The organism is Delftia sp. S65, assembly GCF_016516495.1.
GTDB classification, from domain to species: Bacteria; Pseudomonadota; Gammaproteobacteria; order Burkholderiales; family Burkholderiaceae_C; genus Comamonas; species Comamonas acidovorans.
In genome coordinates this window covers 1-55,533 of record NZ_JACVUR010000005.1, presented here as the reverse complement: position 1 = coordinate 55,533, position 55,533 = coordinate 1, and the positions used below count along the sequence as shown (strand labels likewise).

Annotated in this window: 52 protein-coding genes and 1 rRNA gene (1 of these 53 only partly in view); 24 read left to right on the top strand and 29 right to left on the bottom strand. The window is 68.5% G+C overall.

The features are described 5' to 3' along the window. Nucleotides 1-20, top strand: partial view of a YbdK family carboxylate-amine ligase gene (locus IAE24_RS06565; RefSeq protein WP_013804717.1) — the final stretch only. 1,105 nt of this gene lie to the left of the window's left edge; the window shows 20 of its 1,125 coding nt (coding positions 1,106-1,125); the start codon falls outside the window, past its left edge; it ends in the stop codon at nt 18-20. A gap of 20 nt (nt 21-40) precedes the next feature. On the opposite strand, the gene IAE24_RS06560 is transcribed toward IAE24_RS06565, so the two are convergent. The 4 genes from IAE24_RS06560 to IAE24_RS06545 all read right to left on the bottom strand — a co-directional run bounded on the left by IAE24_RS06560 (nt 41) and on the right by IAE24_RS06545 (nt 5,133). Further along, a complete protein-coding gene (locus tag IAE24_RS06560) occupies nt 41-2,161 on the bottom strand; it encodes an alpha/beta hydrolase domain-containing protein (protein ID WP_199960467.1) in 2,121 nt (706 codons plus the stop codon). A 123-nt stretch (nt 2,162-2,284) separates the two neighbouring features. Further along, complete coding sequence (locus IAE24_RS06555; RefSeq protein WP_199960468.1) at nt 2,285-3,268, bottom strand: Bug family tripartite tricarboxylate transporter substrate binding protein; 984 nt, start codon at nt 3,266-3,268, stop codon at nt 2,285-2,287. Between the two features lie 48 nt (nt 3,269-3,316). Then, entirely contained in the window at nt 3,317-3,688 is a 372-nt protein-coding gene (locus tag IAE24_RS06550) for an AtuA-related protein (protein WP_013804720.1), read from the bottom strand. After that, entirely contained in the window at nt 3,685-5,133 is a 1,449-nt protein-coding gene (locus tag IAE24_RS06545) for an acyclic terpene utilization AtuA family protein (protein WP_199960469.1), read from the bottom strand. Before IAE24_RS06545 ends, IAE24_RS06550 begins: the two co-directional genes overlap by 4 nt. Nucleotides 5,134-5,203: 70 nt before the next feature. Between IAE24_RS06545 and IAE24_RS06540 the strand changes: the two genes are divergently transcribed. The 5 genes from IAE24_RS06540 to IAE24_RS06520 all read left to right on the top strand — a co-directional run bounded on the left by IAE24_RS06540 (nt 5,204) and on the right by IAE24_RS06520 (nt 9,958). Further along, nucleotides 5,204-6,103, top strand: a complete 900-nt coding sequence (locus IAE24_RS06540; RefSeq protein WP_192368944.1) for a LysR family transcriptional regulator — start codon at nt 5,204-5,206, stop codon at nt 6,101-6,103. A 65-nt stretch (nt 6,104-6,168) separates the two neighbouring features. Next, entirely contained in the window at nt 6,169-7,134 is a 966-nt protein-coding gene (gene thiL / locus IAE24_RS06535; RefSeq protein WP_199960470.1) for a thiamine-phosphate kinase, read from the top strand. Nucleotides 7,135-7,172: 38 nt separating this feature from the next. Beyond that, nucleotides 7,173-8,825, top strand: a complete 1,653-nt coding sequence (locus tag IAE24_RS06530; protein ID WP_199960471.1) for a DUF4139 domain-containing protein — start codon at nt 7,173-7,175, stop codon at nt 8,823-8,825. 130 nt (nt 8,826-8,955) lie between these two features. Further along, on the top strand, nt 8,956-9,456 hold the full coding sequence (locus tag IAE24_RS06525; RefSeq protein WP_012202641.1) for a phosphatidylglycerophosphatase A family protein: 501 nt from the start codon (nt 8,956-8,958) through the stop codon (nt 9,454-9,456). A gap of 10 nt (nt 9,457-9,466) precedes the next feature. After that, entirely contained in the window at nt 9,467-9,958 is a 492-nt protein-coding gene (locus IAE24_RS06520) for a CinA family protein (protein ID WP_199960472.1), read from the top strand. On the opposite strand, the gene IAE24_RS06515 is transcribed toward IAE24_RS06520, so the two are convergent. From IAE24_RS06515 to IAE24_RS06500, 4 genes are all read right to left on the bottom strand, one after another. Beyond that, on the bottom strand, nt 9,939-10,253 hold the full coding sequence (locus IAE24_RS06515; protein ID WP_012202639.1) for a helix-turn-helix domain-containing protein: 315 nt from the start codon (nt 10,251-10,253) through the stop codon (nt 9,939-9,941). The two genes, IAE24_RS06520 and IAE24_RS06515, sit on opposite strands and share 20 nt — an antisense overlap. Before the next feature lie 33 nt (nt 10,254-10,286). After that, on the bottom strand, nt 10,287-11,111 hold the full coding sequence (locus IAE24_RS06510) for a YecA/YgfB family protein (protein WP_013804727.1): 825 nt from the start codon (nt 11,109-11,111) through the stop codon (nt 10,287-10,289). Nucleotides 11,112-11,382: 271 nt separating this feature from the next. Further along, nucleotides 11,383-12,525: an acyl-CoA dehydrogenase family protein gene (locus IAE24_RS06505; RefSeq protein WP_199960473.1), complete on the bottom strand. Its 1,143-nt coding sequence runs from the start codon at nt 12,523-12,525 to the stop codon at nt 11,383-11,385. A 48-nt stretch (nt 12,526-12,573) separates the two neighbouring features. Next, nucleotides 12,574-14,142: an AMP-binding protein gene (locus IAE24_RS06500; protein WP_199960474.1), complete on the bottom strand. Its 1,569-nt coding sequence runs from the start codon at nt 14,140-14,142 to the stop codon at nt 12,574-12,576. A gap of 162 nt (nt 14,143-14,304) precedes the next feature. On the opposite strand from IAE24_RS06500, the gene IAE24_RS06495 reads away from it, so the two are divergent. From IAE24_RS06495 to IAE24_RS06480, 4 genes are read left to right on the top strand one after another with little or no spacing between them, the layout of a single operon-like run. Then, nucleotides 14,305-15,492 (top strand): thiolase family protein, encoded by a 1,188-nt coding sequence (locus IAE24_RS06495; RefSeq protein ID WP_199960475.1) that lies wholly within the window; start codon nt 14,305-14,307, stop codon nt 15,490-15,492. 22 nt (nt 15,493-15,514) lie between these two features. Then, nucleotides 15,515-16,294, top strand: a complete 780-nt coding sequence (locus IAE24_RS06490; protein WP_199960476.1) for an SDR family NAD(P)-dependent oxidoreductase — start codon at nt 15,515-15,517, stop codon at nt 16,292-16,294. Between the two features lie 40 nt (nt 16,295-16,334). Continuing rightward, entirely contained in the window at nt 16,335-17,297 is a 963-nt protein-coding gene (locus IAE24_RS06485; RefSeq protein WP_013804732.1) for a Bug family tripartite tricarboxylate transporter substrate binding protein, read from the top strand. Nucleotides 17,298-17,318: 21 nt separating this feature from the next. Then, nucleotides 17,319-18,443, top strand: coding sequence for a CaiB/BaiF CoA transferase family protein (locus tag IAE24_RS06480; RefSeq protein ID WP_199960477.1), 1,125 nt, complete (start codon nt 17,319-17,321; stop codon nt 18,441-18,443). A 1-nt stretch (nt 18,444) separates the two neighbouring features. Here IAE24_RS06480 and IAE24_RS06475 read toward each other — a convergent pair whose 3' ends face one another. Continuing rightward, nucleotides 18,445-19,227 carry an IclR family transcriptional regulator gene (locus IAE24_RS06475; protein ID WP_012202623.1) on the bottom strand — a complete coding sequence of 261 codons (783 nt, stop codon included), beginning with the start codon at nt 19,225-19,227 and terminating at the stop codon, nt 18,445-18,447. Between the two features lie 194 nt (nt 19,228-19,421). Here IAE24_RS06475 and IAE24_RS06470 point away from each other — a divergent pair, with 194 nt between their 5' ends. After that, complete coding sequence (locus IAE24_RS06470) at nt 19,422-20,246, top strand: hypothetical protein (protein ID WP_013804734.1); 825 nt, start codon at nt 19,422-19,424, stop codon at nt 20,244-20,246. A gap of 41 nt (nt 20,247-20,287) precedes the next feature. On the opposite strand, the gene IAE24_RS06465 is transcribed toward IAE24_RS06470, so the two are convergent. Continuing rightward, entirely contained in the window at nt 20,288-21,109 is an 822-nt protein-coding gene (locus IAE24_RS06465) for an IclR family transcriptional regulator (protein WP_199960478.1), read from the bottom strand. A gap of 160 nt (nt 21,110-21,269) precedes the next feature. On the opposite strand from IAE24_RS06465, the gene IAE24_RS06460 reads away from it, so the two are divergent. The 6 genes from IAE24_RS06460 (at nt 21,270) to IAE24_RS06435 (ending at nt 29,760) form a co-directional block, all read left to right on the top strand. Next, on the top strand, nt 21,270-22,250 hold the full coding sequence (locus IAE24_RS06460; protein WP_034389537.1) for a Bug family tripartite tricarboxylate transporter substrate binding protein: 981 nt from the start codon (nt 21,270-21,272) through the stop codon (nt 22,248-22,250). A 27-nt stretch (nt 22,251-22,277) separates the two neighbouring features. Next, the gene (locus tag IAE24_RS06455) at nt 22,278-24,650 is read left to right on the top strand and encodes a cytochrome P450/oxidoreductase (RefSeq protein ID WP_198820662.1); all 2,373 of its coding nucleotides are present in this window, start codon (nt 22,278-22,280) and stop codon (nt 24,648-24,650) included. Between the two features lie 417 nt (nt 24,651-25,067). Beyond that, entirely contained in the window at nt 25,068-25,619 is a 552-nt protein-coding gene (locus IAE24_RS06450; protein WP_034389533.1) for a GNAT family N-acetyltransferase, read from the top strand. A gap of 87 nt (nt 25,620-25,706) precedes the next feature. Further along, nucleotides 25,707-26,228: a sigma-70 family RNA polymerase sigma factor gene (locus IAE24_RS06445; RefSeq protein ID WP_199960479.1), complete on the top strand. Its 522-nt coding sequence runs from the start codon at nt 25,707-25,709 to the stop codon at nt 26,226-26,228. Beyond that, nucleotides 26,225-27,196, top strand: coding sequence for a FecR domain-containing protein (locus IAE24_RS06440; protein ID WP_199960480.1), 972 nt, complete (start codon nt 26,225-26,227; stop codon nt 27,194-27,196). The genes IAE24_RS06445 and IAE24_RS06440 overlap by 4 nt, the downstream gene beginning before the upstream one ends. 107 nt (nt 27,197-27,303) lie before the next feature. Beyond that, a complete protein-coding gene (locus IAE24_RS06435) occupies nt 27,304-29,760 on the top strand; it encodes a TonB-dependent siderophore receptor (protein WP_199960481.1) in 2,457 nt (818 codons plus the stop codon). Between the two features lie 61 nt (nt 29,761-29,821). On the opposite strand, the gene sugE is transcribed toward IAE24_RS06435, so the two are convergent. The 3 genes from sugE to IAE24_RS06420 form a co-directional block, all read right to left on the bottom strand. Next, nucleotides 29,822-30,139, bottom strand: coding sequence for a quaternary ammonium compound efflux SMR transporter SugE (gene sugE, locus IAE24_RS06430; RefSeq protein WP_012202617.1), 318 nt, complete (start codon nt 30,137-30,139; stop codon nt 29,822-29,824). Nucleotides 30,140-30,330: 191 nt separating this feature from the next. Continuing rightward, nucleotides 30,331-30,819 carry a putative toxin-antitoxin system toxin component, PIN family gene (locus tag IAE24_RS06425; RefSeq protein WP_012202616.1) on the bottom strand — a complete coding sequence of 163 codons (489 nt, stop codon included), beginning with the start codon at nt 30,817-30,819 and terminating at the stop codon, nt 30,331-30,333. After that, nucleotides 30,816-32,096, bottom strand: a complete 1,281-nt coding sequence (locus IAE24_RS06420) for a THUMP domain-containing class I SAM-dependent RNA methyltransferase (RefSeq protein ID WP_123694669.1) — start codon at nt 32,094-32,096, stop codon at nt 30,816-30,818. The genes IAE24_RS06425 and IAE24_RS06420 overlap by 4 nt, the downstream gene beginning before the upstream one ends. Before the next feature lie 115 nt (nt 32,097-32,211). Between IAE24_RS06420 and IAE24_RS06415 the strand changes: the two genes are divergently transcribed. Further along, the gene (locus IAE24_RS06415) at nt 32,212-33,285 is read left to right on the top strand and encodes an ornithine cyclodeaminase (RefSeq protein WP_199960482.1); all 1,074 of its coding nucleotides are present in this window, start codon (nt 32,212-32,214) and stop codon (nt 33,283-33,285) included. A 17-nt stretch (nt 33,286-33,302) separates the two neighbouring features. Continuing rightward, the gene (gene rocF, locus IAE24_RS06410) at nt 33,303-34,268 is read left to right on the top strand and encodes an arginase (RefSeq protein WP_034389523.1); all 966 of its coding nucleotides are present in this window, start codon (nt 33,303-33,305) and stop codon (nt 34,266-34,268) included. Between the two features lie 6 nt (nt 34,269-34,274). Here rocF and rtcA read toward each other — a convergent pair whose 3' ends face one another. The 5 genes from rtcA to IAE24_RS06385 all read right to left on the bottom strand — a co-directional run bounded on the left by rtcA (nt 34,275) and on the right by IAE24_RS06385 (nt 39,526). After that, nucleotides 34,275-35,318: an RNA 3'-terminal phosphate cyclase gene (rtcA, locus tag IAE24_RS06405; RefSeq protein ID WP_199960483.1), complete on the bottom strand. Its 1,044-nt coding sequence runs from the start codon at nt 35,316-35,318 to the stop codon at nt 34,275-34,277. A gap of 9 nt (nt 35,319-35,327) precedes the next feature. Further along, nucleotides 35,328-36,143: a nucleotidyltransferase domain-containing protein gene (locus IAE24_RS06400; protein WP_199960484.1), complete on the bottom strand. Its 816-nt coding sequence runs from the start codon at nt 36,141-36,143 to the stop codon at nt 35,328-35,330. A gap of 53 nt (nt 36,144-36,196) precedes the next feature. Continuing rightward, nucleotides 36,197-37,435, bottom strand: a complete 1,239-nt coding sequence (locus tag IAE24_RS06395) for an RtcB family protein (protein WP_199960485.1) — start codon at nt 37,433-37,435, stop codon at nt 36,197-36,199. A 32-nt stretch (nt 37,436-37,467) separates the two neighbouring features. Further along, the gene (locus IAE24_RS06390; RefSeq protein WP_012202609.1) at nt 37,468-38,313 is read right to left on the bottom strand and encodes a hypothetical protein; all 846 of its coding nucleotides are present in this window, start codon (nt 38,311-38,313) and stop codon (nt 37,468-37,470) included. A gap of 73 nt (nt 38,314-38,386) precedes the next feature. Continuing rightward, the gene (locus tag IAE24_RS06385) at nt 38,387-39,526 is read right to left on the bottom strand and encodes a slipin family protein (protein ID WP_199960486.1); all 1,140 of its coding nucleotides are present in this window, start codon (nt 39,524-39,526) and stop codon (nt 38,387-38,389) included. Nucleotides 39,527-40,224: 698 nt separating this feature from the next. Between IAE24_RS06385 and rtcR the strand changes: the two genes are divergently transcribed. Further along, nucleotides 40,225-41,832: an RNA repair transcriptional activator RtcR gene (rtcR, locus tag IAE24_RS06380; RefSeq protein WP_097204336.1), complete on the top strand. Its 1,608-nt coding sequence runs from the start codon at nt 40,225-40,227 to the stop codon at nt 41,830-41,832. Nucleotides 41,833-41,862: 30 nt separating this feature from the next. Here rtcR and IAE24_RS06375 read toward each other — a convergent pair whose 3' ends face one another. From IAE24_RS06375 to IAE24_RS06335, 9 genes are all read right to left on the bottom strand, one after another. Then, complete coding sequence (locus IAE24_RS06375) at nt 41,863-43,479, bottom strand: RNA polymerase factor sigma-54 (protein WP_199960487.1); 1,617 nt, start codon at nt 43,477-43,479, stop codon at nt 41,863-41,865. A 54-nt stretch (nt 43,480-43,533) separates the two neighbouring features. Continuing rightward, nucleotides 43,534-44,322, bottom strand: coding sequence for an LPS export ABC transporter ATP-binding protein (gene lptB / locus IAE24_RS06370; protein WP_012202605.1), 789 nt, complete (start codon nt 44,320-44,322; stop codon nt 43,534-43,536). Further along, a complete protein-coding gene (gene lptA, locus IAE24_RS06365) occupies nt 44,319-44,981 on the bottom strand; it encodes a lipopolysaccharide transport periplasmic protein LptA (protein WP_013804753.1) in 663 nt (220 codons plus the stop codon). Before lptA ends, lptB begins: the two co-directional genes overlap by 4 nt. Before the next feature lie 171 nt (nt 44,982-45,152). After that, a complete protein-coding gene (locus IAE24_RS06360; RefSeq protein WP_180318402.1) occupies nt 45,153-45,803 on the bottom strand; it encodes a thiol:disulfide interchange protein DsbA/DsbL in 651 nt (216 codons plus the stop codon). A gap of 81 nt (nt 45,804-45,884) precedes the next feature. Further along, entirely contained in the window at nt 45,885-46,574 is a 690-nt protein-coding gene (locus IAE24_RS06355) for an SPOR domain-containing protein (protein WP_012202602.1), read from the bottom strand. A gap of 20 nt (nt 46,575-46,594) precedes the next feature. Next, complete coding sequence (argS, locus tag IAE24_RS06350; RefSeq protein WP_043825927.1) at nt 46,595-48,292, bottom strand: arginine--tRNA ligase; 1,698 nt, start codon at nt 48,290-48,292, stop codon at nt 46,595-46,597. A gap of 54 nt (nt 48,293-48,346) precedes the next feature. Continuing rightward, entirely contained in the window at nt 48,347-48,793 is a 447-nt protein-coding gene (locus IAE24_RS06345; protein ID WP_012202600.1) for a DUF2214 family protein, read from the bottom strand. A 107-nt stretch (nt 48,794-48,900) separates the two neighbouring features. Beyond that, nucleotides 48,901-49,506, bottom strand: coding sequence for a DUF3016 domain-containing protein (locus IAE24_RS06340; protein WP_013804757.1), 606 nt, complete (start codon nt 49,504-49,506; stop codon nt 48,901-48,903). Between the two features lie 28 nt (nt 49,507-49,534). Beyond that, nucleotides 49,535-50,470 (bottom strand): LysR family transcriptional regulator, encoded by a 936-nt coding sequence (locus IAE24_RS06335; RefSeq protein ID WP_013804758.1) that lies wholly within the window; start codon nt 50,468-50,470, stop codon nt 49,535-49,537. Between the two features lie 304 nt (nt 50,471-50,774). On the opposite strand from IAE24_RS06335, the gene IAE24_RS06330 reads away from it, so the two are divergent. The 3 genes from IAE24_RS06330 (at nt 50,775) to IAE24_RS06320 (ending at nt 53,508) form a co-directional block, all read left to right on the top strand. Beyond that, a complete protein-coding gene (locus tag IAE24_RS06330; RefSeq protein ID WP_012202597.1) occupies nt 50,775-52,967 on the top strand; it encodes a malate synthase G in 2,193 nt (730 codons plus the stop codon). Nucleotides 52,968-53,047: 80 nt separating this feature from the next. Then, entirely contained in the window at nt 53,048-53,302 is a 255-nt protein-coding gene (locus IAE24_RS06325) for a cysteine-rich CWC family protein (RefSeq protein ID WP_199960488.1), read from the top strand. A 17-nt stretch (nt 53,303-53,319) separates the two neighbouring features. Beyond that, entirely contained in the window at nt 53,320-53,508 is a 189-nt protein-coding gene (locus IAE24_RS06320) for a 4-oxalocrotonate tautomerase (RefSeq protein WP_012202595.1), read from the top strand. Between the two features lie 63 nt (nt 53,509-53,571). On the opposite strand, the gene IAE24_RS06315 is transcribed toward IAE24_RS06320, so the two are convergent. Beyond that, nucleotides 53,572-54,240, bottom strand: coding sequence for a hypothetical protein (locus tag IAE24_RS06315; protein ID WP_199960489.1), 669 nt, complete (start codon nt 54,238-54,240; stop codon nt 53,572-53,574). Between the two features lie 99 nt (nt 54,241-54,339). Here IAE24_RS06315 and IAE24_RS06310 point away from each other — a divergent pair, with 99 nt between their 5' ends. Beyond that, nucleotides 54,340-55,107, top strand: coding sequence for a class II glutamine amidotransferase (locus IAE24_RS06310; protein ID WP_012202593.1), 768 nt, complete (start codon nt 54,340-54,342; stop codon nt 55,105-55,107). A 153-nt stretch (nt 55,108-55,260) separates the two neighbouring features. On the opposite strand, the gene rrf is transcribed toward IAE24_RS06310, so the two are convergent. Further along, a 5S ribosomal RNA gene (gene rrf / locus IAE24_RS06305) occupies nt 55,261-55,373 on the bottom strand. Between the last annotated feature and the right edge of the window lie 160 nt (nt 55,374-55,533).

The following is a 55,533-nucleotide window of genomic DNA, read 5'->3' as shown; positions in this document are numbered from 1 at the left end:
TTCGCGGCCAGGCCGTCTGAGGCCTGCGTTCAGCGCAGGCTCAAGGCAGCACCGCCGCCGCACGCGCGGCGGTGATCTGCGCGTCGGCGTCGCGCTGCAGCAGCAGGCGCTGGCGCACCAGGTCCTGGGCCGCAGCCGTGACGGCGCTCACGTAGCCGGCCTGGTCGACATACAGCTCCTCCAGTGAAGGCCGCCCGTCACCGGCCGCCAGCCGCGCCGCGCGCGTCTTGTGGAAGGGGATGAAGCTGCCCGTGAGGTTGGACAGGTCCACGATGCCCGGCGTGGCCACGTAGTTGAACTCCATGCTGGTGCCCAGCGGTGCCCGCGCCTCCACGCTGCGGATGCCGGCACGCGTGAGGCCGGTGGCCGCATCGACCTGGGGCACGAGGATGGCGTAGTCCTTGCCCGTGGCGCGCGGCGGTTGCAGCGTGGCGATGCCGCTTTCGTCCTGCGGCACGTACTGCGGGCCGAAGTCGAGCAGCGCAAAGCCGTTGTGGCGCGCCAGGTAGCGGAACTCGGGGATGGCGGTCTGCACGCCGCCCACGCTCCAGTTCAGGCCCTTCATGGCGGGAAAGACCAGCTTGTCGGGCCGCACCAGGGTGCCGTCGGCCAGCTTGGGCACCTGGCTGGCCGGCGGCTCGGTGCCGCGCACCACCCAGTCCTCCAGCGCGATGAACAGCGCGCGGAACGTGTCGTTGAAGTGCACCACGGTGCCGGCCGGATAGACATTGCGCGTGGGCGCATAGCCGATGCTGGCCGTGCCGCCTGCGCCGCCATGCTGGGTGCTGGCGTAGTAGTAGATGCGCGCATTGGCGGGCTGGGCGATGTCGCGCAGGCCATGGGCATCGGTCAGCACGGGCGAGCCCTGCAGCTGCCAGAACTCCGTGCCCGACAGGCCCAGGAAGAACTTGGGGCAGGTATTGCTGGCTTCGCAGCGCTTCATCACGCCGCCCTGGCGGCCGCTGACCTCATCGCTGTAGTCCTTGTCCAGGCCGCGCGGCGCGGTCTGGCCGAAGGCCGTGTGGTCGGTGCGCAGGCCGCCCCCGCCGCCGGGCACGGCGAAGCGCGTGTTGATGTTGGTCTGGCGCGCGGCCACGTGGGCATACATGCCGTCGAAGACCTTGCCGCCATCGAGCGCCTGGTTGAAGCCCAGGTGCAGGAAGGTCTTCATGGCATTGCCCGACTGCGAGGTGCCCTGGCCGATGGTGTGCGTGATGCGCCCGGCCAGCGGATTGGCCTTGCCGTCGGCGTCGGCCGCCTTGGCGCGGAAGAAGCTCACCGTATCGCGCAGCGCCGCCAGGCCCACGCCCATGACCTTGGGGTCCTTGGCCACATAGACCAGCTCGTAGAGGTACTGCGGATCGAACCCGCCCTTCAGGCAGACGCTGGTGGCCGCAGGCGTGCCGGGGAAGGGATTGGCGGCGGCATCGCAGCTGGCGAACTTCCAGTCGCCCGCAGGCACGGTCTGGCGCGCATCGGTTTCGTTGATGCGGCGCGTGAGCGAGTAGCCGGCCTGCGTGTTGTCCAGGCTGGCGGGCTCGTAGGGGATCATGCTTCCGTTGAACACGCCGCCGGGCAGGGCCATGGAGGGCACGGCGGCGGCCGGGACCAGCTCGGTGCGGTAGCTGCCCGTGATGCTGCTGCCGTCCTTGTTGCGGGCCACGGGCACAGTGACCGTCAGGCGCGCGGGCGTGGACTTGGGCACATCGCCCTGCCAGGCCGAATACAGCAGCACGTAGCCGCGCTCCAGGTAGACCGCATCGCCGGGCGTGGCCGTGGGGTTGGGCATGGTCAGGATGTTGCCGCGGTTGGGCGCGTCATAGCGCAGCACGCCGCTGGCCTTGGACATGTCCTTGGGCTTGAGCATGACGAAGTCGGTGCTGTACTCGACCATGCCGCGCGCATTGACGGGCGCCAGCGCCAGGTCCTGGATCACGGCGTTCTTCGGGTCGGCCGGGTCCAGCTCGCCGCGCAGCACGCCGGTCACTTTTTCGTAGGCGCCGACACTGCCGTAGCTGCCGGCAAAGTCCTCGGTGGCGCTGATGCTCAGCTGCATGCGCGGCGCCTGCGAACCGGCGGGCGAGTCACTGCCGCCGCAGGCGGTCAGCAGGCCGGATGCGGCCAGGGCAAGGGCCAGTGGATGGGTGGATCTGATGTGCATGTTGTCTCCTTGGGGTCATGGCACAGGCAAGGCTCCGCCCTGGCCGCCGTGCATTGCGGCGGCCTAGGACGGTTCGGATAAAAAGGGAACGGGAGAGCGGGGAACGGGAGAGCGGGGAGCGGCCTACTCGGGCTGGATGCCGGCGGCCTTGATCACCTGGCCCCACTTCTGGGTCTCGCCCGCCTGGAAGGCGGCCAGCTCCTGGGGCGTTGCGGTCCAGCCCTCGGAGCCGGACATCTCGAAGAAGGACTTGGCGCCCGCGCTGTGCACGGCGTCGGACAGAAGGCGGTTGAGCCGGGCCACCACGGCCTCGGGCGTGCCAGCGGGCGCGTAGGCCGCGAACCAGTAGCCCATGTCATAGCCCTTGACGCCGGCTTCCTCCAGCGTGGGCACCTCGGGCAGCTGCGGGCTGCGTTTGGTGGTGGAGTAGCCCAGGGCGCGCAGCTTGCCCGACTTGACCTGGGGCACGCCGGTGGAGGTGTCGGTGATCATCAGATCGATCTGGCCGCCCAGCAGGTCGGTGATGGCCAGCGGATTGCTCTTGTAGGGCACGTGCATCAGGTCCACGCCGGCCAGCTGCTTGAGCATTTCACCGGCCACGCGGCTGGAGGAGCTGCCGCTGCCGAACGACAGCTTGCCCGGCTGCTTCTTCGCCGCCGCCAGCAGGTCGCCCACGTTCTTGTACGGCGCATCGGCGCGCACCACCAGCACCTGGCCGCCCTTGCCCAGCCCGGCCACGGGCGCGAAGTCCTTGACCGCGTCATAGGGCAGCTTCTTGTACAGATGCTGGTTGGCCGCATGCGTGGTGTTGGTGGTGATCAGCACCGTGTAGCCATCGGCCGCCGAGCGCGCCACCTGCTGGGCCGCGATCATGCCGCTGGCGCCGCCCTTGTTCTCGACCACCACGGCCTGCTTGGTCGCCGTGGTCACGGCCTGGCCCAGCGCCCGTGCCAGCTGGTCGGTGGCGCTGCCGGCCGCAAACGGCACGACGAAGGTGATGGGCTTGGACGGATAGTCCTGTGCCAGCGCCGGTGCGGCGGCGGCTGCCAGCGCGCAGGCAGCCAGCACGAGCGCATGGCGGCGGGGGAAGTTGTGCGAAAGGTTCATGTCTGTCTCCTTTGTTGTGATGAATGTGTGACGGGCGGGTGCTGCCGGCTACTCCGGCGCCAGGTGGGGCAGCAGCGAGGCCGGTATGTGGACCTGCATCTGCAGCAGCCAGTACGACAGCGCCTTGCCGTGGCTGTCGAGGTTGAGCGCGTCGTTGACGCCGCCGTCCAGCACCGCGTCCAGCACCCAGTTCATGGCCTGCAGGCGCTGCAGCACGAAGCGCTGCACGCGCGCAGGGCGCCGGGCGGCGAAGTGCGCGGCCACGCGCTCTTCGGTGATCTGCTCCACCAGCACGGGCCAGCAGGCGGCATTCCAGGCGATGAGGCTGATGTTGGAGCGGTTGCCCTTGTCCCCCGTGCGCCCGTGCGCCAGGCGGTACAACGGCACGGTGACGGGCATCGTGGTTGGCAGTGTGTTCATGCGGCGTGCTCCCCGGCTTCTTTCCCGGCCTCTTTCTCGACCCCTTTGTCGATCTCTTCCTCGGCCCACTTCCACCCGGTGGCGACGCTCTGCTGCGCCAGCAGGCAGGACACCGTGCCCAGCCGCGCGCGCAGCGCCGTGCGCACGCCGCCGCCGCCGGCCGGCCCGCAGGTGTACAGCGCATTGACCTCGCGCGGCAGGCGCTGCGCCTGGGCCTGCGTGGGGCGCAGCCAGGCGGCGCGCAGGCGCACGTCCTGGGGGGCGGCTGCGCTGGCCGGCTGCGCGTCGCGCCAGCGGCCGGCGTCGTCGCCCAGCACGCTGGCCACGCCGATCCAGTCCAGGCGCAGGTCGCCTGCGGCCTCGCCGCCCAGGCGCTCGCGCAGCACCTCGCCGGCCAGCCGGGCGCGCTCCAGGGCGCGCGGGCCGGCATAGGAGATCTCGCCCTCGGCCAGCCAGCCCGAGGCATGGCAGACATTGACCTTGTAGTGGCCGTTGTGCGCATGGCCGCGCACGCCGCTCAGGCGCACGGCGTCAGGCCCCACCTGGTGCACCTCGGCCTCGGACAGGTCGGCCACCACGTCGGGCGTCAGGTAGGCGGCCGGGTCGTGCACCTCGTACAGCAGCTGTTCCTTGACCGTGCGTTCGCTGACCAGGCCGCCCGTGCCTTCGGGCTTGGTGATGGTGCAGTCGCCCGAGGGCTCGATGATGGCAATGGGATAGCCCAGCCGCGCCAGGCCCTGCACGTCCTTGAAGCCCGGGTCGGCGAAGTAGCCGCCCGTGACCTGGGCGCCGCATTCCAGCAGGTGGCCGGCCATGGTGGCGCGCGCCAGGCGGTCCCAGTCGTCCCAGGCCCAGCCGAAATGCGCCATGGCCGGCCCCAGGGTCAGCGAGGGGTCGGACACACGGCCGGCCACCACGATCTCGGCGCCGGCCTGCAGGGCCTCGGCAATCGCGCGCGCGCCGATGTAGGCGTTGGCACTGACCAGCGAATCCTCGGGAAACTCCGCGCCCAGCGCGGCCCGCAGCGCCCCGCGGTACGCCGGGCCGCTGACGTCGTCGCCATGCACCACGGCGATGCGCGGCACGCGCAGGCCCAGGCGCTGCGCCAACCGCTGGATGCAGCGCGCCGCGCCTTCGGGATTCGCCGCACCGAAGTTGCTGACGATGCGTATGCCATGCGCCAGGCAGTCGGCCAGCACGGGCTCCAGCAGGTCCTCCAGCAGGGGTTCGTAGCCCGCGTCGGGCTGCTCGCGGCGCGCGAGCTGGGCCAGCGCCAGCGTGCGCTCGGCCAGGGTCTCGAAGATCAGGCAGGCGCTCTGGCCGCTGGCCGCCAGGGCGCGCACCACGGGCGCGGCGGCATCGGTGCGGTCGCCCGAGAAGCCGGCTGCGCAGCCCACCCACAGCGGGGGCTTGTCCGGGGCAAAGAAGGTTTCCAGATGGTCCATGCAGGCCAATGTAGGCAAGGGCTGCTAATCTGTGAAATCGATTATTCGGATCAACTCATCCAAAAAACAGATGAATATCTCCTCCCGCCAGCTCGATGCCTTCATCGCCCTGGCCCAGCTCAGCAGCTTCACCCTGGCCGCGCAGCGCTGCCATCTGTCGCAGCCGGCCTTCAGCGCCCTGATCAAGGGGCTGGAAGACGGCGTGGGCGTGCGCCTGTTCGACCGCAGCACGCGCCACGTGGCGCTGACGCAGGAGGGGGCGCAGTTCCTCGATGCCGCGCAGCGCATACGCGCCGACCTGGGCGATGCCGTGCACGGCCTGCGCGAGGCGGCGGCGCTGCAGCGCGGGCGCGTGTCCATCGCCCTGCTGCCTTCGCTGGCGGCGGCCTGGCTGCCGCCCGTGCTGGCGCTGTTCCATGCGCGCCATCCGGGCATACAGCTGCAGGTGTCGGACCTGCTGTCCGAGTCCTGCATCGCCCAGGTGGCCTCGGGCCAGGCCGACCTGGCGCTGGCCGCCATCCGCGCCGACACCGAGGAGCTGCAGGCCGAATGGTTCTGCGCCGACCGTCTGCACCTGGTCTGCCGCGCCGACCATGCGCTGGCGGCCCTGCCCGCGCCGACCATGGCCGACCTGCGGGACCAGCCCTTCATCCAGCTCGCCCGCCACAGCAGCGTGCGCCAGTACCTGGAATCGCAGGAGCAGGCCCCGCCCCTCAACACCTTGCTGGAAGTGGAGCACCTGGCCACCGTGATGGGCATGGTGCGCGCGGGCCTGGGCATCAGCGTGGTGCCGGCCCTGGCGCTGTTCCACTTCGTGCAGCCTGGCCTGGTGACGCGCCCGCTGGCCGATGCCGACCGCCGGCGCGACCTGTACCTGGTGCGCAGGCGCCAGCGCAGCCTGTCGCCGGCCGCCCAGGCCTTCCACGCGCTGGCGCTGGAGCATCGGCCCGGTGTGGGCGAGACCACCTGATACGGGGCAGCACGAACCTCGCAGCACAATAGCCCGATCGCCAAACGCATCCGAAAGCCGCCACCGTGGGTGAATTCGACCTGATCCGCCGCTTCTTCCAGCGCCCCGTGCGCCGCGCCGCCCTGGGCGTGGGCGATGACTGCGCCCTGCTCGCCCCGGCGCCGGGCATGCAGCTGGCCGTCTCCAGCGACATGCTGGTCGAGGGCCGGCATTTCTTCGCCGACGTGGACCCGCGCCTGCTGGGCCACAAATCCCTGGCCGTGAACCTGTCCGACCTGGCGGCCTGCGGCGCGCGCCCGCTGGCCTTCACCCTGGCCCTGTCCCTGCCGCGTGCCGATGCGGCCTGGACCGAGGCGTTTGCGGCCGGCCTGCTGGCCCTGGCCGACGCCCACGGCTGCGAGCTGGTCGGCGGCGACACCACCCAGGGGCCCTTGAACATCTGCATCACCGTCTTCGGCGAAGTGCCGCCCGGCCAGGCCCTGCTGCGCAGCGGTGCGCGCGCGGGCGACGACATCTGGGTCAGCGGCAGCCTGGGCGATGCCCGCCTGGCGCTGGAAGCCCTGCTGGGCCACACCACCCTGCCACCCGGCACGCTGGCCGCCGCGCGCCAGCGCCTGGAAGCGCCCACGCCGCGCGTGGCCCTGGGCCAGGCGCTGCGCGGCATTGCCAGCAGCGCGCTGGATGTGAGCGACGGCCTGCTGGGCGACCTGGGCCACATCCTCGAGCAATCCCGCGTGGGCGCCAGCCTGGACACGCGCCTGGTCACGCCCCTGCTCGATGCCGGCCGGCACACGCCCCTGGCCATCGACCTGCTGCACCAGTGCACCCTGTCCGGCGGCGACGACTACGAGCTGTGCTTCACGGCCCCGGCCGACCGGCGCGATGCCGTGCAGGCCGCAGGCCGCGCCAGCGCCACGCGCGTGACGCGCATAGGCTGCATCGAGGCCCCGCCCGGCCTGCGGCTGATCGGCCCGGACGGAGCGGCCATGGCGCCCCGGTGGACCTCATTCGACCACTTCGCTGCGGCCTGACGCCGCGCCAAACCACTTTCATCCGAGAAGGACTGCCCATGGTTCAACGCTCCGCCCTGCCCGCCCTCTCTGCCCTGGCCGCCGCCTGCTTCCTGCTGGCAGGCACCCCGGTCCAGGCCCAGGCACAAGCCCAGGAAGCCACCGTCGCCCGCGCCCCCATCGCGCGCGTCACCCTGTATGCGGGCGTGGCCTCGGTGGAGCGCACGGCGCGCATCACGGCCGCCACGCGCCAGCTGGTGTTCGAGTGCCTGCCCGGCTCCATCGACCCGCAGAGCCTGCAGGTCAGCGCCGATGCCGGCGTGCGCCTGGGCGACTACAAGCTGCAGTCGCAGCCGCGCGAACTGGCCTCCAAGGCCTGCGCCAGCCCGCTGGAGCAGCAGATCCGCACGCTGGAAGACCAGCTGGCCGCGCTGGAGGCCGACGAGTCCGCCGCCAAGCTCGTGGGCGACTACCTGCAGGGCCTGGCCAAGCCCGGCGATGACGCCAAAGCCCCCGCCCTGCCCGCCGCCAGCCAGCTGGGCGCCGCCACCGAGGCGCTGCGCAGCACCAGCCGTGGCAACACGCTGCGCGCCCACCAGATCCTGCGGCAAAAGCAGGCGCTGCAGGAGCAGCTCAGGCCGCTGCAGCTCGAACGCGACCGCACGGGCGCAGGCAACGCCCAGGTGATGAAGGTCACCGTGCAACTGGCCAGCCCGGCCGATGCCAATGTGCAGCTCACCTACCAGGTGCGCGGCCCGAGCTGGCAGCCCACCTACCGCGCCCAGCTGGACCCGGCCAAGGGCACGGTGGCCATCGAACGCCTGGCCCTGGTGGCCCAGAACAGCGGCGAGGACTGGAGCCAGGTGCAGCTGCTGCTGTCCACGGGCCAGCCTTCGCGCAGCACGCAGGCGCGCCTGCCCAATCCCTGGACGCTGGATGTGGAACGGCCCCGCCCCGTGGCCGCCATGGCCCCTGCGGCAGCGCCGGCCCCGGCGGCCCCTGCGATGATGCTGGAGCGCGCCCGCAAGCCCGGGGCGGCCGGCGAGGCCGCCGAACTGCCGGTGCTCGATGTCGCCAGCCTCAACACCGCCTACGCCACGCAGTTCTCCGTGCCCTACCGCATCAGCGTGCCCTCCAGCAGCGAGCGCGTGACCCTGGCCCTGGGCTCGCAGAACCTGCCGGCCACCCTGCTCACGCGCACGGCGCCCGCCGTGGAAGAGGCCGCCTACTTGGTGGCCCAGCTGGCCGTACCGGCCGGTGTCTGGCCCGCAGGCCCCGTGGCCCTGTTCCGCGATGGCGCCTTCGCCGGCCAGGGCCGGCTGGACTTCGGCAACGCCGCCGCGCTGGCCCAGGGCCTGTCCTTCGGCCGCGATGACAAGGTGGTGGTGCGCAACCTGCCCGTGGACTCGGCCACGGGCAGCGGCGGCCTGCTCAGCAGCAGCACCGAACGCCAGGTCACGCGGCGCTTCCAGGTGGACAACCGCCATGACCGCGCCATCGAACTGCAGGTGGTGGACGCGGCACCCGTCTCGCGCAATGAGCAGATCCGCGTGCAGTCCCAATACAACCCGCAGCCGGCCACCACGCGCTGGAACGACCGTAACGGCATGATCGCCTGGCAGCAGCCGCTGGCCGCTGGCGCCAGCGCCAGCTTCGAGGCCCGCCACCAGATCCGCCATCCGCAGGATCTGGCGGTCGAAGAGCGTCAGTGAAGCACCAGGGCCGCGCTTATGATCTCGCCCCATGAGTGACGCGCCGCTGCGGCCGGAGGTTTCCGGCGATCCTGCTACCCCCACCTTTGCCTCTGCGGCGCGCCCACCGGAAGGCCCGCCGCAGGGCGGCATGGCTCGCCCCACGCTGGAATTCATGATGTCCCACCCGGCCCACTTCATCGCCATGGGGCTGGGCTCGGGGCTGGGGCGCATCGCGCCCGGCACCGTGGGCACGCTGTGGGCCTGGCTGTCCTTCCTGCTGCTGCAGCACTGGTTCACGCCCCAGCAGATCGGCCTGCTGATCGCGGGCAGCATTCCCCTGGGCTGGTGGGCCTGCACGGTCACGGCGCGCCACATGCGCGTGGCCGACCCGGGCAACCTGGTCTGGGACGAGATCGTGGCCTTCTGGCTGGTGCTGTGGCTGGTCATGCCCACGGGCTTCTGGGGCCAGCTCATCGCCTTTGCGCTGTTTCGCTTCTTCGACGCCGCCAAGCCCCAGCCCGTCAAATGGGCCGACCGGTGCTTCAAGGGCTTCGGCTGGCGCGGCGGCTGGGGAATCATGTTCGATGACCTGGTGGCCGCCTTCTGCACGCTGCTGGTCATCGCCCTGTGGCGCCATTTCATTGGCTGAAGGAGCTGGCATGAGCGCATCCAACGAACTCGTCGAAACCCTGGCAGGCCTGCTGCTGCAGCGCGGCTGGATGCTGGCCACGGCCGAGAGCTGCACGGGCGGCATGATCGCTGCGGCCTGCACGGACCGCGCCGGCTCCAGCGAATGGTTCGAGCGCGGCCTTGTCAGCTACTCCAACGCGGCCAAGCACGACCTGCTGGGCGTGCCCGAGGCGCTGATCGCCGAGCACGGCGCCGTGAGCGAGCCCGTGGCGCGCGCCATGGCCGAAGGCGCCATCGCCCACTCACGCGCGCAGTGCAGCGTGGCCGTGACAGGCGTGGCCGGGCCGGGCGGCGGCAGCGCCGCCAAGCCCGTGGGCACGGTCTGGTTCGGCTGGAGCGTGTACGGCACCACGCACAGTGAATGCCTGCGCTTTGACGGCGACCGCGCCGCCGTGCGCCAGGCCACCATGGTCCATGCCCTGCAGCGCCTCAATGCGCTGATCAGCGCAAGGCTTTTATGAGCCGGTGCGCGATCTCCTGCAGCGGTGCAGGCAGGGCGCGGTAGCTTTCCAGCAGGCGCTGCTCGTCCACGGGCAGCGGCGCGTTGTCGTCTTCCAGGCCGGCCGTCAGCTCCAGCGCCGTGGTCTGCAGCGCCAGGGCCACGCGGGCCAGGGTGTCGTTCTTGAGGGTGCGGATGGCCCCCGATTCGATCTGCGACACGGCCGAGGCCGTGATGCCCGCCGCCTCGGCCAGCCGGCCCTGGGTCATGCCCAGTTCGGCGCGGCGGGCGCGTATGCGTTCACCGATATGTCTCATGGCCCGTGCATCCAAAGCCTGTGGCGCGGACGCTCAGGCGCCGTGGCACTTCTTGAACTTCTTGCCGCTGCCGCAGGGGCAGGGGTCGTTGCGGCCCGGCTGCTCGCCCTTGACGATGGTTTCCTGGCGCGGGCCCATGCTCTTCCAGATCTGGCGCAGGTCGTACAGCGCCCAGATGGCCTCGCCGAACTGCTCCACGCGCTCCTGGCTGGTGCTGGCGGGGCCGTCCTCGTCGTACATGCAGACTTCGGGCTTGCCGGTGTCGTCCTCGGTCAGGGCCACGACGGCGTTGAGCGCCTCGTTGAGCCAGCCGGCGGCTTCCTTGTCGCGCGGGGCGGCCCATTCCTCGGCCCAGTTCTCGACCACGAACATGAAGCCCAGCGCCCAGATCTGGCCGAACGAGGGAATCTCGCCGTCATCGGGACGCTCTTCCTCGGGCAGCGACAGGATGGCGCCGCGCATGTCCATGGCCTCGGGCTGGAAGGTGCGGTCGTCTTCCAGCGTCTTCACGTCGGCGTCCAGCTGGGTGCGGATCTCGTCCATGCGCAGGCCCACCAGCTCCAGAAAGCGCGCCTGCTGCGCCGCGTCCTTGAACACTTCCATCAGCGGCAGCGGCTGGCCCTCGGCCACCTCCAGCGTGCCGCCGTCGCCCAGCAGCATGGGCAGCCACTCGGCGGCCGGGACCTCGCGGCGCGTGCAGATCAGCGCCGTCAGGAAACCGTCGCAGAACTCCCACTGCGGAATCTCCTCGCCGCGCGTGCGCAGCTCGTCGAGCAGATCGTCGAGTTCCTCCAGCGCCTCGGGCGTCAGGGCAGGCTCGTCGGGCAGGGCGGTGGCTTCGTGGGCGTCGTTGGACATGGCGGAAATCTCTAGGGAAAACAGGGGGAAGGAACCGGCCACGGCCAGCCCCTCGAATGAATGGCCCGCAGTGTAGCCGCGCCGCCATGTCCGTGGCGCCCGGTCGGAACTTGCCCCCGAAAGCCCAGCCGCCCCGATCGCCCGTGGCCCCTGAGACGGGCGCGGCCCAAAGCCAGGGGCGCCGAGCAAGAGCCGCCTCGCGGCGATGGCGCCGTCCTCCTCCCTCGCGAAGCGAGTAGAGAGGGGGAAGCCGCGCAGCGGCTCAGGGGGTTCAAAGAGTCCTGGCGATGATCTCCTTCATGATCTCGTCACTCCCCCCGTAGATTCGCCCTATGCGCGCATCGGTCCAGGCGCGGCCGATCTGGTATTCGGTCATGTAGCCGTAGCCCCCGTGCAGTTGCAGGAATTCGTCGAGCAGGCGGTTTTGCAGCGCCGTGGCATTGAGCTTGACCATGGCGGCGCGGTCGGGGGCGAGCGCGCGGCGCAGGTGCAGGGCGATGCAGTCGTCCACGAAGACGCGCAGCATGGTGGCCTTCGCCTTGGCCTCGGCCAGCTTGAAGCGCGTGTTCTGGAAGTCGAACACCGGCTGGCCGAAGGCCTTGCGCTCGCGCGTGTAGGCAATGGTCTTGTGCAAAAAGGCCTCGATGGAGGCAGCGGCGCGCACGGCCACCACCAGGCGTTCCTGGGCCAGTTCGTGCATCAGATACCTGAAGCCCGCGTTCTCCTCGCCCAGCAGGTGGTCGGCCGGCACGCGCACGTTGTCGAAGAACAGCTCCGAGGTGTCCTGTGCCATGAGGCCGATCTTCTCGAGCTTGCGGCCCTTGGAGAAGCCGGGCATGCCGTCCTCGACCACGATCAGGGACACGCCCTTGGCACCCATCTCGGGCGCGGTCTTGGCGACGACGATGACCAGCTCCGAATTGATGCCGTTGGTGATGAAGGTCTTCTGGCCGTTGAGCACGTAGTGGTCGCCCTCGCGCCGCGCCGTGGTGCGCACGGACTTGAGGTCGCTGCCCGCGCCGGGCTCGGTCATGGCGATGGCGCCGATCAGCTCGCCTGCGGCCATGCGCGGCAGCCAGCGGTCCTTCTGCGCCTTGCTGCCATAGGCATGGATGTAGGGCGCGACGATGTCCGAATGCAGCGGAAAGCCCAGCCCGCTGGCGCCCGTGCGCGCGATCTCCTCCAGCAGCACGGCCGCATGGCCGAAGTCGCCGCCGCCGCCGTAGGGCTCGGGCAGCATGGGGTTGAGCAGGCCTTCGCGTCCGGCCTTGCGCCAGACCTCCTTGGGCACGATGCCCTGGCGCTCCCATTCGGCATGGTGGGGGACGATCTCGCGCTCGAAGAAGCGGCGGGCCTGCTCGCGGAACTGTTCATGGTCTTCGCGGTAGACGGAGCGCTCGGTCAGGTCTTGCATGGGTCGGTATCCGATGGTTGTCGGTGAGGAAAGACGGTGAGGGGCCGTTCAGGCGCTGCGCAGGTTGAAGCCCGCGTGCGGCTGCTCGCGCAGCCTGTCCTTGAGCACGCGGCGCAGCAGCTTGCCCGTGGGCAGGCGCGGCAGCTCGTCCACGAACTGCAGGCGCTGCGGGCGCTTGAGGCGCGACAGCGTGGCGCCGGCCTCGGCGACGATGGCGCGCGCCATCTCGGCGCTGGCCGCATGGCCCTGGCGCAGCACGACCACGGCCATGGGCTGCTCGCCGAAGTCGGGCTCGGGCACGCCGACCACGGCCACCTCCTGCACGGCCGGGTGCGTGGCCAGCGCGTTCTCTATCTCCTGCGGATAGAGGTTGACGCCGCCCGACAGGATGAGGTCGGCCCGCCGGTCGCTGAGGAAGAGGTAGCCCTCCTCGTCCACATGGCCCAGGTCGCCGTAGGTGGCCCAGCCACGCTCGTCGATGGCCTCGCGGGTCTTGGCGGGATCGTTGAGGTAGGCGAAGGGCGCCACGTCCGAGAAGAACACGCGGCCGATCTGGCCCGCAGGCAGCTCCTGCCCGTCGTCGCCCACGATGCGCAGCCGCCCGTAGCTGGCGCGGCCCACCGAGCCTGGGCGCCGGCGCCATTCGGCGGAGTTGATCAGGGTGATGCCGCAGCCTTCGGAGCCCGCGTAGTACTCCAGCAGGATGTCGCCCCACCAGTCCAGCAGCGCCTGCTTGACGGCCACCGGGCAAGGCGCGGCCGCATGGATGGCGCAGCGATGGCTGGACAAGTCATAGCCGTGCCGCACCTCCTCGGGCAACTGAAGCAGGCGGCCCAGCATGGTCGGCACCCACTGGCTGTGGGTGATGCGGTAGCGCTCGATCATGGCCAGCGCCTGCTGAGCGTCGAAGCGCGCCGTGATCACCACCGCGCCGCCGCCGTCCAGCGTGCGCAGGCAGTAGCGCAGCGGCGCTGCGTGGTACAGCGGCGCGGGCGAGAGGTAGACCGCGTCGGCATCAAAGCCCATGTTGCGCTGCCAGGCCAGGAATTCGGGGTCGGCCTGCGTCCGGTAGAGCGCCGCCGGCAGCGCCTTCTTGATCCCCTTGGGCCGGCCCGTGGTGCCGGAGGAGTACAGCAGGTCGCGCCCCAGCGGACGGCCCGACAGGTCGATGGGCGCGGGCGCCTGCGCGCGCCAAGCGGCCAGGGCATCGGCCAGCGACGGCAGGCCCGTGGATGCGCAGTCTTCTCCGTCCACCGAATGCACGGTGGCCGCCAGCGCGGCCGGCAGCTGCGCCGCCGTGGCGGCCGAGGCAAAGACATGGCGCGCCCCGCTGTCGCCCAGGATGTAGGCCACCTCGGGCGCCGTCAGGTGGGTGCTGATGACCACCGCGTACAGGCCCGCCAGGCGCGCGGCCAGCACCAGCTCCAGGATCTCCACGCGGTTTTCCATCAGCACGGCCACCGTGTCGCCGGCCGCCAGGCCCTGCCCGGCCATCCACTGCGCCACCTCGCGCGAGCGCTGCGCCAGCGCGCCCGCCGTGTGCTGCTGGCCGCTGTCGCCCATGGTCAGCGCAACGCGGTCGGGCCGGGCATCGGCCCAGCTGTGAAAGTCATGCACGCCTGTCTCCTTTGCTTTTTTGAATCCGCCGTCTCGAATTCATCGGGTTTTCAGCAAGTATTTTTGTTTACGTTCGGTTTTTCATCCGGGAAAACGCTTTGTTCAATGCAAATTTCGAGACTTATCATTCATTTCATGAACCTCCAGTCTCATTAAATCCGCATGAACACTCCTGTCATCGTCGATGCCATCCGCAGTCCCATGGCCCGGGCCAAGCTCGATGGCGCCCTGGCCCAGCTCCACCCCGTCGATCTGCTCAGCCAGGTGCTGGAGCAGCTCGTGCAGCGCAACCGCATCGACCCCGGCGCGGTGGACGATGTGATCACCGGCTGCGTGAGCCAGGCCGGCGAGCAGGCCGGCACGCCGGGCCGCCTGGCCTGGCTGGCCGCAGGCCTGCCGGCCCATGTGCCGTCCACCACCATCGACCGCAAGTGCGGCTCCAGCCAGCAGGCCGTGCACTTTGCCGTGCAGGCCATCATGTCGGGCACGCAGGACATGGTGATCGCCTGCGGCGTGGAGTCCATGAGCCGCGTGCCCATGGGCAGCTCGCGCATGGGGCAGAACACCACGGGCGCACGCTTCGATGCGCGCTTTGCGCCGGGGCTGGTGGGCCAGGGCGTGTCGGCCGACCTCGTGGCCGCGCGCTGGGGCCTGGGACGCGAGGAACTGGATGCCTATGCCGCGCGATCGCACCAGCGCGCCCATGCGGCCCAGTCGGCCGGGCACTTCGAGCGCGAGATCGTGGGCATCACCACGCCTGCCGGCCTCGTCACGGCCGACGAGACCATCCGCCCGGGCACCACGGCGCAGAAGCTGGGCGCGCTCAAGGCCGTGTTCCAGAACGACGAGCTGTCGGCGCGCTTTCCGCAGATCCGCTGGCACACCACGGCGGGCAATGCCTCGCAGATGACCGACGGCGCCAGCGCCATGCTGCTGATGAGCGAGAAGCGCGCCCAGAAACTGGGCCTGCGCCCGCGTGCGCGCTTCGTGGCGCTGGACGTGGTGGGCGACGATCCGTTGTACATGCTCACGGCCCCCATTCCCGCCACGCGGCGCGTGCTGGCCAAGGCCGGCATGCGGCTGGAGCAGATGGACCACTGCGAGATCAACGAGGCCTTTGCCTCCGTGCCGCTGGCCTGGCTGAAAGAGCTGAGGGAACTGGGCGCCGACCCCGAGCGGCTGAACCCGCGCGGCGGCGCCATCGCCCTGGGCCATCCGCTGGGCGCCTCGGGCATCCGCCTGATGACCACCATGCTGCACGCGCTGGAGGACAGCGGCGCGCGCTATGGCCTGCAATCCATGTGCGAGGCCGGCGGCATGGCCAACGCCACCATCATCGAACGCCTGTGAGCCAGGCACGGGAGACACATCCATGCAACTGCAAGAGAACATGACGGCCCTGGTGACAGGCGGCGTATCGGGCCTGGGCGAGGCATCGGCCCTGGCGCTGCTGGAGCGCGGCCTGAACGTGGTGGTGGCGGACCTGAACGAGGACCGCGGCGCGGCCATGGTGGACGCCGCCCGCCAGCGCCACGGCAGCCGCCTGCGCTTCGTGAAGGCCGACGTGGCCGACGCCGACCAGATGGCCGCCGCCATTGCGGCCGCCGAGGACTTCGGCGAGTTCCGCGCCCTGGTGCACTGCGCGGGCGTGGGCGGGCCGCTGCGGCTGGTGGAGAAGGACGGCAGCCCCGGCTCGCTGGACAAGTACACGGGCATCGTGCGCGTGAACCTGATCGGCACCTTCAACACGCTGCGCCTGGCCGCCGCCAGCATGGCGCGCAACGAGCCCGTGCAAGGCGAGCGCGGCGCCTGCGTGCTCACGGCCTCGGTGGCGGGCTATGAGGGGCAGATCGGCCAGATTCCCTATGCGTCGGCCAAGGCCGGCATTATCGGCATGACCATCGTCGCCGCGCGCGACCTGGCCACGCGCATGATCCGCGTGTGCACCATTGCGCCGGGCCTGTTCGACACGCCCATCCTGGCCAAGCTGCCCGACAACATCCGCCAGTCGCTGGCCGCCTCCGTGCCCAACCCCGCACGCCTGGGCCACCCGTCCGAGTACGCGCTGACCGCGCTGCACATTCTTGAAAATCCCATGCTCAATGGCGAGACGATTCGCCTGGACGGCGCCATCCGCATGAGTCCTCGCTGAGAAGCGCCCTGGCCCAGCACACGCGCGGAGAAGAAACACCATGTTCAAACGTCTCACGCTGGCGGCTGCCGCCTGGCTGTGCGCCACGGCCGCCATTGCAGCCGACGCCTGGCCCACCCGGCCCATCACCCTGGTCGTGCCGGGCGCGGCCGGGGGCTCCACCGACATTCCCGCGCGGCTGCTGGCGCTCAAGCTGGGCGAGCGGCTGGGCCAGCCCGTCATCGTGGACAACAGGCCCGGCGCGGGCGGCTCCATCGGTGCCAGCCAGGTGGCACGCGCGCAGCCGGACGGCTATACGGTGCTGGTGGGCAACACGGGCTCCAACGCCATCAACTACACGGCCTACAAGAAGCTGCCCTACAGGCCCGAGGACTTCGTGGCGCTGACGGACATGATCTCGTTTTCCAACGTGCTGGTCGTGCCGCAGGCATCGCCGGTGCGCTCGCTGGAGGATCTGCTCAAGGCCGCGCGGCAGGCGCCGGGCAAGCTGTCGTTCTCCTCGGCCGGCGTGGGCCAGACCACGCACCTCATGGGCGAGCTGCTGCGCGAGCGCACGGGCGTGGACGTGGTGCATGTGCCCTACCGCGGCTCGGCACCGGCCACGGCGGCCATCGTCTCGGGAGAGACGCAGTTCATGTTCGACAACCTCACGGCCTCGCTGGTGCATATCAAGGCGGGCAAGCTGCATCCCATCGCCGTGACGGGCGCGCAGCGCGAGCCCGAGCTGCCCAACGTGCCCACCACCACCGAGCTGGGCCTGCAGGACTTCGACAAGGTCGGCTGGATGGGTTTCTTCCTGCCCGCGCAGACGCCGCCCGCCGTGGTGCGCAAGCTCACCGACGGCCTTGTCGCCGTGCTCCGAGACCCCGAGGTGGCGCGCCGCTACCGCGAGCTCGGCGGCCGCCCAGGCGGCATGCCGCAGGCGCAGTTCACCCAGCTGGTGGACAACGACCGCAAGAGCTGGGGCGCGCTGATCACCAGCCGCCAGCTGCAACTCGACTGAACCGATTTCGACGGAGACGCCATGAAGGTGCTGGACAGCGTGCGCGTGCTGGAGATTGGCGGCATCGGCCCGGGGCCGTTCTGCGCCATGCATCTGGCGGACCTGGGGGCCGATGTGATCTCCATCGTGCGGCCCGAGGCGGAACCCGCCGCCACCTCAGCCACCTCCGCGCTGTCGCGCGGCAAGCGCTCGGTGTTCGCCGATCTCAAGTCGCCCGAAGGACGTGACCTGGTGCTGGCCCTGGTGCGCGATGCCGATGCGCTGATCGAAGGCATGCGGCCCGGCACCATGGAGCGCCTGGGCCTGGGACCCGAGGCCTGCCAGGCCCTCAACCCGCGCCTGGTCTATGGCCGCATGACGGGCTGGGGCCAGGACGGCCCGCTGGCCCAGGCAGCCGGCCACGACAACAACTATGCGGCCGTCTCGGGCGCGCTGTGGGGATGCTCGCCGGCCGATGCCCGGCCGGTCTCGCCCTTTGCCACACTGGGCGACATCGGCGGCGGCGCCATGTACCTGATGACGGGGCTGCTGGCCGGCATCGTGCAGGCACGCGCCACGGGTCGCGGCACGGTGGTGGACGCGGCCATCGTCGATGGTGCGGCGCACATGCTCAACCTCATGCTGCATGCGCGCCAGCGCGGGCTGGTGGCCGACGAGCGCGGCGACAGCATCCACGACAGTGCGCCGTTCTACGAAACCTATGCCTGTGCCGATGGCGGCTTCATCACCGTGGGCGCCATCGAGCCGCAGTTCCACGCCCTGCTGCTGGACAGGCTGGGCCTGGCCGGTGCCGCAGCGTTCCAGGGCCCGCAGTGGGACCGCGCCGCCTGGCCGGTGCGGCGCGCGCAGCTGCAGACGCTGTTCGCCTCCCGGCCCCGCGCGCACTGGCAGCAATTGCTGGAGGGCAGCGATGCCTGCTTCGGCGCCGTGCTCAGTCCCGTGGAAGCAGCCCGCCACCCGCACCTGCAGGCGCGCGGCGTCTACCTGCAGCCCGAAGGCGGCGCCCTGCAGGCCAGCCCCGCGCCACGCTTTGACGGCCAGGCCTATGCACCGGGTCCTGCGAATGCCGCAGGCTCCGATACCGCCAGCGTGCGGAAGAAGGTGAGCGCAGGGCGAGCGCAAGAGGTCTGGCGCAGCGCCCGCTGATTCACGAGAGGCTGGAGGCGCCCAGCATGCCTTCGACCAGGCGCACCAGCGTGATCAGGCGCGGCCCGGCATCGCTTTCCAGCGCGCGGCTCTGCGGGCTGTAGATGGGCAGGGAGACCGAGAACACCCAGTACTCGCCGTCCTTGGCCGTGGACATGGGCACGGCAATGGACTGGATCTCGCGATGCAGGTCGCCGTGGCTGCGGCAAAAGCCGTGCTCGGCCAGGTCGCGCCGCGCATCGTCGAGCCGCTCGCGCAGTTGCTGGGCGCGTGCGGGATCGTCGGCCTGCAGTTCCGCGATGAAGGCTTCGCGCTCGGCCTCGGGCAGGCTCAGCAGGTAGGCGCGGCCCGTGGCGGTGCGCGACAGCGAGATGTGCACGCCGATCTCGGGCAGGAAGACCTTGTTGGTCAGGCCGTTGGCCAGCTCCACCAGGCACAGCTGGCGGCCATGGCCCACGGCCAGCTGGATCTGGCCCTCCAGGTGATTGGCCAGCTCCTGCATGTGCGGCCGCGCGAACTGGCGCATGTGCATGCGCGCCAGCACGGGCGAGGACAGGTTCAGCAGCCCCACTCCCGGCACGTACTTGGACAGGCGCTCGGAGTAGCGCATCAGGTTCAGTTCGCACAGGGTGTCGATCAGGCGGAACAGCGTGGGCTTGGGCAGGCCCGTCATGTCCATCAGTTCACGGGCGCTGAGTTCCTGGTGCTTGTTGGAAAAGCACTGCAGCACGGAGATGCCGCGCACCAGGGCGGCCACCAGCTTGCCACTGTCTTCTGTGTTCATGAATGGTTTTCGGCACTGCTAAAGATGAAACGATTGTCTCAATTTTCCGGCTGCCGGGCGGCAAATCCACCGGCCTTGCCGCAGTGCAAACCCTGGCGCCACCACCGGCCGGCGCAAGCGGCAAGTCCTGGCACGGCACAATTGCCGCATCCGGCTGGCGTTGCGCGCCAGCCACTCACTTTCCAGAGCCTGCCGTGTCCGAACCGTCCTCCGCCGTCCCGCCTCCCGAGCCGCCAGACTACGACGCCTTTTTGCGCGCCCATGTGCTGAGCCAGCCCCTGAGCATCCAGCGCTATGACCGGGAAGACGAAACCATCTGGGTCAAGCGCGCGGGCGCCAGCAACCCGGCATGGCGCTATCGCGCGCTGGCCCTGCTCGCCTTGTGCCTGCGCCTGCCCGTGCTGCGGCCCGTGCCCAACCCCGGCGGCCACGAAGCCATCCGCACCGAGGTACGCCGCCTGCGCCAGCTCGCGCAGCGCGGCCTGCGCGTGCCTGCCGTGCTGGCCGAGTGCGAGGACGGCTTTGCCATGCGCCACCTGGGCAGCCCCGGCGTGGAGGCGCCCTCGCTGGGCAATGCCATGGAAGCCGCCCTGCCCCGGGGCGATGGCAGCACGCTGGCGCTGTGGCTGCAGGGCCTGCAGACCCTGCAGCAAGTGCATGGCAGCGGCGACTGCCTGAGCCAGGCCTTTGCGCGCAACATGGTCTGCTGTGCCGACGGCGTGATCGGCTTCATCGACTTCGAGGACGACCCTGCCGCCCACCTGCCCCTGGCGCTGTGCCGCGTGCGCGATGCCCTGTGCTACGCCCACTCCACGGCCTGGATACTGGAGCAGGCCGGCGCCATGCCGGCCGCGCGCACGGCCTGGCAGGATTTCGTGCAGTCCATGGAACCCGAGACCCGTGCCCTGATGGCGCGCACCGTGAAACAGCTGGCCTGGGTGCGCCGCCTGCCCGAAAGCCGCCGCCTGGGCCGCGACATGCAGCGCGTGCGCATGGCCTACACGCTGGTGACGCCGTAGCGGCAGCGGGCTGCAGGCCTCAATCGGGCCTCAGCCGGGCCTCACCGGAGATGGCCCAGCGAGGCGCTGACGCGCGCCGCTTCGACGCGCAGGGCCCGGGCCACCGCGCCCTGCGGGTCCGGGTCGAAGCCGCCGCTGGCGCCCAGCGCGCACAGCACGCCCACCACATGGCCCGTGTAGTCGTGCAGCGGCGCCGCCACGGCGCTGATGCCCGGCAGGTTGACGTCGCGCACCGAGGCGCAGCCCGCAGCGCGGATCTCGCGGCGCAGCGTGCCCAGCGGGTCCGCGCCATCGAGCAGCGCGCGCCGCGCGGCCGGCGCCTCGGCCAGCTCCCGGGCCAGCAGCGCATCCACGCGGGCATCGTCGTCCATGAAGGCGAAGAAGGCGCGCCCCGTGGCCGACCACAGCAGCGACATCACCGAGCCCACGCGCACATTGACGGTGACCGGCAGGCCCGGCTCCTCGAAGCGCACGATGGTCGGCCCCAGGTTGCCCATCACAGCCACGAAGCTGGTGACCTGCAAGGCCTCGCGCAGGTGCAATAGGGCCGGCTCGGCCAGGCGGATGGGGTCGGACTGCCGCATGGCGGCCAGGCCCACGCGCATGGCCTCGGCCGCCAGCGCGTACTGCGTGCCGCCACGGTCCTGCTCCACCAGCCCCTCGGCCATCAGGCTGGCCAGGTAGCGGTGGACCTTGGCCGGGCTTTCCTCCACCGCGCCCGCGATGGCTGTGAGGCTGGCGCGTCCGCCCAGCGTGGCCAGGGCCTTGAGCACGGCCAGGCAGGTCTCGGCGGCCTGCACGCGCTGGCGCCTTTCGCGCGGCGGCGCGGGCTCGTCGATCTCGGAGGCAACAGTGGAAGTCATGGCGGCAGGGCGGGTCTGGAAAGGCCTGTTTTAAGGGCTGGCGGGGCATTGTGCCGCAGCTTGCGGGTAATCCCGGGCGGTGTTTTTACGCAATGCGTAGAAAAATTACGCAAAACAAGATTCCATGGATTCCACCCAGGCCTCACCGGAGACAAGCCCCATGCACAAGCGCCTTTTCCTCACCACACTGGCCGCAGGCCTGCTATCGGCCACCGCCCTGCCCGGCGCGCTGGCACAGGACGGATTCCCCAGCAGGAACGTGCGCTGGATCGTTCCCTACGCGGCCGGCGGCGGCTCGGACTTCCTGGCCCGCACCATAGGCCAGGCCTGGGGCGGCCAGGTGCACCAGCCCATCGTGGTGGACAACCGCCCGGGCGGCAACACGGCCATAGGCGCCTCGGAAACCGCGCGCGCCGCCGCCGATGGCTACACCGTGCTGTCGGCCGACAACGGCACCCTGGTCTTCAATCCCGTGCTCTACAAGAGCCTCAGCTACAACCCCGCCAGGGACCTTGCGCCGGTCACGCTGATGGGCCGCTTCCCGATGATCCTGGTGGCCGGCCCCGGCATGGCAGCGGCCACGGCCAAAGACTTCCTGGCCCAGGCGCGCACCAGCAAGGACGGCGTGAACTACGCCTCGGCCGGTGCCGGCAGCCCGCACCACCTGGCCATGGAACTGCTCAGGGTGGAGGCCGGCCTGAAGCTGGTGCACGCGCCCTACAAGGGCGCGGCACCGGCCCTGGGCGACGTGGCTGGCGGCCAGGTGCCCGTGATGATGGTGGACCTGGCCGCGGGCGCAGGCTTCATCAAGGGCGGCAAGGTCCGCCCGCTGGCCGTGGCCAACGCCACGCGCCTGCCCCAGTTGCCCGACGTGCCCACCTTCGCCGAGCTGGGCCTGCCCAAGGTGCAGGCCGCCGCCCTGGTGGGACTGGTGGCGCCCGCCAGGACCCCGGCCCCGGTCATCGCGGCCCTGCACAGGCAGGTCGTGGCCGCGATCAACGAGCCCGCCGTGCGCCAGAAGCTCGTGGATTTCGGCGTGGAGCCCGTGGGCAATACGCCCGAGCAGTTCGCCGCGCTGCTGGCCAGCGAAAGCACGCGCTGGCACCAGCTGATCCGCGACCAGAACATCACTTTGGATTGACCCTCCGCGCCTGCCTGCGAACCTGCCATGACTGCCTCCGCCGCCTCCAACGCCGCCCCGTCCACCTCTGCGCCAGCCTCCGCGCGCTGCCCCTTCGACCACCGCCAGCCCAGCGGCCAGACCGGCCCCACGGGCTGCCCCGTCAGCGCGGGTGCCGCGGCCTTCGACCCGTTCAGCGACGGCTACCAGCAGGACCCGCCCGAATATGTGCGCTGGGCGCGCGAGCAGGAGCCGGTGTTCTACAGCCCGCAACTGGGCTACTGGGTGGTCACGCGCTTCGACGACATCAAGGCGGTGTTCCGCGACAACATCGCCTTCAGTCCCTCGATCGCGCTGGAGAAGATCACGCCCACGGGCGAGGAGGCCAATGCCGTGCTGGCCTCCTACGGCTTCGCGCTGAACCGCACCCTGGTCAACGAGGACGAGCCCGCCCACATGCCGCGCCGCCGCGCGCTGATGGACCCGTTCACGCCCGAGGAGCTGCGCCACCACGAGCCCATGGTGCGCGAGCTGGCGCGCGCCTATGTGGACCGCTTCATCGACGACGGCCGCGCCGACCTTGTGGACCAGATGCTGTGGGAGGTGCCGCTGACCGTGGCCCTGCACTTTCTCGGCGTGCCCGAGGAGGACATGGACAGGCTGCGCGAGTACTCGATCGCCCACACCGTCAACACCTGGGGCCGCCCCCGGCCCGAGCAGCAGGTGGCCGTGGCCCATGCGGTGGGCAACTTCTGGCAGCTGGCCGGCAAGGTGCTGGCCAAGATGCGCGAGAACCCCGATGCGCCGGGCTGGATGCAATATGGCATACGCAAGCAAAAGGAGCTTCCCGAGGTCGTCACCGACTCCTACCTGCACTCCATGATGATGGCCGGCATCGTGGCCGCGCACGAGACCACGGCCAATGCCACGGCCAACGCCGTCAAGCTGCTGCTGCAGCATCCCGGCGCCTGGAAGCAGATCTGCGAGAACCCCGCGCTGATCCCCAATGCCGTGGAGGAATGCCTGCGCCACAACGGCTCGGTGGCCGCCTGGCGGCGCCTGGCCACGCGCGACGTGGTGATCGGCGGCGTGGCCGTGCCGGCGGGCTCGAAGCTGCTCATCGTGACCTCGTCGGCCAACCACGACGAGCGGCATTTCGCCGATGCCGACTTCTTCGACATCCACCGCGACAACGCCGGCGACCACCTGACCTTCGGCTATGGCTCGCATCAGTGCATGGGCAAGAACCTGGCGCGCATGGAGATGCAGATCTTCCTGGAGGAGTTCACGCGCCGCCTTCCCCACATGCGGCTGGCCGAGCAGCGGTTCACCTACGTGCCCAACACCTCGTTCCGGGGCCCCGAGCACCTGTGGGTGGAGTGGGACCCGGCCCTCAACCCCGAGCGCGCCCGTCCCGCCCTGCTGCAGGCGCGCCAGCCCGTGCGCATCGGCGAAGCCCTGCAGGGCGGCGCCAGCCGGCCCATGGTCGTGGCCGAGGCCGAGGCCGCCGCCGAAGGCGTGCTGCGCCTGCGCCTGAAGGCCGCCGATGGACACGCCCTGCCGCGCTGGACGCCGGGCTCGCACATCGACCTGCAATGCGGCGACACGGGCCTGTCACGCCAGTACTCGCTGTGCGGCGACCCGCAGGACACCGGCAGCTACGAGATTGCCGTGCTGCGCGAGGCCAACGGCCGTGGCGGCTCGGCCTGGGTGCACGAGCATCTGCACCGCGGCGCCACCGTACAGGTGCGGGGCCCGCGCAACCATTTCCCGCTGGACGAAGGCGCCAGCCACCTGATCCTGGTGGCCGGCGGCATCGGCATCACGCCCATCTCGGCCATGGCACGGCGCGCCAGGGCGCTGGGCCTGTCCTATGAAATCCACTACAGCGGCCGGCGCCGCGCGGGCATGGCGCTGCTGGCGCCGCTGCTGGCCGAGCATGGCGCCAGGCTGCATCTGTACGTGGCGGAGGAAGGCCGGCGCGCCGACTACGCCGCCCTGCTGGCCACGCCGCGCGCCGGAGCCCGCATCCATGCCTGCGGACCGGCGCGCCTGCTGGACGGCCTGGAGGCCGCCAGCCGCCACTGGCCCGAGGACAGCCTGCGCGTGGAGCATTTCGTCTCCACCGTGGGGGCGCTGGACCCTGCCAGGGAGCAGGGCTTCGAGGTGGAACTGCGCGCCTCGGGCCTTGTGCTGCAGGTGCGCAACGACCAGACGCTGCTGGACGCCCTGCGCAGCGCGAAGATCGAAGTGCAAAGCGACTGCCGGGAAGGGCTGTGCGGGTCCTGCGAAGTGCCCGTGCTCGACGGCGAGGTGGACCACCGCGACATGGTGCTCACGCGCGGCGAGCGAGCGGCCTGCACCAAGATGATGAGCTGCTGCTCGCGCGCCAGGAGCGGCAGGCTGGTGCTGGGCCTGTAGCCAGGGCTACAGGGCAGCCCGGCGCCCGCAAGCCCGGCGCCCAGAAACACAAAAGCCCCAAGGCCATCATCGGCAATGGGGCGATCGCATCGGTGGGCGCGCTTCAGGGCGCACCTGCCTCCAACCGGATTACTGGTTGGCGATTTCGAGCTCGGCGTTGCGGGCTTGCTGGATGAAATCGATCAGGGAATAGATTGCTTGGCGCATGGTGAACTTCCTTACTGAGACGCTCAACAATCACTGGCGGCATGCATCTCAAGTGCCGCGAATGCCGGGAAAACCCTCTAAGCGTTTACCCTAGGTCTAAGTATAAACCACTAGATCCGCCCGTGCAAAGGCACAGTTGTAAGCGCACGTCAAGATTCCGCAGAGGAGCCCAACTGCGTCCCAATGTCAGGCATGGGATGATTCAGGCTTATGACCGCGCCTTCCGTTTCCCTCGCACCCTGGCACATAGAGCCGCTGAACCCGGCCGAGGCGCCGTGGCCGCTGCTGCTGTCGGCGGATCCGTCGCGGGAGAAGGTGCGCGGCTATCTGGCGGGCTCCACCTGTTTTGCCGCGCGCGAGTCCTTCCAGCGCGAAGGCCAGCCGCCGCGTCCCGGCGGGCGCGGCGAGGTATTGGGCATGTGCGTGCTGGTGCCGCTGCGCGCCAGCGGCGATGAGGCCTCAGGCCCACCCGCCTGGGAGCTGATGAACATCGCGGTTGCGGAATCGCTGCACCACCGGGGCCTGGGCAGCGCCCTGCTGCGGCGTGCCATCGAATGGGCGCGCTCCCAGCGAGCGCCGCGCATCGAGGTCGGCACGGGCAGCTTCGGCGACCAGCTGGTCTTCTACCAGCGCGCGGGTTTTCGCGTGACGGGCATAGACCGGGATTTCTTCCTCAGGCACTACACCACCCAGCTGTGGGAGCGCGGCGTGCAGCACCGCGACATGCTGCGCCTGACGCTGGAGCTGGGCACGGGCCGCTGAGGGCCTCGCGGGCGAGGTGAATCACGGGGAGTGAGGGCATGGCGTGATAATTGAGACGCATTCCCATCCCATCACCTGTCCTGCCGCATGCCCGCCCATTCCCTGCCGCCACCTCCCGTCGCCGTGCTCTACGCAGACCACCATGGCTGGCTGCAAGGCTGGCTGCGCCGCAAGCTGGGCGACACCGCACAGGCGCAGGACCTGACGCACGACACCTTCGTGCAACTGCTCACCACCCGCCACCTTCCACCGCTGGACAACCCGCGCGCCTACCTGACCACCATGGCCAAGCGCACGCTGTTCTCCTTCTGGCGCAGGCGCGACCTGGAGCAGGCCTACCTGGAGGCGCTGGCGGCCCAGCCCGCCATGCACATGCCCTCGGAAGAGGAGCGCTATGCCATCGTGCAGGCGCTGCAGGCCGTGGACCGCGTGCTGCAGTCGCTGCCACCCACCACGCGCCGCGTGCTGCTGCTCAATCAGTTGCACGACATGCCTTACCGCGACATCGCGCTGCGCCTGGGCATTGCCGAGATCACCGTGCGGCGCCACATGGGCCGCGCCATAGCCGCCTGCTGCGCACTGGACTGCGCAACGGCGCTGCCGCAATGAGTGCCACCTCGGCCGCCGCCCTGCGCCAGCAGGCCATCGCCTGGCTGGTGGAGTCGCGCTCGGGAGCCATGACCGAGCACCAGCGCAAGGCCCTGGACCGTTGGCGACAGGCCGACCCGGCCCACGAAGCCGCGTGGTCCCAGGTGAGCGGCTCGCTGGAGCGCGTGCTCCAACCGCTGGCGCCCCACACCTCCAGCCATGCGTCAGCCGATGCAGCGCTGAACGCACTGCTGCAGCCCGACCGCCGCCGCAGGCGCATTGCGGGCGGCGCACTGGCCTTTGCGGGCGCGGCCCTGGGAGGCTTGGTGGCCCACCGCTTCACGCCGCTGCCCGGCCTGCTGGCCGATGCCCATACCGCCACGGCCGAGCGGCGCAGCCTGGAGTTGGCCGACGGCAGCCGGCTGCTGCTGGACGCGCGCAGCGCCATCGATATCGACCTGGGCGCCGACCGCCGCCGCGTGCATCTGCGCCAGGGCGCGCTGATCGCGCAGGTGCCGGCCGGCAGCCCCTTCACCGTGCAGACCCGGCATGGCCAGGCCCAGGTGCCGGCAGCGCACGGCGCGCGCTTCATGGTGCGCCAGCAGGAAGAGCGCACGCAGGTGGCCGCGCTCGCGCAGGACGTGGACCTGCACACACGGCTGGGCGCACAGTCCCCGCTGCAGGCCGGCGCCAGCGCCTGGATGGACGGGGCCGCCATTTCCGAGGCCCTGGCGCGCGCCGAGGCGGCAGCGGCCTGGCAAAGCGGCATGCTGGCCGTGGACGATTGGCCGCTGGACTCGGTGGTCGAAGCCCTGCGGCCTTACCGGACCGGCCTGTTGCGCGTCGCCCCTGCCGCCTCCCGGCTTCGCGTGCTGGGCACCTTCCCGCTGGACGATACCGACCGTGCGCTGCAGGCGCTGGCCAGCAGCCTGCCCATCCGCGTGACGCGCTATCGCGGCGGCTGGCTGACGCTGATCGATGCGGCCTGAGGCCCGGTCAACGCGGGGCTCCAAAAAAACTGCGCCAGGGGTGATCACATCCGGCCCGCTCGCGCGACATGTCCTGTGTCATCCCCCATTCTCCGGAGTCCACAAGCATGTCCCGCTCTCTTTTCGCATGGCGCCCCGTGGCCCATGCCGCAGCCCTGGCCGCCCTCATCGCCACCCTGCCCGCCCAGGCCCAGACCGCCCAGGAGGCCGCGGTAGCCTCCGGCGCCGAAGCCGCCCAGCGCCAACGCTATGACCTGCCAGCCGGGCCGCTGGCCCGGACGCTGCTGGCCATTGGCCAGCACAGCGGCCGCACGCTGTCGCTGGACCCCGCCCTGGCCTCGGGCAAGCAGGCGCCGGCGATCCAGGGCAGCTACACGGCGGAGCAGGCGCTGCAGGCCGCGCTGGCCGGCAGCGGCCTGGTGCTCACGCGCGATGCCCAGGGCGTGCTCGGCGTGCGGCCAGCGCCCCAGGCCAGCGCCCTGCCTGCGTCGGCAGCGCCTTTGCCGGAGCAAGGCATCGGCCTGGCCACGGTGACCGTGTCCGGCAAGGCCCCGGGCTCGACCACGGAGGGCACGGACTCCTACACCACGGCATCGTCCAGCAGCTCCACGCGCCTGAACCTGGCTCCCCAGGAGACGCCCCAGGCGCTGACCGTGATGACGCGCCAGCGGCTGGAGGATCTGGGCACCACGCGGCTCAGCGACATGCTGGAGGCAGCGCCCGGCATCATCGTCACGCGCGACGGCCTGGGTGCCGAAAGCGACGGCTACTGGTCGCGGGGTTTCGAGATCCAGAACTACGAGATCGATGGCGTGCCCACGGCTGCGGGCCTGAACCAGTACACCCAGCACATGGCCATGTACGACCGCGTGGAGATCGTGCGCGGCGCCACGGGCCTCATCAGCGGCATGGGCAACCCCTCGGCCACCATCAACCTGATCCGCAAGCGCCCCACGGCCAGGCCCCAGACGCAACTCAATGTCGATGCCGGCAGCTGGGGACGCCGAGGCGCGGGCCTGGACATCTCCCGCCCGCTGAACCAGGACGGCTCGGCCCGCGCGCGCCTGGTCGCGGACTACCAATCGGGCGATGCCTGGCTGGAGCGCTACCACCAGGACTCGCGCCTGCTGTACGGCATCGCCGAGGTCGATCTCGACGACCGGACCCTGTGGACCGTGGGCTTCAGCTACCTGCGCAACGATGTGGATGCGCCGATGCGTTCGGGCCTGCCGTCGCGGTTTCCGGACGGCAGTGCCACCCGGCTGCCCCGCGCCCTGAACGGATCGCCGAACTGGTCGTACAACAACCATGAGCAAAGCGGCTTCTTCACCTCCATCGAGCGCGAGCTGAGCGGCGGCTGGACCGGCAAGGTCGAGTACGCCTACGGCCAGGACCGCTACGACTCGGTCTACACCTACCTCAACGGCACGCTGCAGGCCGATGGCAGCGGCACCAGCCTGCTGCCCGTGCGCTTTCAGGGCCAGCCGCGCCAGCACAACCTCGACATGTACCTGACCGGCCCGCTCAAACTGTTCGGCCGCGAGCACGAGTTGATCGCCGGCCTGACGCTGTCGCGCTTCGAGGACAAGGGACCCACCTCCGGCAGCTGGCTCTACGACTACTCCGACTCGGCCGCAGGCCGCATAGACAACCTGTTCACCTATGACGGCAGCAATCCCGTGCCCGACTTCGCGGCCAGCGGCCGGTTCTCCACCAAGGAGCACCAGTACGCAGGCTATCTGACCGGACGTTTCCGCATCTCCGAGCCGCTGCGCCTGATCCTGGGCAGCCGCCAGATCTACTGGGGGCGCGACACCGCCAGCACGCCGGACACAGGGGAAGCCACCACCACCCGCGCCCGGGAAAACGGCGCCTTCATCCCCTACGTGGGAGCCGTCTACGACATGACGCCCCAATGGGCGCTGTACGCCAGCTACACCAAGATCTTCAATCCCCAGGCCTCCTGGGTACGCGACGAGAACAATGCCACGCTGGCGCCCATGGAAGGGCGGGGACTGGAGGTCGGCATCAAGGGCAGGCACCTGGACGGCAAGCTCAACTCCAGCCTGGCCCTGTTCAACCTCAAGCAGGACAACCTGGCGGTGTGGCAGGCGCAATTCCCGGGCAGCAATGTCTACAAGGCCGAGCAGAACACCACCTCCCAGGGGCTGGAGGTGGAACTGAGCGGCGAGCTGGCGCCGGGCTGGCAGGTCTCTGCCGGCTATGCCAACACCCTGACCACGAATGCAGAGGGCCAGCGCATCAACACCATGCTGCCGCGCAACAGCGTCAAGCTCTTCAGCAGCTACCGCCTGGGCGGCGCACTACAGGGGCTGACACTGGGCGGCGGAGTGAACTGGCAAAGCGAGGTAGGCGACGCCACGGTGCGCCAGGCCAGCTATGCCGTGGTGAACCTGATGGCACGCTATGACATCGACCGGCACTGGAGTGCGTCGGTGCACCTGAACAACGCGCTGGACCGCAAGTACTTCAGCTACGCGGGCTACTACAGCCACTACGGCACGCCGCGCAATCTGATGGTGGGCGTCAAATACCGCTTCTGAGCCAGGTTCTGAGCCCGGTCCCCGACCTCCTGCCGGCCTGGCCGGCAGGGGGCGGCCCCGCTCAGTCCGAGGACAGCTTCATCAGCACCAGGCCCGAGACGATGAGCACGGCCGCGCCGATGCGCATGGCGCTGACCTGCTCGCCCAGGACCGTGATGCCGACCAGGAAGGCGCCCACGGCGCCGATGCCGGTCCAGATCGTGTAGGCCGTGCCCAGCGGCAGGCTGCGCATGGCCACGGCCAGCAGGCCGAAGCTGGCGATCATGGTGACGATGGTGATGGCGCTGGGCACCAGCCGCGTGAAGCCGTGCGATTGCTTCATCGAGAACGCCCAGACCACTTCGAGCAGCCCCGCCACCAACAGATAGACCCATGCCATGGAAAACTCCTTGTGAAGCCGGGTCGTCCCGGCGCATGCATGTCCCGATGTGGGGGAGGCCGTCCTCCTGGCAGAAGGGCTTGCGCCTTGCTGCATGGCCGCCAGTTTAGGAGAAAGCCTTCAAGCCGGCCGCACCCAGCCTGTTGCCCCGTTGCCGCCTGGGTGGTTGCTGCACAACAGCATCCAGGGCGTCAGGCGGCCAGCGCCTCTTCCTGCTCGGCCAGCAGGATGTTGCCCACGGTGGCGCCCAGGCCGGCCACGCGCTTGCGCAGCTTGAGCACGGCCTTGTCCTTGCTGATCAGCAGCGCCTGGTGCTGGCTGGCCAGGTCCAGGAAATGCTGGTCGTCGGGGTCGGTGCAGGCAAAGCGGATGCGCGGCGCATCGGCCACGTACTCGACCGCTCCGTCAAAGGCCGAGAGCACGCCCTCGACCGTCTTGCCGTAGAAGGCCACGCGCGGCGCGATCTGGCTGTAGTGCAGCACGCGTTCGAGCTCGAGGCGCTGGGCCTGGTCGGCGATCCAGCGCATCTGTCCCTGCTCCACCAGTTCGCGGATGGGGGGGACATGCGGATCGTCGAAGATCAGCATGTCAAGGACCACATTGGTATCAAGCACCACGGGCCGGGGCAGGGGACCTTCGTAGCCGTCGTTGCACTGCGGCCAGCGCAGCACGATCTTCATGGCGCGGCGCCCTCTGCCGGGCCTTCGGCGGCCTTTCTGGGCTTGACTGCGCCACGGATCATGTCGAAGCGGAACAGCCGGCATTCGATGGGCCCGTTCCACATGGGCGTGCGGCGCGCCTCCTTCAGGCGCATCTTGCCGGGCAGCTTGAGGTCGGGCGTGAGCATCCAGGCGCTCCAGCCGCTGTAGTTCTTCTTCCAGTGGGTGGCCAGCTGGCTGAAGAATTCCACGCCGTCCTCGGTCTGGGCCGTCTCGCGGCCCGCGCGCTCGACCACTTCCATGCGTTCGCCGGCGCTGCGGCCGGCCGAGCCGGCTGCGGCAATGCGCTCGCCATAGGGCGGGTTCAGCAGCATCAGGCCGGGCTGCTCGCAAGGCGGCATGCGCTGCAGCGCGTCGCCACCGCGCAGCTGCACGGTCTGGCCCACGCCCGCACGCTCGGCGTTGCGCTGGGCAAAGTCCACCATGCGGTGGGACACGTCGGAGCCATAGATGGCCACGGGGCTGTCGGGCAGGATGGCGGCCTCGGCCTCGTCCAGCATGGCTTCCCACACATGCCTCTGGAAGGGCACCAGCTTCTCGAACGCGAAGCGCCGCAGGATGCCGGCCGGAATGCGGCGTGCAATCTGCGCGGCCTCGATCAGCACCGTGCCGCTGCCGCAGCAGGGGTCGTACAGCGGCTGGGGATCGTCGCCATGCGGGTCCCAGCCCGTGGCGGCGATCATGGCCGCGGCCAGGGTTTCCTTGAGCGGCGCATCGCCCTTGTCCTCGCGCCAGCCGCGCTTGAACAGCGCCTCGCCCGAGGTGTCGATGTAGATGGTGGCCTCGTCGGTCGTCAGGTGCAGGTGCACGCGCACGTCGGGGTGGCGCGTTTCCACGTCGGGGCGCACGCCCTTCTTGTCGCGGAAGCGGTCGGCAATGGCGTCCTTGACGCGCAGCGCCGCGAAGTTGAGGCTGGTCAGCGGGCTGTGCTGGGCCGTGACCTCGATCTTGAAGCTCTCGCGCGGGGAGAACCAGATCTCCCAGGCCACTTCGCTGGCAGCGCGGTACAGGTCGTTCTCGTTGCGGTACAGGGTCTGCGACAGCTGCACCAGCACGCGCTGGGCCAGTCGGCTGTGCAGGTTCAGCAGCAGGGCGTCGCGCCACAGGCCGCGCACCATCACGCCGCCACGGCCCACCATGAGGTCGTGGCCGCTCAGGCCGGTGATCGCGTGGACCTCGTCGGCCAGAAATCCCTCAACGCCGGCGGCGCAGGGCAAAAACAGATGCAGTTGGTTCATAGCTTGGGTGCCGAGCATACGCGCACCGCGATTCCCCGCGCAGGCGCCAGCCGAAACCCGCTTGCCTGCGCTTCGGCCCGGGCCTACAGTGGAAGCAACCGCGAGGGAGAGCACCATGAAGCCTCGAACCACGCCCGTCCACACGGATTTCCTCGGCGCCACGCAGGCCGCACGCCTGGTGGCGCAGGTCGGCGTTGCCGCCTGCCTGGCCGGCCTGGCCGATGCCATCGAGGAAGACTTCGCGCGCTGGCCCGATTTCGAGAAATCGGCCCGCATCGCCCACCATTCGCCCGGCGGCGTGATCGAGCTCATGCCCGTGTCCGATGCGCTCGACTACGCCTTCAAGTACGTCAACGGCCACCCGGACAACGCCGATCGGGACCTGCCCACGGTGATGGCCTTCGGCGCCCTGGCCGACGTGGCCACGGGCCTGCCGGTCTTCCTGTCCGACCTGACGCTGGCCACGGCGCTGCGCACTGCCGCCACCTCGGCGCTGGCCGCGCGCCGGCTGGCGCGGCCGGGCTGCCGCAGCATGGCGCTGATAGGCGCAGGATCGCAGTCCGAATTCCAGGCCCTGGCCTTCACCCACCTGCTGGGCGTGGAACGGCTGCGCATCTTCGACATCGATGTCCAGGCCATGCGCAAGCTGGTGGACAACCTGGGCCATGCGGGCATCGCGGCCCAGCGCATCACCTGCTGCGCCAGCAGCGCCGAGGCCCTGGAGGGCGCCGACATCGTGACCACGGTGACGGCCGCCAAGCACCGCGCCTGCGTGATCGCCGATGCCGACGTGCGCCCGGGCACCCACATCAACGCCGTCGGCGGCGATTGCCCCGGCAAGACCGAGCTGCCCCTGGCACTGCTGCGGCGCGCGCGCATCTTCGTGGAGTTCACGCCCCAGACGCGCGTGGAAGGCGAGCTGCAGCAGTTGCCCGCCGACGCGCCCGTGACCGAGCTGTGGCAGGTCATCAACGGCCAGGCGCCGGGCCGCGGGCATGACACGGAGATCACGCTGTTCGACTCCGTGGGCTTTGCGCTGGAGGACTATTCGGCCCTACGCTGGTTGCGCGCACTGGCCCACGACACCGGGCTGATGCAGTCGATCGACCTGGTGCCTGCGCTGGCCGACCCCCGCGATCTGTACAGGCTGGTGCGCGAGGCCGGTCAGGCAAAACGCGGCTTTGGCTGACACGGGGACTGCATACCATGGGTCCCATGAGCATGAACACCCATACGACCCCGCAGACCGCACGCGCCCTGAGACTCATAGGCGTGCCCACCGACATCGGCGCCAGCCGCCTGGGCAGCGCCATGGGGCCGGACGCACTGCGCGTGGCCGGCCTGGGCCCGGCGCTGCGCCAGCTGGGCTGCCAGGTGAGCGACATCGGCAATCTGGCAGGCCCGCCCAATCCGCAGACACCGCCCGAGCAGGGGCTGCGCCACCTCGCACCGGCCCGTGCCTGGATGCAGGCCGTGCACCAGGCCGTGGGCCAGGCGCTGGACGATGGCGAGCTGCCGCTGATGCTGGGCGGCGACCACAGCCTGGCCATGGGCTCGATCAGCGCCGTGGCCGCCCACTGCCGCCGCCTGGGCCGCGCGCTGCGCGTGATCTGGCTGGACGCCCACGCCGACTGCAACACGCCCGATATCTCGCCCAGCGGCAACCTGCACGGCATGCCCGTGGCTAGCCTGTGCGGCCTGGGGCCCGCGGCGCTCACCGCGCTGTCCCAGGGCGGCGATCCGGCGCTGGCAGCCGCCTCGCTGTGCCAGATCGGCCTGCGCAGCGTGGATGACCAGGAAAAGCGCCTGCTGCATTCGCTGGGCGTGGAGGTCTATGACATGCGCGCCATCGACGAGCTGGGCATGCGCGAGGTCATGCGCCGCGCGCTGGAAGACCTGGAAGGCAGCGACACCCACCTGCACCTGAGCTTCGACGTGGACTACCTCGATCCCGACATCGCGCCCGGCACCGGCACCCCCGTGCGCGGCGGCCCCAGCTACCGCGAGGCCCAGCTGTGCATGGAGATGCTGGCCGACACCGGACGCCTGGGCTCGATGGATCTGGTGGAGCTCAATCCCGCGCTGGATGTGCGCAACCAGACGGCAGAACTGGTGGTGGACCTGCTGGAGAGCCTGTTCGGCAAGAGCACGCTGGTGCGGGCCGATCGCTGACCCCGCTCAGGCTGGCGAGAGCGAAACACGCCAGCCGTCGCCCCCTGCATCTGTGGCGAAGCGCACAGGCACAAAGCGCTCGATCACCTCGAAATTGCTGCGCGCATGCCGCGTCAGTTCCGTGCAGGTGTAGCTGGCACCGCGCCCGCTGCGCCAGACTGCCAGCGCCAGCGGCAGGGCCCATTGGTCGGCCAGGTACGGGCCCAGCGCGGCCCGGCTGCCTTGGTGGCGGCGCACCTCGCGTGCCAGGTCATGCGCCACCTTTTCGGCGCTGACGCCCTTCATGCCGAACTGCGTGAACACTTCACTCAGGTGCTCATAGGCCAGCGTGGCCAGCAGCGCGTTCCCCGGCCCCTCGTTCTGGCGCACGGCAGCCACCTGCAGCTGCTCGCCAGACCAGCCCAGGGCCTGGCCCAGATGGTCCAGTTCGCGCTGGGCCACCGCGCGTGGCAGCGCGGGCGCAAAGCATTCGGCATGGCTGGCCACGGGGGCGCCGCGTTCGGTGATATCGAAAGGCACCAGCCCATTGGCTGCCGGCGTGATCGTCACATCCATCTCGCCGCCACCGGCCGGATAAAAGCCCAGCCGGCGCAGCCGCAGTTCGCAGCGCGCGCCCAGCCTGTGCAGCAGCGGCGCATAGCTGCGCTCCAGGAAATGGAAGGGCGGCGCGGCCGGGTTATGGGTGCCGCCGCCCAGGGTCAGGCGGCTTTCGCCATCGGCCAGCATCAGCGCGGGCCACAGCGTCTGCAGCAGCAGGGTGCAACTGCCCGCCGAGGCGATCACGAAGCGGTACTCGCCCGCACGCACCGGCCCCGGTGTGAATTGCAGCGCCTGCGAATTCATCTCGGCGCCCTGCATCTGGGCGCCGCAGATTTCGGCGGCGGCATTGACGCAGGCCAGGTGCTGGCGCATCAGCCCCGGCTTGGCGCGCCCGGCGCGGATGCGCTGCATGGCAAAGGGCTGGCCCGTGCACATGGACAGCGCCAGCGCGCTGCGCAGCATCTGGCCTCCGCCCTCCCCGGCGGAGCCGTCGATCTCGATCACTTTCATTTTTCTCTTTCATTCATTGCCGCCAAAGCGCGCCACGGCATCCCGCAGATAGCGGTCCAGCGGCGCCGCATCGGCCTGCTCCCCCGGATCGGGCGCATGGGCCATGGCATGGGCCAGCTCGCGCTCCAGGAAATCATGGACCCGCACCCGGCGCGGCCCCTTGGCGGCCTCGCCCAGGCGCATCTTGAGCTCCAGCAGCTCATTGAGCTCGGCCAGCAGGCCTGCATCCTCCAGCGTGCCCGCCGCCAGCTGTGCAAAGCGCATGGGCGGCGTACCACGCCCCTCGCGTATCCAGCGCGCGGCCAGCAAGGGGCGCAGCACGTAGAAGTACTTCTTGTAGCGCACCACATCGCCCTGCAGGTGGGCGCGCAGGTTCTTGCGCGCCATGGCCACGTAGTGGTGGTAGCCGCGCACCGGCGAAAAGCCCTGCTCGGCCAGCAGATGCAGGCGCTCGGCCCAGGGCTGCTCCTGCCGGTAGACCACGGGCGAGCGCAGCCATTCGAGCAGCGTGGGGTTGGAGGCGCGCAGCAGCCCCAGCGCCTTGCGCAGCTCCCAGCCGCTGACATCGAGCTCGCCGCTGAGCGGCTGCTCTATGACATCGCGGCCCGGCGCCACGGTCAGATACCAGGGCAGGCGGTGGACGTAGATGAAGCGCACGTCATAGTCGCTGTCGGGCGAGGCAAATCCCCAGCCGCGGCTGCCCGACTCGCAGGCAAACAGCACCGTGACCTCGTGCCTGCGCTCCACCTCGGCCAGGTTGGCCAGCACCGTGGCGCGCATGGCGTCGGAGACCGGATGCGCGCTCAATACCTTCTCTTCCCTCATGCTCTCATCCTGCTTTCTGTTCTGGAGGATGAGAGCCCGGGGCCCTCATCCACTCACCCTTTCACGCACACCACTTGCTTCAGGGTGTGCACCACCTCCACCAGATCCTGCTGCGCGGCCATGACCGCATCGATGTCCTTGTAGGCCATGGGAATCTCGTCCACCACATTGGCATCCTTGCGGCATTCCACGCCCTCGGTGGCCTTGATGTGATCCTCCACGGTGAACATCTTCTTGGCCTTGGTGCGGCTCATCACGCGGCCCGCACCGTGGCTGCAGCTCTCGAAGCTCTCCGGATTGCCCAGGCCGCGCACGATATAGCTGCGCGCGCCCATGCTGCCCGGGATGATGCCCAGCTCGCCGCGCCGCGCGCTCACCGCGCCCTTGCGGGTGATGAACACGTCCTGGCCGAAATGGCGCTCCTGCTGCACGTAGTTGTGGTGGCAGTTCACCGCCTCCACATGCGACTCGAAGGGCTTGGCGATCACCTTGCGCACCGTGGCGATGAGGTTGACCATCATCACCTCGCGGTTGCGCATGGCGAACTTCTGCGCCCAGGACACGCCGCGCACATAGTCGCCAAAGTAGCGGGCCCCTTCCTCGAAATAGGCCAGGTCCTTGTCGGGCAGGTTGCGCTGATGGAGTTCTGCGTCCTTCTTGGCCAGCTCGATGAAATGGGTGCCGATGGCATTGCCCACGCCGCGCGAGCCCGAGTGCAGCATGAACCACACGAAGCCCGCCTCGTCCAGGCAGATCTCGATGAAGTGGTTGCCACTGCCCAGCGTTCCCAGGTGCTTGCGGTTGTTGGTGTTGGCCAGGCGCGGATGCAGCTCGCACAGCAGGTCGAACTCATCGGCCAGCGTGGCCCAGACCTGGTCCACCGACACGGGCGGGTTCTCCCAGCTGCCGGGATCGCGGCCCCGGTGGCGCGGCACCGAGCCATGCGGCACGGCCTGCTCTATGGCCGAGCGCAGCGGGCCCAGGTTGTCGGGCAGGTCCTCGGCGCGCAGCGTGGTCTTGGCAGCCATCATTCCGCAGCCGATGTCCACGCCCACGGCCGCCGGGATGATGGCCTTGATGGTCGGGATCACCGAGCCCACGGTGGCGCCTATGCCCAGGTGCACGTCGGGCATGGCCGCGACATGCTTGAACACCACGGGCAGGCGCGCGGCGTTCTCCAGCTGCCTGCGCGCCTCGTCCTCCACGGGCACGCCCTTGGTCCACATCTTGATGGGGACGCCGCCCTCGACATCATGCTGTTGGTAGTTGTTCATGGTGCTGTTCTCTTTCATGTCTTTGTTCTTGGTTGAATCGTGTTTCCGCCTCAAGTGGCCATGGCGTCGAATACCGCGCCTATGCGCTCATCCAGCGGGTAGCACTGGTGGTCGCGCTTGCCTGAAGGCAGCCAGGTGCTGGCCGGGCCACGCTCGGCCAGTTGCAGCAGCTTTTCTGCCCAATGCTTCTTGTTGCCTGTCTGCGAGAGCCACTGCTCCATCGTTGCACGGTAGCCATTGCGATCGGATGCGAAGGCATTGCTGATGCAGTGCCCACCCCAGATGAATTCGTAGAAGCATGCATCGACAAAATGCAGCGTGGCGCTCTCGCTGTCACAGGTCAGCCAGTGGTCCAGCAGGGGCTGGAGCGGCACACCGGCGTAGTCCCACATGAGCAAAAAGGAGAAGGCCTCTTCGCCCTGGAAAACGCTGGTGTCCGGCTCAGCCCACTGCTCCAGCCCCAAGGCAAAGAAGGCGCGAGCAAAGGCTTGCAACGCCGCGCTTTCCTGCGATGAAAAGGAGCCGGGCTCGCAGCGACCAAGGCGGTCCAGATACAACTCGGTGGAGTGGTGCAGCCTTGCGCCCTGCGCCAGCAGTTCCAACATTCTTGGCGCCAGGTACTTGATCTCATCCGCAGGCTGGACCACGCTTTTGGCAGCGTCGTTGTATTGGTAAAAATGGTGCTCGGTCAGGCTGCGCAGGGGCAGTCGACGCATCTCGCGCTCCAGGTCTGCATCCATGCAGCATGTGACGCAAGCGTCCAGCGCTACCGACGGCGACCTGTATCCCGCAAAGCTCTGGTAGAGCGCCTGTGATGCAGCAACCAGGGCGTCTGTACGCTCCTGTATTTGCGCTGCAGGCGATTGCATCCTTTTCGATGTCATCTTCTTGTCCATGGTGTCTCTCCTTCAAGGGCAGGCATGAAGCAACCGGCACCGCCAGCCACTCCATACCTGCCTCATCGCGTGATCAACGCATCTTCACCAGCCCGTTGAGCACCTGATCCAGCCCGCCGAACACGGAGATCTTGTCGATGCGCTCGGCCACGCGTTCCAGCGTCTCCAGCTCCTTCATGCGCAGGGCCACGGGGTTGTCCTCCATGACCTTGGCGGTGTTGAGCAGCGAGCGCGTGGCCGCCGTTTCCTCGCGGCGGCGGATCACGTTGGCCTGGGCCTGCTTTTCGGCCTGCACCACCTGGGCCAGGATGGCCTTCATCTCGCCGGGCAGCACGATGTCCTTCACGCCCACGCTCTCCACCACCATGCCGAAGGGCTGCAGCTTGGCCGCCATGTGCGCGGTCACCACGTCGTCGATCACCGTCTTGTTCTCCAGCAGCTCATCGAGCGTGCGGGTGCCCACGGCGGCGCGCAGTGCGAACTGCAGCTCCCGGTACAGGTGCTCGGCGGGCTTTTGCAGCTGGGCAAAGGCGCGCAGAACGTCGGTGTGGCGATAGGTGGCGCTCAGGTTCAGGCGCAGGCTCACCTTGTCGCGGGTCATGATGTCCTGGCCCGAGACCTCGACGGCCTGCAGGCGCAGGTCCACCAGCTCCACGGCAATGCTGCGGCCGAACTTCCAGAACGCATGGCTGCCGGCCTGCAGCAGGCGGTCCACCTTGCCGTCGATGGTCAGCAGCGCGCACTGGCCTGCGGGCACCTGCACCTGCAGCACGCCGTTGAGGCCGGACACGCTGCGCTGGCGCAGTTGCGTCTGGGTCAGGCGCGCCGCCAGGGCGGCGGGCAGCTCGGCGCCGGCCTGCAGGTCGACCACCTGCACGCCCACGTCCACTAGTCCCTTCCAGTACAGGCGGCGCGTGCCGGGCGGCAGGATCTCGACCAGCACGCCGTTTTCGCTGCGCAGGCCCGCCTCGGTCTCGGACAGTTCCACGCGCAGGAATTCGGCGGCCACCACGGCGGGCTCCTGGGCCATCAGGTAGTCGGCCAGGCCGTGCGTGAAGGCGGGCTGCTCCAGGGCAAAGGTTTCCACGCGCAGCTGGTCGGTGCCGGCAAACAGCCAGTGCCGGCCGCTGTGCAGCACGCGCTCGAAATCGCCATTGCGCAGCAGCAGGGCGCGTTCGTTCTTCTTGACGGTGATGCGTTGGATCTTCAGCATTTCTTCTTCTCCTCGTTCGGCGTCTTCGCCGCAATCAACAGGGGTGCCGTTACAGCAGCGGCGGGGTTCCAGGGGGCACGGCCCGGGCCTTGCAGTGCGCCGTGGCGGCAACCCTGGAAACAGGTTGCAGCGTGGCTGGCTGCGGGCGCGGACCGTGCCGGGACCTGGCACAGCCGCCGCCGCTGACGGGTGGCGGCCTTGGGGCTGCATCGCAACCCGGTGGCCACCTCCCGCGTTCGGCGGGTGGTCTTTCGACCGTTTCAATAGCCCGGCCTTGCGGCCGGAAGAGTGGACAGGAATCGAACCTGCGACAGTCCTCTTGCGAGGGTGCTCTACCAGACTGAGCTACCAGTGGCTGGCAAGCCTGGAGTCGAACCAGGCGTCCCTTGCGGGACGGTTTCCACAACCTCGCCGTTACCCAGCGCTTGCGGCGTGCGGCATGCGGGAAATCGACAAGCCCCTGGGGGCCCGGACTTCCGGCACCGGCGGGGCGGGCCTTTGCCCCAACCCCGGCCTGTGAGCGGTCACCGCTTGCACTGGATGCCTTGGTTATTGCGAGATGCGTGCCAGCCTGGCCTCAGGCGCCAAACAATTCTCCAACCCATTGATTTATTTGAATAAATCCCAAATCACACTTTTCTTGATTTCTTCTTCAATCCAAAGAAACTAGAATTTCAGCTATTCAACTAGACAGAAACATGGAAAAGAAAAAGGTCGTCATCGGCTTTCTGGGTACGCAGCTGGACTCCGGCAGGGGCGCGGGGCGCTGGGAAAAATGGCGGCCGACCCTCTCCCTCATGCAGCACGAGGATCTGGTGGTGGAGCGGCTGGAGCTGCTCTACACGCCGCCCCATCTGGCCCTGGCGCAGCTGCTGCAGGGCGACATCGCCACGGCATCGCCCGAGACCCAGGTGAACCTCGTGCCCATGGACATTGCCGATCCCTGGGACTTCGGCGAGGTCTATGCGCGGCTGTTCGACTGGACGCAGGCCTACCGCTTCGACCCCGAGCGCGAGGAGTACTGGACGCACATCACCACGGGCACGCATGTGGCACAGATCTGCCTGTTCCTGCTGGTGGAGTCGCGCCGCATTCCCGGCGTGCTGGCCCAGACCTCGCCACCCCGGCGCCAGCGCATGGGAGACCCGGGCAGCTATGCGCTGATCGATCTGGACCTGTCGCGCTACGACGTGATCGCCCAGCGCTTCGGCGCCGAGCAGAGCGAGGCCGTGCAATTTCTCAAGAGCGGCATCGCCACGCGCAATGCCGGGTTCAACACGCTGATCGACGAGATCGAGCGCGTGGCCGTGCGCTCGCGCGCGCCCATCCTGCTCACGGGACCCACGGGTGCGGGCAAGTCGCATCTGGCGCGGCGCATGTACGAGTTGAAGAAGGCCAGGCACCAGGTGCAGGGCGATTTCGTGGAGGTCAATTGCGCCACGCTGCGCGGCGACGGCGCAGCCTCGGTGCTGTTCGGCCACAAGAAGGGCGCGTTCACGGGCGCTGCGGCCGACCGCGCCGGCCTGCTGCGCAGCGCGCACCAGGGCGTGCTGTTCCTGGACGAAATCGGCGAGCTGGGCCTGGACGAACAGGCCATGCTGCTCAAGGCGGTGGAGGAAAGGCGCTTCTATCCGATGGGCAGTGACCGCGAGGTCAGCAGCGACTTCCAGCTGGTCGCCGGCACGCACCGCGACCTGCGCATCGACGTGGCGCAGGGGCGCTTTCGCGAGGATCTGTTCGCGCGCATCAATCTGTGGTCCTACGCGCTGCCGGGCCTGGCCGGGCGCCCCGAGGACATCGAACCCAACATGGACCACCTGCTCGCGCGCTCGGCCGACGAGACCGGCCAGATGGTGCGCTTCAACGTGGAGGCCCGCGAGCGCTATCTGCGCTTTGCGCGCTCGCCCGAGGCGCTGTGGAGCGGCAACTTCCGCGACCTGTCGGCCAGCATGACGCGCCTGGCCACGCTGGCCGACGGGGGGCGCATCTCCACGGCCCTGGTCGATGCCGAGATCCAGCGCCTGAAGTGGCTGTGGCAAAGAGGCGATGCCGTGCAACCGGCCGGCGCCAGCCTGCAAAGCCTGCTGTCTGCCGAAGTGCTGGAGCCGCTGGATCTGTTCGACCGCATGCAGCTCGAAGCGGTGCTGCGCGTGTGCCGGGAGTCGCCTTCGCTGTCCGATGCGGGGCGCCGCCTGTTCGACCGATCACGCAGCCAGCGCAGCGTGGTCAACGACGCCGACCGCCTGCGCAAGTACCTGCTGAAATTCGGCTTGAAGTGGGATGCCGTGGCCGGCCGAACGCCATAGACACCACGATGGCGAGTTTGCGCGCCTGGGCTACAGCGCCTTGCGCAGCGTGGTCGGCGGGATCTTGAGTAGCTCGCGGTACTTGGCCACCGTGCGCCGCGCGCATTCGATGCCCTGCTCCTTGAGCATGTCGGCGAGCTGGTTGTCCGACAGCGGCTTCTTGGGGTCTTCGGCCGCGACGAACTGCTTGATCAGCGCGCGCACGGCCGTGCTGGAGGCATTGCCACCGGCCTCGGTGCCCAGGCCCGAGCCGAAGAAGTACTTGAGTTCGTAGGTGCCCTGCGGCGTGGCCATGTACTTGGCCGTGGTCACGCGGCTGATGGTGGATTCATGCAGGCCCAGCGCATCGGCAATGTCGCGCAGCACCAGCGGGCGCATGGCCAGCTCGCCATGCACGAAGAAATTCTTCTGGCGCTCCACGATGGCCTGCGACACGCGCAGGATGGTGTCGAAGCGCTGCTGGATGTTCTTGATGAACCAGCGCGCCTCCTGCAGCCGCTGCTGCAGCGCTGCATGGCCTTCGCTGCCCCTGTGGCTGCGCAGCGCGCTGGCATAGATGTCGTGCACGCGCAGCTTGGGCATGACGTCGGGGTTGAGCTGCACGCTGAAGTCCATGCGGCCCGCGCCGCTGCGCACGGGGCGCACGATGACGTCGGGCACGACGATCTGGCGCTGCACGTCGGCAAAGCGCCGGCCCGGGCGTGGCTCCAGCCGGGTGATCAGCACCAGCGCCTCGCGCAGCCGCTCCTCGCGCGCACCGCACAGGCTGGCGAGCTTGCGCAGGTCTCGCCGCGCCAGCAGGTCCATGGGCTGGGCGCAGATGTCCAGCGCGGTGCGCAGCACGGCCTGGCGGTCTTCGTCCTCGGCACTGCCGTTGCCTTCGCGCTCGGCATCGGCCAGCTGGTCGCGCAGTTGCAGCGTCAGGCATTCGGCCAGGTCGCGCGCGCCCACGCCCACGGGCTCCAGGCTTTGCAGCAGGCGCAGCGCCACGGTGAAGCGGTGCACCAGTTCCTCGCACTCCTCCAGATCGTCGCCCGCCAGGCCCTGTGCCAGCTCGTCGAGCGGGTCTTCCAGGTAGCCGTCGTCGTTGAGGTTCTCGATCAGAAAGCGCAGTGCGGCGCGGTCCACCTCGCCCAGGCGCAGGCTCAGGGCCTGGCGGTGCAGGTGGTCGGTCAGGCTTTCGGCGCTGCGTGCCAGTTCGGTGGCATCGGCCTCGTCTTCCTCGCCCTGCCCGCGCGTGCGGCTGGAGGGCGCATCGCTGCCCCAGTCGCGGTCATCGTTGCCCGAGGTGGTCTGGCCGTCGCCTTCCCAGCTCAGGGACTCGGCCGTGCCGGAAGTCTCCACGGCATCGCCGGAGGATGCGTCCGACGAGGGCTCCCACTCCACCGCCGCCGAAGGCTGGTCTGCGCGGCTTTCCTGGAAGGACTCCGTGGCCTCGGCGCCGGGCGCGGCAGGCTCGCGGGTGCCGGCAGCCGCATCGTGATCGCCCTCCTCGTTCGCCAGCTCCAGGAAGGGGTTGTCGCCCAGCATCTGCTCCACTTCCTGCGCCAGCTCCAGCGTGGACAGCTGCAGCAGCTGTATCGACTGCTGCAGCTGGGGAGTGAGCGAAAGATGCTGGGAGACGCGCAGCGACAGACCGGGCTTCAAGCGGCAGCTCCTTCGCGCAGACAGTCTCGCAGACGGGCCAGGCAGGGCATGGCGCTACATCCGGAAGTGTTCGCCGAGGTAGACACGCCGCACTTCGGCGTTGTCCACGATCTCCTCGGGTGTGCCCTGGGCGAGCACGTGGCCGTCGCTGATGATGAAGGCATGGTCGCAGATGCCCAGCGTCTCGCGCACGTTGTGGTCGGTGATCAGCACGCCGATGCCGCGCGCCTTGAGAAAGCCGATGATGCGCTGGATCTCGATCACGGCGATGGGGTCGATGCCGGCAAAGGGCTCGTCCAGCAGGATGAAGCGCGGCTGCGTGGCCAGGGCGCGCGCGATCTCGACGCGGCGGCGTTCGCCGCCCGACAGCGCCAGCGCAGGCGATGCGCGCAGATGGTCCACGCGCAATTCCTGCAGCAGCGCCGTCAGGCGCTCCTCGATGACGCTGCGCGCCAGCGGCCGGCCCTGCTCGTCCCTTTGCAGCTCCAGCACGGCGCGCACGTTGTCCTCGACGCTGAGCTTGCGGAAGATCGATGCCTCTTGCGGCAGGTAGGACAGGCCCAGGCGCGAGCGCTGGTGGATGGGCATGTTGCCCACGGCCTGGCCGTCGATGAAGATGTCGCCGCCGTCGCTGCGCACCAGGCCCACGATCATGTAGAACGAGGTGGTCTTGCCCGCGCCGTTGGGTCCCAGCAGACCCACGACCTCGCCCTTTTTCACGGAAAGCGACACGTCCTTGACCACCTTGCGGCTGCCGTAGGACTTGGCCAGATGGCGTGCCTGCAGGCTGCTGCCCTGGTCGGCGCGTGCAGTGGCAGCCGGGGCTGCGGCTTGCCCGCTCATCGCTTGGTACCGCCGAGGCTGTCCAGGCTGTTGCTGGGCTGCAGGGACGTGCCCGGCGTGCCCGCTGCGGGGGCGCGCGGCTGCGAGCCCGGCGTGCCTTCCTTGGGCGCCAGCACGGCGCGCACGCGCCCGCCCTGGCCGGCCGTGGAGCTGGGCTGGCCACCGCTGGTCTTTTGCCCGTCAACGGTGAACACGTCGGTGAGGTTGTTGTAGACGATGATGGAGCCGGTGATCTCGTCGCTGAGCTGGCCGCCGCGATAGCGGCGCAGTTCGCCACGGCGGATGAACTTCACGAGGTCGGCCTTGCCGTCGTATTCGATGACCTCGCCCTCGCCTTCCACGAATTCCTCGGGCTGGCCCGGCACGGTATCGCGCTTTTGGCGGAAGAAGGCACGCTTGCCCGCCTCGGCCGTCACCACGCCGTACTGAAAGCCTTCAGGGTCTTGCCGCACATCGAGCTGGGCGCCGCGCAGCACGATGGTGCCCTTGGTCATCACCACGTTGCCAGTGAAGACGCTGGTCTGCTTGAGTTCGTCATGGCGCAGCGCATCAGCCTCGATGTTCATGGGCTTGGTGCTGTCGGCCTTTTCGGCCTGGGCCATACCGGCGAAAGCCGCCAGGGCGGCGGCGAGCAGGAGGGAGGAAAGTCGTTGTTTCATGGAGGGCACGCTTCTTGCATCCATTGTAGGGGGTGTCGCGCGCAACCGTTCCTGGCGTCTTTCAACGGGCACGGAAAGCGCTGACACAAAGGCACAAAAAGAGGTTTCCAAAAGCGACAGGCCCGCACAATGGCGGGCCTGTCGCGGCTTGGCTGGGCCGAGGCCCGGGCCTCAGCCCTTGCGGCTGGTGGCGATCAGCTGATCGACCACGCGCAGCACATTGGTCATGTTGCCGGCCTTGGTGCCGTCGGTGTAGTAACGGCCCGCCACGCCCATGGCCGGCACGCCTTCCACGTCATAGTCCTGCTGCAGCTGGGTGGCCTTGCGAACCTGGTTGGAGACGCTGAAGGAGTTGTAGACCTCCTTGAACTTGGCCACGTCCACGCCCTGCTTGCCGACCCAGGCGAAGATGTCCTCGTCCTTGGCCAGGCGGTTGCGCTCCACATGGATGGCGTGGAAGGCGCGCGCATGCATGGTGTCCAGCAGGTTCATGCCTTCGAAGGCGTAGTAGAGCTTTTGCTGGGGCACGAAAGTGGCGTTGAAAGCCACGGGCACGCGGTGCACGACCACGTCGGCCGGCGCCTGGTTCTTCCAGGCGGCAAAGGTGGGCTCGAACGCATTGCAGTGCGGGCAGCTGTACCAGAAGAACTCGACCACCTCGACCTTGCCGGCGCCGGCGCTGGTGGGTGCGGGCTTGGCCAGCTTGATGTAGTCCTTGCCCTCCTTGGGCGCTGCGGCCTGGGCCTGGGCGGCGGAAGTGCCCAGCGTCAGTGCGCTGGCAGCGGCTGCCGAGGCAGCCAGGGAAAAGTCGCGGCGATTCATCAAAACAAACTCCTCGTTCAATGCTGCAGGTTAGGAGGCAGGGGCCCGCCAAAAGTTCAGCGCTCTTGTTGCAACGCGCTTTCAGCGTGCGGCGCGCACCAGCGTGGACTCGACCCCGGCGCCATCGAGCTTTTGCTTGAGCTGCTCGGCATCGTCGCGCTTGGTGAACGGACCCACACGCACGCGGAAGATGGTGATGCCGTTTTGCTCGCGCTCGCTCACGCGCGCCTCCCAACCCAGCATGGCCAGCTTGGCGCGCTGCGCATCGGCATCGCCCTGGCTGCGGAAGGCGCCGGCCTGCACGAAGTAGTTGAAGGCGGCGTCGGCCTTTTCTGCCTTTTCCGCCTTCTCGGCGGCGGCGGAGCGCGACTTGACCAGGTCACCCAGCGGATCGGCCGAGCTCTTGCCATCGGCCTTGGTTTCGGGCTTGGCGGGCGGCTTGGCCGGGTCCACGGGCGCGGGTGGCGGAGTCACGCCTCCTGCCACGGCGGGCGGGGTGGGGGCGGTTGGTGCGGTGCTGCCGGGGAGGCTGGGCGTGACGGCGGCCGGTGGTGGCGGCGCCGGGTTCTTGCCCTGCAGCGGCGCGTTGGGGTCCCAGTTCTTGTTGCGCTGGGCCTCGGCCGCGTCCTGGTCGGCCGTCTTGCCGCCCTTGGAGAGAAAGGGCACGGGCACCTTGGTCACATAGACGGCGACGGCCAGGGCTGCTGCCAGCCCGACGATCATGCCGATGATGAGACCGATGACGGTGCCCCCACGTTGCTGTGTCTTCATAGATCGCTTGTCGCTCGAAGTTACATGCGTTGCGGGGCCGAGACGCCCAGCACTGCCAGGCCATTGTGCAATACCTGGCGCGTGGCCGAGATCAGCGCCAGGCGGGCGAGCTTGACCTTTTCGTCGTCCACCAGGATGCGTTCCGCGTCGTAGTAGCTGTGGTACAGCGAGGCCAGTTCGCGCAGGTAGAACGTCACGTCGTGCGGCGCATTGCCTTCTGCGGCCGAGGTCAGCATGGCCGGGTACTTGGCCAGCTGCAGCATCAGCGCCTGGGCCTGCGGGCCTTCCAGCGCCGACAGGTCCACGTCCTTGAGCGTGGCCGCGTCACCACCCCAGGCGGCCAGCACCGAGCAGATGCGCGCATGGGCGTACTGCACGTAGTACACGGGGTTGTCGTTGTTCTGGGCCACGGCCAGGTCCACGTCGAAGGTGTACTCGGTGTCGGGCTTGCGGGACAGCAGGAAGAAACGCACCGCGTCCTTGCTGGTCCACTCGATCAGGTCGCGCAGCGTGACGTAGGAGCCGGCGCGCTTGCTGATCTTGACTTCCTCGCCGCCGCGCACCACGCGCACCATGGTGTGCAGCACATAGTCGGGATAGCCGGCAGGGATGCCCACGTCGGCGGCCTGCAGGCCGGCGCGCACGCGCGCGATGGTGCCGTGGTGGTCCGTGCCCTGGATGTTGACGACCTTGGAGTAGCCGCGCTTGAATTTCTGGATGTGGTAGGCGACATCGGGCACGAAGTACGTGTAGTTGCCGTCCTGCTTGCGCATCACGCGGTCCTTGTCGTCACCGTAGTCGGTGGACTTGAGCCAGAGCGCGCCGTCGAGTTCGTAGGTATGTCCGCCCGCGATCAGGCGCTGCACCGCGTCCTCGACATAGCCGTTGGTGTAGAGGCTGGATTCGAGGTAGTACTCGTCAAAGTGCAGGTTGAAGGCCTGCAGGTCCTTGTCCTGCTCGTTGCGCAGATAGGCGACGGCGAACTGGCGGATGTTGTCGTAGTCCTCGACATCGCCGTTGGCCGTGAATTCGCGGTCATCGGCCTTGACGGTCTTGCGGGCCAGGAAGTCGTCGGCGATGTCCTGGATGTAGGAGCCGTTGTAGAAGGCCTTGCTTGCCGGATTCTCGGGATCGATGGGCCAGCATTCGTCACCGGGCTTGAAGCCCTTGGCACGCAGCTGCGTGCTCTTGGTCAGCGTGTCGATCTGCACGCCCGCGTCGTTGTAGTAGAACTCGCGGTGCACGCCCCAGCCCTGCGTGGCATAGAGGTTGCAGATGGCATCGCCCAGCGCGGCCTGGCGGCCATGGCCCACGTGCAGCGGGCCGGTGGGGTTGGCGGAGACGAACTCGACCAGCATCTTTGCGCCACGGTCGGCCAGCCAGCCGAACTTCTCGGCCTGCTCCAGCACTTCGCGGATGATTTGCTGCTTGGCGGCGGGCTTGAGGCGGATGTTCAGAAAGCCGGGGCCGGCGATCTCGATGGCATCGACCCAACGCTGGAAGGACGGCGTGGCCTCCAGCGCAGCCTTGAGCTGCTCGCCCAGCGAACGCGGGTTGAGCTTGAGCGGCTTGGCCAGCTGCATGGCGGCCGTGCAGGCGAAATCGCCATGGGCAGCCACCTTGGGGGATTCAAAAGCGGCACGGGCACCGGCGCCGGGCGACAAAGTTTCAAGCTCGCCGGCCAGAGCCGCGAGCAGTTCCTGTTTGACGGAGAGCATCGGCGGATTCTACGTGGCAGGCCCACCCCATGCCGCCGGACAGGAAAACGGAGCCTACATGCCCCGCGCCCAGAACACCGCGACGACGGCGATCACGGGCACCACATGGGCCTGCCACATCACCCAGCGGCGCGTGCTGGCGACCTCGGCCGGCTGGGGCAGGCCCTGGCCGGCATCCAGCGCGCGGCGCCAGCGCCGGAAGGCCAGCGTGGGCTTGATCGACAGCAGCGCGCCGACGACAAACAAAGTCATCTTCAGATGAAACAGTGGCTGCGAGACGTACCAGGACATGCCCTTGACGCCCCACACCAGACGGGCGATGCCGGTGAGCACCAGGAAGACCACGGCAAGGCCATAGATCATGTCCAGCCGCGCCAGGCGCTGCACCACGGCGGCGTTCATCCACTCGCTGCGGCACAGCGCCGCCTGGCTGGACAGGAACACCACGAAGGTGAGGATGGCCAGCAGGTGGAGGCTGGCCAGGATGGCTTCTATCGTCATGGGGAATCCGTATAGAAATTGGGCCTCTTGGGCCAAGTGTCCATTACGCCAGAAACGGGGACTGCCATCGTGATGTCCGAGGCAATCGGTAGACCACTGCGGTCCGGTCAGCGCCCCAGTTCCGCGCGCACCCAGTCGTCCAGCAGCGTCTTTTCGTAGCGCAGGGGATCGTTGGGATACAGGTCCGGGCGCATCATGAAGCTGGCGTCGCGCAGCTGGCGGCTGCCTTCTCGCAGCAGCTTTCCATCGGCTCCCAGCAGCTTGAAGCGCAGGTCGATGCGCGGTGGGTAGATGTCGCGCACGATGCGCACATCGGCAGCCTGGGGCCCGCGCCAGGGCTCGAAGCCGCCTGCGCGCTGCACATCGGTGAGGTGAACTTCAAGCCGCTGGCCCTGGGGCAGCCTGGGCGCGGCACGCTCGGCCAGGAACTGGGCCAGCGCATCGACCCAGGCGCGGCGCGCCTTCTCGGACTCCTGGGGTCCGTTGCGCCCGGCGTCGAACCGCGAGGGATCGTCAAAGGTCACGCTCACGATGCCGGCAGGCACCGCGCCCTGCCGCATCCCGTCCGGCCGGCCCTGCCCCGGCCCCTGGACGGCGCAGCCCGCCACCATGCCCAGGCAGGCGGCTCCCAGCGCCATGCGCATCCAGCGCCGCCGTCCTCGGGCCGCGCCCTGCGTTGCGGATACCGCTTTCGTCGCTATCGACACTGCCATGCTCATTCCTCCTTGCTGGGCGGCCCGCTCAGGCCGCGTGGGTACGCCGCCAGAAATCCGGCTGCTCGTAATGGTGCTTGAGATAGTCGATCCACAGCCGCACACGCAGCGGCATGTGCTTGCGCTGGGGAAAGACGACAAAAATGCCATTGGGCGGTGCCGCGAATGTTTCGAGCACGGCCACCAGGCGGCCCGAGGTGATCTCGGCCTCGACCTCCCAGGTGCTGCGCCAGGCGATGCCCCAGCCGCCCAGGCACCAGTCGTGCAGTACCTGTCCATCGGAGCAGTCCAGCGGGCCGCCCGGCTTGAAGTGCACGACCTCGCTGGTGCCGCTGTCGGGATGGGGGATGCGAAAGGCCCAGCCACGCGTCTGCGAGGCGTCGCTGGACAGCGTCAGGCAGTCGTGCTGGGTCAACTCGCTGGGGTGGCGCGGCGTGCCCCGGCGCTCCAGATAGGCAGGCGTGGCCACGCACTGGCGCCGGTTGTCGGCAATGCGCACGCTGACCAGGGCCGAGTCGGGCAGATCGCCCACGCGCACCGCGCAGTCAAAGCCTTCGCCGGCCAGATCGACCACGCGGTCGCTGAGGTTCAGGGAAATCGTCACATCCGGGTGCAGATCCCGAAAGAGCGGCACCAGGGGCGCCACGTGCCGCCTGCCAAAGCCCGCCGGCGCCGTGATGCGCAGGTGGCCCGTGGCCTTGACCCCGCCCGCGCTGACACTGGCCTCGGCGTTGGACACATCGGACAGCAGGCGCTGGCAATCCTCGAGAAAGGCGCTGCCCTCATGCGTGAGGGAGATGCGCCGCGTGGTGCGCACCATGAGCTTGACGCCCAGGTGCTCTTCCAGGGCATCGAGGCGCCGCCCCATGATGGCCGGCGCCACGCCTTCCGCCTTGGCCGCTGCCGTGAGGCTGCCGCGCGTTGCCACCGATACGAATGACTCGAATGCCTTGAGCTTGTCCATGACCGCTGTCCGTTTCTTTTCCGTGTTCTTGTGGGGCATGCGACCGCACACCCGTCTCCTGTGACTCGCCTTTTTGCATAGTGGGCACTGGCTGTCCTCCATGTGCACCATGCATAGGGCTGCGCGCCAAAGCCGGCCGGTTTTGGCGCGCGCATAACCTTCCCACATTTTTGCGTAAAAGTCACGAGTTTTAAGATTTATGGTCTATTTATGTACGCAAATAAATCTAATAAAGTATTCCTTATAGTCAGGCCCGAAAAGGGTCTGCCAAGCCTTTCCATCCATCCAACCCGGGGTTCCCACCATGACCGATCGCACCCAAGCCCACAGCCTGCAGGTCGCTACAGAGCTGCACCGTTTCATCAATGAACAAGTGCTCCCGGGCACCGGTGTCGCTCCCGAGGCGTTCTGGAAAGGCTTCGACGCGATCGTCAACGATCTGGCTCCTCGCAATGCCGCCCTGCTGGCCGAGCGTGACCGCCTGCAGACCGAGCTGGACACCTGGCACAAGGCCCATCCCGGCCCCATCACCGACATGGCCGGCTACCAGCAGTTCCTGACGCAGATCGGCTATCTGGTCGAGCAGCCCAAGGATGCCAAGGCCACCACCACCAATGTGGATGCTGAACTGGCCATCCAGGCCGGCCCCCAGCTGGTCGTGCCCATTCTCAACGCCCGCTATGCGCTGAACGCCGCCAACGCGCGCTGGGGGTCGCTGTATGACGCGCTGTACGGCACGGATGCCATCGGCGAAGACGGCGGCGCGGAAAAGGGCAAGGGCTACAACCCCGTGCGCGGCGCCAAGGTGATCGCCTTCGCACGTGATTTCCTGGACCAGGCGGCCCCGCTGGCCTCGGGCTCGCACAAGGATGCCGCCGGCTATCGCGTGGAAGCTGGCCAGCTGGTCGTCGCGCTCAAGAGCGGCGGCACCACGGGCCTGAAGAACACCGCCCAGTTCGTCGGCTACCAGGGTGATGCTGCGGCGCCCTCTTCCGTGCTGCTGCTCAACAACGGCCTGCACATCGACATCCGCATCGACAAGACCACGGCCATCGGCCAGACCGATGCCGCCGGCGTGGCCGACGTGGTGGTCGAAGCCGCCCTGTCCACCATCCTGGACCTGGAAGACTCCGTGGCCGCCGTGGATGCCGAGGACAAGGTGGTCGGCTATGCCAACTGGCTGGGCATCCTCAAGGGCACGCTGACCGAAACCTTCGACAAGGGCGGCAAGAGCATGACGCGCGGCCTGAACGCCGACCGCGAGTACACGGGCGCCGATGGCAAGCCCGTCAAGCTGCATGGCCGTTCGCTGATGTTCGTGCGCAATGTCGGCCACCTGATGACCAACCCGGCCATCCTCTGGGGCAACGGCAAGGAAATTCCCGAGGGCATCCTGGACGCCATGGTCACCACGGCCATCGCCGTCCACGACATCAAGGGTCTGGGCGCCAACGGCATCCGCAACTCGCGCACGGGCAGCGTCTACATCGTCAAGCCCAAGATGCACGGCCCCGCGGAAGCCGCCTTCGCCAGCGAGCTGTTCGGCCGCGTGGAAAAGGTCCTGGGCCTGCCCGAGAACACCGTCAAGCTGGGCATCATGGACGAGGAGCGCCGTACCAGCGTCAACCTCAAGGCCTGCATTGCCGCTGCCGCATCGCGCGTGGCCTTCATCAACACCGGCTTCCTGGACCGCACGGGCGACGAAATGCACACCGCCATGTATGCCGGCCCCATGGTCCGCAAGGCCGACATGAAGGGCAGCGCCTGGCTGGCCGCCTATGAGCGCAGCAACGTGCTCGTGGGCCTGGGCCTGGGCCTGCGCGGCAAGGCGCAGATCGGCAAGGGCATGTGGGCCATGCCCGACCTGATGAAGGCCATGCTGGAGCAAAAGATCGGCCACCCCAAGGCCGGCGCCAATACCGCCTGGGTACCCTCGCCCACGGCCGCCACGCTGCACGCCCTGCACTACCACCAGGTCAACGTGGCCGAAGTGCAAAAGCAGCTGGAGCAGACCAATGCCGACGCCGAGCGCGCCACCATCCTGGCCGACCTGCTGCAGGTGCCCGTGGTCAAGGAAGACAAGTGGAGCGCGGCTGAAAAGCAGCAGGAGCTGGACAACAACGTCCAGGGCATCCTCGGCTATGTGGTGCGCTGGGTGGACCAGGGCGTGGGCTGCTCCAAGGTGCCCGACATCCACAACGTGGGCCTGATGGAAGACCGCGCCACGCTGCGCATCTCCAGCCAGCACATCGCCAACTGGCTGCAGCACGGCATCGTGACCGAGGCCCAGGTGCGCGAGACCTTCGAGCGCATGGCCGCCGTGGTTGACCAGCAGAACGCGGGCGATGCGCTGTACAAGCCCATGGCCGGCCACTTCGACACCTCGATGGCCTACCAGGCTGCCTGTGACCTGGTCTTCAAGGGCAAGGAGCAACCCAGTGGCTACACCGAGCCCCTGCTGCATGCCTGGCGCCTGAAGGTCAAGGCAGCCGCCTGACATCTGGCGGCGCCCAAGGCTGCAAAAGCACCCAGGCTTGCCTGAGGTGCTTTTTTCATGGGCCTACACTCGGAACCACGATGAGTGCCCCTCCCCCCGATGCGAATCTGTGTCCGCTGTGCGGCCGCAGCAATCAATGCGCCATTCTTGCGGGCGTTGATCCGCTGAACTGCTGGTGCATGGACACCCCGGTGGCACCCGATGCACTGTCCCGCATTCCGGAGCCCATGCGCAACAAGGCCTGCCTGTGCCCCGCCTGCGCGCTCGGCACCGACAAGTCTCGACCGCCCGCGTCGGCCGATATGATGTCGCCGACCCAACCCCCTAGAACTTGATCCCTGAGGAGATTGACATGCCCACGTACCACGTCGAAATGATGGAAGGCCGCACCGTCGAACAAAAGCGCAAGCTGGTCGAAGAGATCACGCGCGTCTCGGTCGAAGTCCTCGGCGGCTCGCCCGAATCGGTGGACATCCTGATCACCGATATCAAGCGCGAAAACTGGGCCACGGGCGGCAAGCTCTGGTCCGAACGCAGCTGAGGACTTTTCGCTCAGTGCATGCAAAAGGCAGCTTTGGCTGCCTTTTTTCATGAAACCTGGTCTTTAATCCCGTATTTCCATGAGTGCCTGCAGTGCACTCCCAGCCACCGTCCAGGGCACAGGCATGGAGGCATCTGGCTTCCAGTGCCTGGCAACGCCGTCCATGGACACCTGGGTCAGGGCCACCTGGGTAGCACCAGCAGCATGGGCCTGAACAGCCGCATCGGCCATGCACGCCACATAGCCGGCGACATCACCACTGCGAAAAAGAGCCCAGGCCCCTTCAACACACTGCAGCTGCATGCGTTGATCTGCGTTGCCTTGCTGCAGTTCTCCCATGAACAGATTGCGCGTGGCTTCGTACGTCGTGGGAGCGGCGCACAGCAGTGCAATGCGCGATTCGGGGTCACTTTGCAAGGCAGCGGCCACCTTGCGGGCCAGCATGCCATCGGCACGCCAGACCTTGCCACTGCGGCAATCCGCCACGGCCGGGCCCAGGGTCGAGCAGGTCAGCAGCACGGCATCGATATCGGCATGATCTGCCAGCGCATCAAGCTGCCCTGCCGTTTTCTGCCGAAGCGACGCATTCATGCAACCTGCAGCCTCCGCCTCCAACAGCAGTTCCTCATGCACCTGATGAACGATTGAGTGGGCCGGCCAGCCCAGTTCGGCAGCCGCCTGTTCGAAGATCACGGCGTTGCTGTGCGCCGTATGCAGACAGAGGATGGGCATGGGTATGTTCCGTTTTTTTGCCGTTGCACCGCATTGTGCTTGCAGCTGCCGCGCCAGGCGTTAGGCTATGGCTTGAACTACGCAAACAACGATACCGCCATGTGCCAGCTGCTTGGAATGAACTGCAACACGCCCACCGACGTGCGCTTCAGCTTTTCGGGGTTCACCCAGCGGGCGGGCAATACGGGCGACCATACGGACGGCTGGGGCATCGCCTTCTTCGAAGACAAGGGCCTGCGCCACTTCGTCGGCTATGAGCGCGCCATCGACTCGCCCATCGCCAAGCTGATACGCGAGTATCCGATCAAGAGCCGCAACGTCATCGCCCACATCCGCAAGGCCACGCAGGGTGCGGTAAGCCTGCAGAACTGCCACCCCTTCGTGCGTGAACTGTGGGGCCGCAACTGGGTCTTTGCCCACAACGGAGATCTCAAGGGCTTCGCTCCCAAACTCCATGCCCACTTCCATCCAGTAGGCAACACCGACAGCGAGCAGGCCTTCTGCTGGATTCTTCAGGAGCTCTGGAAATCCCATGCCGGCCTGCCCAGTGTGCAGGAACTCACGCATACGCTGCGCGAACTGGCCAGGCGCATCTCGCCGCACGGTACCTTCAACTTCCTGCTGTCCAACGGAGAGGCGCTGTGGGCCCATGCCACCACACACCTGTGCTACATCGAACGTCGCCACCCCTTTGCCCAGGCCCATCTGTCGGATGAGGACCTTACCGTGGACTTCGCCCGAGAGACCACACCACAGGACCGTGTGGCCATCATCGTCACTGCACCGTTGACCAAGAATGAAACCTGGACATCAATCCAGTCGGGCGAACTCAAGGTCTTTGTACAGGGTGAATGCCTGCCGCTCTGAAGCATTGCGCATTCAGAATGAAAAAAGAGAGCGCGTTAGCGCTCTCTTTTTTTGGGATGTCCATTTTGGCTGCTCTGCCTGTTTCCCCGTTTCCTGCGGCCCAATGCAAAAAACCCCGTAGCTTTGGGCTACGGGGTTTCTTGGGCTGTAAGAGCCTGACGATGACCTACTTTCACACGGGAACCCGCACTATCATCGGCGCAAAGTCGTTTCACTGTCCTGTTCGGGATGGGAAGGAGTGGTACCAACTTGCTATGGTCATCAGGCATAACTTGTTGTCATGCTGCTCACGGAGCAACACAACGAATTCATAGAGTCTGTAATCAGCTTTGTATTTTGACTGCGCCTTACTTGGCATAACCACCTTGATGATCAACGTCATCAAAGTTATAGGGTCAAGCCTCACGAGCAATTAGTATCAGTTAG

Coding starts and splice junctions, on each gene's coding strand:
- IAE24_RS06560 (WP_199960467.1), bottom strand. CDS start 2,161: ATGCACATCAGATCCACCCATCCACTGGCCCTTGCCCTGGCCGCATCC.
- IAE24_RS06555 (WP_199960468.1), bottom strand. CDS start 3,268: ATGAACCTTTCGCACAACTTCCCCCGCCGCCATGCGCTCGTGCTGGCT.
- IAE24_RS06550 (WP_013804720.1), bottom strand. CDS start 3,688: ATGAACACACTGCCAACCACGATGCCCGTCACCGTGCCGTTGTACCGC.
- IAE24_RS06545 (WP_199960469.1), bottom strand. CDS start 5,133: ATGGACCATCTGGAAACCTTCTTTGCCCCGGACAAGCCCCCGCTGTGG.
- IAE24_RS06540 (WP_192368944.1), top strand. CDS start 5,204: ATGAATATCTCCTCCCGCCAGCTCGATGCCTTCATCGCCCTGGCCCAG.
- IAE24_RS06530 (WP_199960471.1), top strand. CDS start 7,173: ATGGTTCAACGCTCCGCCCTGCCCGCCCTCTCTGCCCTGGCCGCCGCC.
- IAE24_RS06525 (WP_012202641.1), top strand. CDS start 8,956: ATGGCTCGCCCCACGCTGGAATTCATGATGTCCCACCCGGCCCACTTC.
- IAE24_RS06520 (WP_199960472.1), top strand. CDS start 9,467: ATGAGCGCATCCAACGAACTCGTCGAAACCCTGGCAGGCCTGCTGCTG.
- IAE24_RS06515 (WP_012202639.1), bottom strand. CDS start 10,253: ATGAGACATATCGGTGAACGCATACGCGCCCGCCGCGCCGAACTGGGC.
- IAE24_RS06510 (WP_013804727.1), bottom strand. CDS start 11,111: ATGTCCAACGACGCCCACGAAGCCACCGCCCTGCCCGACGAGCCTGCC.
- IAE24_RS06505 (WP_199960473.1), bottom strand. CDS start 12,525: ATGCAAGACCTGACCGAGCGCTCCGTCTACCGCGAAGACCATGAACAG.
- IAE24_RS06495 (WP_199960475.1), top strand. CDS start 14,305: ATGAACACTCCTGTCATCGTCGATGCCATCCGCAGTCCCATGGCCCGG.
- IAE24_RS06490 (WP_199960476.1), top strand. CDS start 15,515: ATGCAACTGCAAGAGAACATGACGGCCCTGGTGACAGGCGGCGTATCG.
- IAE24_RS06485 (WP_013804732.1), top strand. CDS start 16,335: ATGTTCAAACGTCTCACGCTGGCGGCTGCCGCCTGGCTGTGCGCCACG.
- IAE24_RS06480 (WP_199960477.1), top strand. CDS start 17,319: ATGAAGGTGCTGGACAGCGTGCGCGTGCTGGAGATTGGCGGCATCGGC.
- IAE24_RS06475 (WP_012202623.1), bottom strand. CDS start 19,227: ATGAACACAGAAGACAGTGGCAAGCTGGTGGCCGCCCTGGTGCGCGGC.
- IAE24_RS06465 (WP_199960478.1), bottom strand. CDS start 21,109: ATGACTTCCACTGTTGCCTCCGAGATCGACGAGCCCGCGCCGCCGCGC.
- IAE24_RS06460 (WP_034389537.1), top strand. CDS start 21,270: ATGCACAAGCGCCTTTTCCTCACCACACTGGCCGCAGGCCTGCTATCG.
- IAE24_RS06455 (WP_198820662.1), top strand. CDS start 22,278: ATGACTGCCTCCGCCGCCTCCAACGCCGCCCCGTCCACCTCTGCGCCA.
- IAE24_RS06450 (WP_034389533.1), top strand. CDS start 25,068: ATGACCGCGCCTTCCGTTTCCCTCGCACCCTGGCACATAGAGCCGCTG.
- IAE24_RS06445 (WP_199960479.1), top strand. CDS start 25,707: ATGCCCGCCCATTCCCTGCCGCCACCTCCCGTCGCCGTGCTCTACGCA.
- IAE24_RS06440 (WP_199960480.1), top strand. CDS start 26,225: ATGAGTGCCACCTCGGCCGCCGCCCTGCGCCAGCAGGCCATCGCCTGG.
- IAE24_RS06435 (WP_199960481.1), top strand. CDS start 27,304: ATGTCCCGCTCTCTTTTCGCATGGCGCCCCGTGGCCCATGCCGCAGCC.
- sugE (WP_012202617.1), bottom strand. CDS start 30,139: ATGGCATGGGTCTATCTGTTGGTGGCGGGGCTGCTCGAAGTGGTCTGG.
- IAE24_RS06425 (WP_012202616.1), bottom strand. CDS start 30,819: ATGAAGATCGTGCTGCGCTGGCCGCAGTGCAACGACGGCTACGAAGGT.
- IAE24_RS06420 (WP_123694669.1), bottom strand. CDS start 32,096: ATGAACCAACTGCATCTGTTTTTGCCCTGCGCCGCCGGCGTTGAGGGA.
- IAE24_RS06415 (WP_199960482.1), top strand. CDS start 32,212: ATGAAGCCTCGAACCACGCCCGTCCACACGGATTTCCTCGGCGCCACG.
- rocF (WP_034389523.1), top strand. CDS start 33,303: ATGGGTCCCATGAGCATGAACACCCATACGACCCCGCAGACCGCACGC.
- rtcA (WP_199960483.1), bottom strand. CDS start 35,318: ATGAAAGTGATCGAGATCGACGGCTCCGCCGGGGAGGGCGGAGGCCAG.
- IAE24_RS06400 (WP_199960484.1), bottom strand. CDS start 36,143: ATGAGGGAAGAGAAGGTATTGAGCGCGCATCCGGTCTCCGACGCCATG.
- IAE24_RS06395 (WP_199960485.1), bottom strand. CDS start 37,435: ATGAAAGAGAACAGCACCATGAACAACTACCAACAGCATGATGTCGAG.
- IAE24_RS06390 (WP_012202609.1), bottom strand. CDS start 38,313: ATGGACAAGAAGATGACATCGAAAAGGATGCAATCGCCTGCAGCGCAA.
- IAE24_RS06385 (WP_199960486.1), bottom strand. CDS start 39,526: ATGCTGAAGATCCAACGCATCACCGTCAAGAAGAACGAACGCGCCCTG.
- rtcR (WP_097204336.1), top strand. CDS start 40,225: ATGGAAAAGAAAAAGGTCGTCATCGGCTTTCTGGGTACGCAGCTGGAC.
- lptB (WP_012202605.1), bottom strand. CDS start 44,322: ATGAGCGGGCAAGCCGCAGCCCCGGCTGCCACTGCACGCGCCGACCAG.
- lptA (WP_013804753.1), bottom strand. CDS start 44,981: ATGAAACAACGACTTTCCTCCCTCCTGCTCGCCGCCGCCCTGGCGGCT.
- IAE24_RS06360 (WP_180318402.1), bottom strand. CDS start 45,803: ATGAATCGCCGCGACTTTTCCCTGGCTGCCTCGGCAGCCGCTGCCAGC.
- IAE24_RS06355 (WP_012202602.1), bottom strand. CDS start 46,574: ATGAAGACACAGCAACGTGGGGGCACCGTCATCGGTCTCATCATCGGC.
- argS (WP_043825927.1), bottom strand. CDS start 48,292: ATGCTCTCCGTCAAACAGGAACTGCTCGCGGCTCTGGCCGGCGAGCTT.
- IAE24_RS06345 (WP_012202600.1), bottom strand. CDS start 48,793: ATGACGATAGAAGCCATCCTGGCCAGCCTCCACCTGCTGGCCATCCTC.
- IAE24_RS06340 (WP_013804757.1), bottom strand. CDS start 49,506: ATGGCAGTGTCGATAGCGACGAAAGCGGTATCCGCAACGCAGGGCGCG.
- IAE24_RS06335 (WP_013804758.1), bottom strand. CDS start 50,470: ATGGACAAGCTCAAGGCATTCGAGTCATTCGTATCGGTGGCAACGCGC.
- IAE24_RS06330 (WP_012202597.1), top strand. CDS start 50,775: ATGACCGATCGCACCCAAGCCCACAGCCTGCAGGTCGCTACAGAGCTG.
- IAE24_RS06325 (WP_199960488.1), top strand. CDS start 53,048: ATGAGTGCCCCTCCCCCCGATGCGAATCTGTGTCCGCTGTGCGGCCGC.
- IAE24_RS06320 (WP_012202595.1), top strand. CDS start 53,320: ATGCCCACGTACCACGTCGAAATGATGGAAGGCCGCACCGTCGAACAA.
- IAE24_RS06315 (WP_199960489.1), bottom strand. CDS start 54,240: ATGCCCATCCTCTGTCTGCATACGGCGCACAGCAACGCCGTGATCTTC.
- IAE24_RS06310 (WP_012202593.1), top strand. CDS start 54,340: ATGTGCCAGCTGCTTGGAATGAACTGCAACACGCCCACCGACGTGCGC.